A 57,671-nucleotide genomic window follows, 5' to 3' on the forward strand; every position below is an offset into this window, starting at 1 on the left:
GATCCCCCTGGGCAAACTCACTGATCATGCCGTGGATCCGGCGCAGGGGCTCGCCATCCTGCCAGATAGTCAGGGAGGCGTCGCGATCCAGTAGCTCGGCGGCATCAAGTCGGCTATGACGACTAGCTAGATGAAGCGATAACTCGAAAGGTGATGACAGCGATTCTCGGTGCGCGAAATCCACTACAGCGGCATCATCCACGCCGGGCAACGCAAGGGTGAAGTAAAGACCATGACCGTTTGCCATCGTAACGCTCCCCCGATTATTCAATGCACCACTGATAAAGTGCTCAGAATAACGAGTTATTACAGCGGCGCAACCCCTTGACATAACAGCGAGCAAATGTCTTACAGCGTGTAAGAAATATCTTACAAAACTATCAGTGATAACTTACAAAACTCACTTTCAGTGATGCTTAGAGAGCAGAGCCTGACTCTCAATGCCTTCACAAATCTATCAAGTAGCCGGTTAAAGATAAGCTTTGCCATGATGAAAATGATGCACGGGGCACATAAAAAAGCGCCATGGCGGAGCCATAGCGCTTTTTACAGTGGTATATAAGCATTATTTAAAAATCAAAAAATACTGTCTCCCCCTGACCCTGCAAGCGAATATCCAAACGGTAGCGTACCTTGCCATCCTGCTCTTCGCGTTTGGCGATCAGTGTTTGCCGACGCGCTGGAGACTCGATACGGGATAGTACCGGGCACTGGGCGTTCGCTTCGCTCTCATCATCAAAGTAGAGCCGCGTTTGCAGGTGGATATTTACCCCGCGCGCAAAGATTGCCAGATTGATATGTGGCGCCATCGGCTGGCCGCTTGGGTGCGTTACTGCGCCAGGCTTAACGGTTAATAACGTCCACTCGCTGCCGTGGTCAAAGGTGGTGGCGGTACGGCCAAAGCTATTGAACGGCTTACTGAGATCGTAATCCATTTGGTAGTTACCGCTGGCATCGGCCTGCCACGCCTCAATAAAGGCATCGCGAACCAGATCACCATTGCCGTCTATCACGGTACCTACCACCTCGATGTGCTCGCCCTCTGCCGCTGGCTTGGCCATCTCATTCCAGATCTCTTCATCCCGCACGGGGTTGCCGGCAGCCGCCAGGGCAAGCCCGATATGGACGTAGGGGCCAGCGGTTTGGGAGGCGGTTTCGCGCAGCATGAGTGCACTGGTCGGCTGGCAGTTGGGCTGAATAGCAGGTTGTTTCATCATTCGTCCCCTGGCCTTATTGGTTTTCAAAAAAGGTTTGCAGCTCGCCACGCACCACGATGTCAAACCGATAGGCCAGACAGTCCATGGGGTTGCTATGCGCCATATCAAGCCGACCAATCATGGTTTCCACGGCTTCAGGGTCTTTCAGTGTATGGACGATGGGGCAAAGCGGAATCAGCGGGTCACCTTCAAAGTACATTTGGGTGATTAACCGGGTGGAGATAGAAGGGCCGGTGACTGAAACGTGAATATGCGCAGGCCGCCAGCTATTCATATCATTCGGCCAGGGGTAGGGGCCTGGCTTGATGGTACGGAAACGATACACACCCTGCTCATCGGTTAAACAGCGCCCCACACCACCAAAGTGCGGGTCCAGTGGTGCCAGGTACTTGTCGTTTTTGTGCCGGTAACGGCCACCTGCGTTCGCCTGCCACATCTCTACCAACGTATGGGGTACGGGCTTACCGAACTGATCCACGACGCGGCCAAACATAATAATCCGCTCGCCCTGGGGCAAACCCTGGCCCTGGCTGAAGTTGAGCAGCAGGTCGTTATCGTGGGGCCCCATGCGCAAGTGGCTGAAATCCGGTCCGGTCAGTTCAGAGCGGGTAGGCTGCTGCATGCTCACCAGCGCCTGCTGAGGCGAGCGGGCTACCGAGGTTTTATAGCCGGGTGCATAGGCAGGTGGATGCCAGTTACGGTCACGGGTCACAAAGCGTTTGTTGTCATTTTGCATACAGTTATCTCGATGATTGGAACGGGCGTTACTAGTGTCGTAGTTAACGCGCAGCCTGCCAATTGATAACTTCTCCCACCCTCATAACCTATGGGTTATGGCCTTTGATAACCTCTACCGCCACTTCCCTTAGGCCATCACAAAACGCTTCGGCAGCGAGGCTGGGGCGAAGAGAACGGTTGGTGCATATCCCTACGGAACCGCCGTGTAGCTCCAGGGGCAGCGCCAGTTCGCATAGCTCACCGCACCTTAGTGCAGTGCGTACTGCTTCTTCTGGCGCCACCCAGATGGCATCGCCGGTAAGGGTATAGCGATGGCCAAGTGCCAGCGATAGCGTCTCTACACGCTGCATCGGCAGTGCTATGCCGTGGCGAACACAAAAACTGTCTACCTGATGGCGCAACGTGGTTTGCGGTGGAGGAACAATCCAGGGATAGGCACTAAGTCGATCAGCGGTTAAGGAGGGTTCCGCCAACAGCGGATGCTGGTGTCGTACCACCAGTTGAAGCCGCTCGTAGTAGAGGTGCTCAAAACTGAGGTCATGGATTTCACGGGCCTCGGTCATGCGGCCTACCACCACATCCAGCTCCCCACGCCGTAAACGGGAAAGCAGAAAGGCACTGGTACCGGTGATCACCTGGGCACCCCGCTCACTGGCGGTATTGGACTGCCAGCGGCGCAGGGCCTCGGGCAGCAGTCGACTCTCTACTGTTGAGAGCGCCCCAACCCTTAGCCAGTGCGCACCGGTTTGAACTGCTTGAAGGGCATCCACTCCCTCCTCCAGGGCACGCACCGCAGGGCCTGCATGGCGCAGCAATGTTAACCCCGCCTGGGTCAGCGAAACGCCCAGGGGGGTACGCTCGAATAGCGAGACTGCGAGGGTATCTTCCAGCTCACGGATGGTTTTGGAGATACCGGGCTGGGTAATAGACAGACGTTCAGCCGCACGGGCAAAACTTCGCTGGCGGGCCACCTCAAGAAACGCCTGTAAATGGCGCAGCTTAATACGTGCATTTAACATAACACCTCATTAATAACCTATAGGTTATAAGGGTACAGTGTAAACACACGCATAAGGGTCAGCCAGCCGTTTAAACTACTCTCCCCAACCCAGCTCTTTAGCAAGCGCAAAGGCGTGGTTGGCTGCCGGTACACCGCCGTATATCGCCACATGCATCAACACCTGACGAAGCTCCGCTTCGCTGAGGCCGATACGTTTGGCGGTTTTCAAATGCAGTGTCAGTTCTTCGCGCCCCAGGGCAGCCAGAATGCCGGTGGTAATCATGCTGCGCTCGCGGCGGGTAAGGTCGTCGTTGCTCCACAACTCGCCCCACGCCAACCGGGTAATCATCTGCTGGAAGGGTGCATCCAGGCTGGTGGCATTCGCCGTAGAACGCGCCACATGCTCTTCGCCCAGCACCTGCTTACGTGTCTCCAGGCCAGTAGCATAGGCCACGCCGTGGTTGGCCACATCACCCAGTTGGACGGCCATAGCGGTGAGTAATTTCTCAGCGAACAGTGCTGGCGCTTCCACAGAGGGTACGTGCCCTACGCCGTCAAAAACCTCCAGGGGCGCACCGTCAAGCTCGGTTGCCAGCACTTCCAGGGTCGCCGGGGGTGTGGCCAGATCCTCGCTGCCACCAAAGAGCTGCACGTTCATCTGTTTGCCCGAAAGCTTGCCGGTAAAGGTCTCCCGGCCCAGCATTTCGCATAGCTGGGCGTAGGACTCATTATCGCCGCGCCCCATTTGCACGCACCAGCCCACTTGCAGCGCGGGATTTGCCTCAAACACCGCTGGTGCAAACCAGCGCGGTACAATCTCCTGGGACATCGCCGCCAGCCCTTCCTGGCGTATGCGGCCTGCCCGGGTATTCCACAGCTCAGGGTTGCCAATCACTGCGCCGGTATTGGTTAGCGTGACGGAAAGCAGTCGATCAGTATGCTCAGCAATCAGTTGTTGACCGACCACCCCGCCAATGGAGGTGCCCGCAAAGTGAAAGCGTGCAGCACCTGCCAGCTCCACCAGTGCCAATGCTTCGGCGGCCAGATCAGCGGGGGTGATGGCATCCCCCTTCACCGCCTGACTGGCCCCATGGCCGGGTAAGTCCCAGGTCAGCACCCGGTAGCGGGGAAGTAGCGCGGGAATCACGTCATCCCACACGGCCTGGCTCATTCCCAGCGGATGTGCCAGCACCACCAACGGATTACTGGCAGCACCGAGCAATCGGTAGGCCACACTACGGCCATTAATCGTGTGAAATGCCATATCAACCTCCGTTAAACGCGCTCGATCAGCGTAGCGATGCCTTGCCCCACACCGACACACATGGTGCATAGTGCGTAGCGTTTGCCACTGTTTTGCAGCTCATGGGCCGCTGTGAGTAGTAGTCGTGCTCCCGACATTCCCAGCGGATGCCCCAGGGCAATGGCACCACCATTCGGGTTAACGCGTGGATCGTCATCCTGCAAGCCCAGGTCACGCATACACGCCAATGCCTGGGCTGCAAAGGCTTCGTTAAACTCAAACACATCGATATCGTCCATTGCGATACCCGTGCGCTTAAGCAACTTCTGCACTGCCGGAACCGGTCCATAGCCCATAATACGCGGCTCGACACCTGCGGTAGCCATGCCAATAATCTTGGCCATCGGTGTCAGGCCGTGCTGTTTAACGGCGGCTTCACTGGCCACCAGCATGGCCGCGGCACCATCGTTAACCCCGGAGGCATTGCCTGCGGTAACACTGCCGCCATCGCGGAAGGGGGTTGGAAGCCCCGCGAGCTTCTCAAGCGTGGTTTCGCGCAGATGCTCATCCTGATCAAAGACCAGAGGGTCCTGTTTGCGACGCGGAATCTCAATGGCAATGATCTCTTGCGCAAAGCGGCCAGCCTTTTGGGCGGCTGCCGCCTTCTGCTGGGAGCGCAACGCAAAGGCGTCCTGATCTTCCCTGGAGATAGTAAACTGCTCGGCTACGTTTTCTGCCGTTTCCGGCATGGAGTCAACACCGTAGGCTTTTTTCATCAGCGGGTTGATAAAGCGCCAGCCAATGGTGGTGTCTTCAATTTTTTGCCCACGGGCAAAGGCGCTGTCGGCCTTGCCCAGTACATAGGGCGCGCGGGACATGGACTCCACGCCACCTGCCAGCGCCAGTTCCAGTTCCCCCGCCTTGATGGCGCGGAACGCCGTTCCCACCGCATCCATACCCGAGCCACACAAACGGTTCATGGTGGTGCCGGGTACCGAGGTGGGGATGCCTGCCAGTAGCGATGACATACGCGCCACGTTGCGGTTATCTTCCCCTGCCTGGTTGGCACAGCCCATAAAGACTTCGTCAATCGCGGCAGGATCAAGATCCGGTGCGTCTGCCAGTACCGCCTTAAAAATAGTGGCGGCGAAATCATCCGGACGCACGCTTGCCAGGGTGCCGCCAAAGCGGCCAATCGCGGTGCGCTTGGGATGGCATAAATAGACGTCACTCATAACAACTCCTTATTCGCCCGCGTGGGCACGCTCAGTACGTGCTTTCAGCTCACGCAAAATAGTCAGCTCTTTTTCGCTGGGCTCTGAGGTATTCTCCAACTGCTCGGCAAAGCGAATATCCCAGCCAGTGGCATCCTTGACATCTTCACGGGTAACGCCGGGGTGTAGTGATACCACCACCAGCTCTTTGGTGTCGGGGTCAGGCTTCATCACACACAGGTCGGTGATCACGCGCGAGGGGCCTTTGCCGATATTGGGAACATTGTCGCGCCCTTTACCATCACGGCCAAAACCAAGCGTCGTCACAAAATCGACCTTATCCACAAACGCACGCTTGGAGTGCTTGAGGGTGATAAACACCTCGCCCGCATTGGTGGCAATTTCGGGCGCTCCACCGCCCCCCGGCAAGCGAACTTTGGGCGCGCGATAATCACCAATCAACGTGGTATTCAGGTTGCAGTAGCGGTCGATTTGGGCCGTACCCAAAAAACCCACATCGATTTTGCCGCCCTGCAGCCAGTAGCGGAACATTTCTGGCACTGCGACAGTGGTCAGGGCAGTCTCCGCCAGCTCGCCATCGCCAATCGAAAGGGGCAACACATCGGGCTTGGTTTGCAACGTGCCGGATTCGTAAATCAGCACAACATCGGGGGCGTGGGTTAACCGCGCCAGGTTGGCAGCTTCAGAAGGTAGCCCAATGCCCACAAAGCAGGTGGTCCCGTTCTCCAGCGCACGCGCTGCGGTCACGGTCATCATTTCAGAAGACGTATATTCCAGACTCATCAGGCTTGGCCTCCTGCAGGGTTATGCCCATCGTTGTGAGCAGCGCTGTAAACGTTGGCGTCGAGCCACTGGGTGAAGATATCGCGGTCACGGGCGATAGCATCCCACTCTTTATAGAACCGGTTGCTGCGCCCGTAGTAGCCGTGGGTATACGAGGGCAACGCCCCTTTTTCCGCCACCGCGATGGCACTGATGGCCCAACCGGGAATCACGCAGGCGTTGGGGTGTGCCTTTAGGTCATCGACGATCTCTTCCACCGTGACGATGCTGTGTTTGGCCGCCAGGATCGCTTCTTTCTGGACACCGACAATGCCTTCTACCAGCACATTACCCTGGCGGTCGGCCCGCTGGGCATGAACGATAGAGACATCCGGACGCACCGAGGGCACAGCTGCCAAGCGCTCGCCGGTAAACGGGCACTCGATGAATTTGATTTGGTCGTTCACGCTGGGCAGCTCGCTACCCACATAACCGCGCAGTACCGCCAGCGGCAGGCCTGCCGCCCCTGCTTCAAACGCGCAAGCCATGGCGGCGTGGCTGTGCTCCAGAATTTCAACTTTATGCGGCCAGCCTTTCTCGACGGCATCGCGCAAACGGTGCAGCGAGCCCACCCCAGGGTTGCCACCCCAGGAAAAAATCACTTTTTTGGCACAACCCGCACCAATCAGTTGATCGTAGATGATATCCGGTGTCATACGGATCAACGTTAAGTCGCGCTTTTTCTGACGAATCACTTCGTGGCCCGCAGCGAAAGGAATGAGGTGGGTAAAGCCTTCCATGGCAACAGTCGCGCCGTCTTGAACGTAGCGCGCCACTGCGTCATGCAAGCTGAGAAACTCGGCCATGTTGGGTGCCTCTTAGCTGGACGTTTGCCTTAGTTATTGATATTTGTTCGTTAAACGAACATAGATTCTCTATACGAACAAGTTACTTCCGAACGGGAATCGGGTCAAACTCTCTGCCACTGGCACAAGGTGTCAGCCATTATTCAATGGCTACGCACATAACATTAAAATTTCATATATTTCAGATAATTAAATTTCAATTAGCCAGTTTTTAGCGCGCACCACCTGGTTATAACCGCTACCAAGGTATAACGCGGGGTCGCAGGCTTGACGTAGCGCATCTGCATCAACACAACCTTTTATATCGGGATCCTCTGCAAGCACCTCTGCCAGTACATCTGAATAGGGGCGGGATTCTTGGCGCGCGATTTCTGCTGCCATCGCACTAACCGCTTTGGCTTTATCTGTGCCCAGGTGGGGCGTCAGCAAACGCGCCACCGGTTCTGCCATAATGCCGCCACCAGTCGCCGACAAGTTACGTTGCATCTGCTCGGGGTATACCTCTAACCCTTCGAGTAACACGGCTACTTGCTCAAGCGTGCCTTCCACCAGCAGTGCGCTCTCAATCAGCGGCGCCCATTCTGCATGCCACTCGCCCAGCCCCCGCTCAAGGGGTTGAGCGGCGGCATTTAACAACACACTGATGTGTCCATGCACCTGACGTGCAGCACCGCAGATAAAGGCGCTACGTACTGGATTGCGTTTATGGGGCATGGAGGAGGACTCTCCCATGCCGGGGACAGAAGGCTCAGCGATTTCCCCTACTTCAGTTTGTGTTAGCAGGGCAACATCCAGCGCTATCTTCTCAGCAGCGCCCACCACGGCATCCAATGCCGTACCAAGCGAGTGAATGGGATAACGGTCGGTATGCCAGGGCAGCACTGGCGCAACCAGGCCCAAGCGTTCTGCCAATGCATCCATCCACTCAAGGCCTTGGCTATCCCACCCAGAGTGCACCCCTACAGCGCCGCCGAATTGAACGGGCAGCTCAACCATCTGTAAGCGACGGCGGGACTGCTCTAGCCCCACCGCCCAGTGTGCAACCTTTACACCCAAGGTAATCGGCAACGCCTGCTGCATTAAGGTACGCCCTACCATCAGCGTTTGCGCATGGGCTTCCATCAACACCAATGCCGCTGAGCGGCATCTTTGCAACAGCTGATCCAGTGCCATCAGTCGCGGCTTGAAAAGCAGCATCAATGCAGAATCCACCACATCCTGGCTCGTTGCGCCCAAGTGCCAGTAACGCTTTAATTCATCGGTGAGTAGTGCGCGCCCCTGTTTGACAAAGGGAATGGCCACGTTGCCACCACTGGCGATACCAGCCGCCATCTGTGCGATATCAAAATCGGCATTGTTAAGCTGCACGCTCATCTGTTGGCTAGCGCCCTCAGGCAGTACACCACTGGCTTCCTGTACCTCGGCCAGGGCCAATTCAAAGGCCAACATGGCACGCAGCATCGCGCCCTCGTCGCACTCACTCAGTGCGTGCTGGCTCATAAACGGATGCTTTAGAAACGCAGAAGGCATAAAAAAACCTCGTTGATGGGAACAGGGCTATACCAGAGCAAACAAACGTACAATTGTTCGCATTTCGAACGCCATGCTAAATTGGTCTGATCCGCGTGGCAATTTTCACTTCCACTTCATCGACAAGCAGAGACACTATGCTCGCTATTTTTGCCATTACCACCCCTATTTTTCTATTGATCAGTGCGGGTTATATTGCCCGCTGGAGCGGGCTTATCACACGGGAGCAGATGCAGGGTATTGGCGTTTTTGTGATGTATTTTGCATTGCCTGCACTGGTTATCCGCGCGTTAACCCATCACCCTCTGGAAGACATTCTGCAACTCAACTATTTGCTGGCCTATGCATTAGGCTCTGTAGTGGTATTTGGGGGAGGGCTATTCATCAGTTTAAAGCACCAGCGCCAGCCCCTTAACGCCAGTGCGATGCAGGCCCTGGGGATGGCAGCGGCCAATAGCGGCTTTGTGGGTTATCCGGTTGCGGCCATGGTCATCGGTTCACCCGCCGCCATACTGCTGGCGCTCAATATGGTCATTGAGACGCTGATCATCATTCCCACGGCTCTTATCCTGGCTGAAATGTCCACTCAACAAGGGACCAGCGTATGGAAAACAGTTAAGCAGACCGCCCTCAGTCTCGCTAAAAACCCGGTGTTGGTAGGGCTATTTATCGGTATTTTTTTAGCAGTTACAGGTTTACCCGTCCCTTCCCCGCTGTTTAAAGCCATTGATATGCTGGCCAATGCTGCTGGCCCGGCGGCGCTCTTTGTCATTGGTGGCGCACTGTTCGGCCTGCAGGTAAAGGGCATGGCGCGAGACGTGGGCCAAATTGTGGTGGGCAAACTGATCCTGCATCCATTGGCCATCCTGATCGCATTTTTACTGGTTCCGGGAATCGAGCCTATCTACCTCGTGGGTGCATTGCTGTTCTCGGCCGCCCCCATGATCAGTATTTATCCGCTACTGGGGCAACGCTATGGCCTTGGCGGTGTAAGCGCTGCGGCGATGCTGGTGGCAACCGTGGCTTCTTTCTTCACCCTTAGCCTGATTATCTGGCTTATCAGCCTCACGGATTGGCTGGTTTTCTAAAAACGAACGGCAGTATGTATTGCAAACCGTGTTATTCTCCCATAAATTTACCTGAACACCATTCCATTTTTGTATGCTGTATTAATTAATAGCCTGCAATGATGGGGTACACGTTCTGCAAGGGGAAAACATGACCAGCAATACGCACGATGCAGACCTCGTTGTCGTAGGGTCAGGCGCCGCCGGGCTTTCGGCAGCGGTCACGGCGGCCTATCACGGCTTGAAGGTTATCGTGGTCGAAAAGGCCGATACCCTGGGTGGTGCTACGGCATGGTCGGGCGGCTGGATGTGGACGCCACTCAACCCGCTGGCTAAGGCGGCGGGTATCCATGAAGAAGCTGACACCGTACGCACCTATCTGCGTCACGAACTGGGGGAGCGTTACGACGCTGCCAAAATCGATGCCTTTCTGGAAGCCTGCCCACAGATGGTGGCTTTCTTTCATGAAAAGACGACGCTTCAGTTTGCTGATGGCAACGCCATTGCGGATATTCATGGCGATACCCCTGGGGCGGGAACAGGTGGCCGCTCCGTCATTGCGGCGCCCTTCGATGGCAGAGAACTCTCTTCCACTACGCTAAAAAAACTGCGTAAGACGATGCCGGAAACGGCCTTTTTGGGTATGCCTATCCAGGCTGGTCCAGACCTGCGCGCCTTTTTGACCGTGACCCGCTCGTTTACGTCGTTTTGGCATGTAAGTAAGCGTTTTACCCGCCACTTGTTCGATCTGGCTCGTTATAGGCGCGCTATGCAGTTGGTCAATGGTGTCGCGCTAACCGGCCGGCTGGCTAAATCCGCCGAAGCCCTGGGGGTGGAGATGTGGGTATCTTCTCCTGCCAGGCGCCTGGTCACGGCAGATGGACGCGTCAGTGGGGTGGTGATTGAGCGTGACGGCCAGGAAATCACGCTCAACGCCCGCCGGGGCGTCGTGCTGGCAGCCGGGGGGTTCCCTTGGGATATCAGCCGCCGTAGGGCACTCTTCCCGCGTACGCCTACCGGCCACGAGCACTGGCCTCTACCACCGCCTTCAGCCAGTGGTGACGGTCTGCGGTTAGGCGAATCGGTCGGAGGTGAAGTCGATACCAGTCTCTACTCACCCGTGGCCTGGGCGCCGGTATCGCTGGTGCCCTGGAGCAACGGTAAGGTCGGCCACTTTCCACATATCATTGATCGCGCCAAACCTGGGGTCATCGGCGTACTCTCGAACGGGCAACGTTTCGTTAACGAGGCTGCGGGATATTACGACTATGTGGATGCCATGATAAAAGAGGCCCCTGAAGGTGAGGAGCCCTGCTCATGGTTGGTCTGCACCCACCGTTTCCAGCGGCGCTATGGATTGGGTATTACACGCCCAGCCCCGGTACCATTTCGCCACTGGATAAAAAAAGGGTATCTGAAGCGTGGCAACACCCTGGAAGCGCTTGCCCAGGAGTGCGGTATCGACCCGGCAGGACTGGTACAAACGGTAGCCGATTACAACGTGCATGCCCGCCAGGGCGAAGACCCGGCCTTTGGTCGTGGCACTACCCTCTACAACCGCAAGAATGGTGATCCCGACCACACTCCCAACCCCTGTGTTGCACCGCTGGAGCACGGCCCTTTCTATGCCATCAAGGTCGTTCCTGGCTGTTTTGGCACCTTCGCGGGGCTGAAAACCAACCCGCATGCTCAAGTACTGAACCACCAGGGAGAACCCGTTGTGGGTCTGTACGCTGCAGGTACCGACATGGCCAGCATTATGGGCGGCCACTACCCCGCAGGCGGTATCAACCTTGGCCCGGCCATGACCTTTGGCTATATCGCGGGCCTGCATGCTGCCGCCCCGCCTTCCGTCACCCCAGATAGCAACGACACCCCCACGCTAACAACAGGAGTAAACGCATGAAGTATTTCGAACTGACCACCTTTACCGTACGTGTTGCCACCCACGGCAAGGCGATGGAGCAGATCGAGGCGACGCTTCAGGACGCCAGCGTGGGAGGTCAGCTTTTCGGTTGCTGGTACTCGGAACTTGGCACCCTGAACCAGGTGGCGGTTCTGCGCGGCTTTGACAGCCTGGAGAGTCGCCAGACCGAACGCGAGCGGCTGTTGCTGGCAGGCAATCCGTTAGGCGTGGAAGAGTTCATGACCGACATGAACATCGAAGACTACACGCTGTTCCCATTCCTTGAGGGAATTACCCCAGGCGACTTCGGGCCCTTCTACGAACTGCGTGTCTACGATGTGCGTCCCTCGGGGCTCCAGGTCACACTGGATGGCTGGAAAGACGCCGTCCCCCCGCGAACAACGGATGCTTACTCTCCGCTGTCCGCCGCTTTCTACGCGACCAATGGCACCACACCAAGAATCATGCATCTTTGGCCCTATCGCAGCCTGGAAGAGCGACTCGAAGTACGCACCCGTACCGTTAAGGAAGGTGTCTGGCCACCCAAGGGAGGTCCTGCCCAGCTACTCGATATGCAGTCTACGATCTTCCTGCCCGCCGCCTTTTCGCCACTGCATTGAGCCAACGCCATGAGCCAACATCCATTTTCACTCGCCGCTCTGACCGTACTTGAACTATCACCTCCCGATATGGTGGAGACTGCGGCCCGTGCAGGCTATGACTATGTCGGTCTACGCCCGGTTCCCGCTACGCCAGAGGAGGTCAGCTACCCTCTGCTCAGCGACACTACGCTGCTCAAGGAAACCTGCCGACGCATTCAGGATACCGGCATCAAGGTGGCCGATATTGAGATTCTGCGTTTAAAACCGCAAACCCATGTCGTCAATGATTTCAGTCGCTTTATGGAAGTGGGAGCCGAATTGGGCGCCAGCGATATTCTGGTAGCGGGCAATGATGATAACCATGAGCGTCTGATTGAAAACTTTGCCGCCCTATGCGAACTGGCGAGGCCGTTCGGCCTCTATCCGCACCTGGAATTTATGCCCTGGACAGGTGTGAAGAATCTTAATGAAGCGCGCCATATTGTCGGTGAAGTCCGTCAGGCCGGACACGACAATGCCTGCCTGTTGGTGGATGCCTTCCATCTGGATCGCTCACGTAGTCGCCTTGAGGATCTGGCAAAGGTGCCATCGGAGTGGATGCGTTACGTCCAGTTATGCGATGTACCAGGCCCCATTCCCGATAGCATGGATGAAATCCTGCGGGAAGCACGCAGCGAGCGCCGCTTCCCCGGCGATGGCCATGCGGATTTAAGGGGTCTGCTGAAGGCTATTCCTCCACACGTACCATTAAGCCTGGAAATTCCGACCGATGCGTTACGCCAGCAAGGCGTCAGTGCCCTGGAGCGCGCTCAGATGGCTCTAGACAATGCACGTGCCTTATTACTCATCTAAGCAGCAATATAAGGAGGCTCCCACCGAAAGGCGCCTCCTTAAGAAGGCGCAAGGGAGTCGAGTGCATATATCTACGGCCTGGCAATGCCAAGCTGCTCGGGGGAGTTCTCAAGTGAGTTCGCCTCGTACATTGCCCAGGCGGTAATTGATTGCCAGCGCTGTAGATAGGCTGCTGCTTCATCGCCTGAAAGGTTCAGGGCTGTTGCGCCAATATTAGCCAGGAAATCCTGGAAGGCCTCACTATCCACCGCCTGGGCATAGGCATCTTCCAACCTCGCCTTAATCTCATCGGGCGTATCCTTGTGCACATAGGCTCCCTTGAAAGAGCCATAAGGCATATAGGGCTCAAGCTCTGGAATGAGCTCGGTCATGGCGGGCATGTCAGGATAGGCCTCTAGCCGTTCGGCATCCAGAACAGCTAGGGCTCGCAGCCTCCCTGAATTGATGTATTCACGAGTGGAGGAGAGACTGGAAGGCATGAAGTCAATATGGCTCCCCTGCAGTGCAGTGATGCCAGGCCCTTCCCCCGCAAAGGTCACATGACGCACATCGAAGTCGATCATACTGTTGATCAGGGCATGCGAAGTGGCCGCCAGGCTGGCGGCGCCCTGATTGCCCATACGTACTTCGCCAGGATGGGTCTGGATATGCTCAATCAGGTCAGCCATGGATTGAAAGGGGCTGCCTGCTGGCACCACGAAAACCACAATATCCACACTGGTCAGATTCACCGGGTGCAAGGCGCTATAATCAAAAGCGGCCAGCCCCAGCAGAGGAAAAAGCTGTGGGTTTTCTGCGCCATAGAGCACGTGGTAACCGTCAGAACGCTGGTTAAGTACATAGTTGGTGCCAATCACCCCTGAACCACCGGGCCGATTGGTCAGGATAATCGTGGTATCCAGAATCTCTTCAACGTGAGGCGTTAACCCGCGGGCAATCACATCTGTCGAGCCACCGGCGCCCCACTGGATGGTGCCTTGTATATTGCGCGCAGGATACTCAGCCAATGCAGCTTCCATCATCAGCGCGCTGCTAACGGTAACGGCCATGCCAGCCCCAACAAGAATACGTTTCATACAATGAACCTCTATTATGATTGTGATGGATCAGGGTGTAAGTACTGCTTAAGGTTGCGTGGAGATGTCACTGGTCAGGGGAGTAGGCCGGAGCCACCCATGTATTAAGCGAGCCGATTCCCCGTATCAGGCGGGTCTCCTGGGCAACAATTAAATGGCCGGATGCGGCGAGATAATTGGCAAACTCAGGGTGTGCATCTCGGGCGGCGCAGCGCTGCTCATAGTCTGCCAATGAGTCGTAACCCCACAGATGGACAAACTGGTTCTGGGTACCGACTAGCGTGGTGTAAAAACCCAGAGGGCAGCCGAGTGTCTGTTTTAGAATCGGCATGGCCAGCCGCTCAAATATTTCGACGAACTCCCCCATGCGGCGTGGTGCAATGGTGTAAACGCGGTAATCAACCAGGGGTTTGACCCGGGTATTCTCAGTGCTCATGGGTTACCCCCTTGCGTGTGTTACCCGCTGCCACAGGTACCATCAGCTCATCATCCAGCCCCGCCAGATGTCGGCCCGTGATATAGCCGAAGGTCATAATCGGCCCCAATGTGATCCCCGCCGCCGGGTAGCTGCCCCCCATGATGCTGCGACGATCGTTACCCACGGCATAAAGCCCGCTGATAGCGGCTCCTGTGGTATCCAGCACCTGGCCGTAAACATTGGTATCCATGCCATCGAAAGTTCCCAGATCGCCCATATAGGCTTTCACGGCGTAAAAGGGGGCTTTTTGAATAGGAGCAACACAGGGGTTAGGCTGATGAAGGGGGTCTGCAAGGTAGCGGTTGAACGTGGTAGTGCCACGACCAAACTGGTGATCCTCACCGTGTTCTGCCCCCCGGTTGTACTCTTCTACCGTCTGCTCCAGCTGTGCTGGAGACACCCCGATAGCCTCTGCTAACGCCGAAAGGCTGGTACCTTTTTTCAAATAGCCCTGACGTATCAGCCCTTTAGTTGGCATTGGCGACGGCTTCACGAACCCCAGGCCATATTTACTCAGGCACTGCTGGTCACAAATCAGCCACATGAAGGTTCGCGGACCACGGCTGTTGCGCACCATGGCCGCCCCCACATCGTGGTAAGACTCCGACTCGTTGCAGAAGCGCCGACCGTCGGGGTCAACTCCAATCACGCCGGGTTTATAGCGATCAAGCAAATGGGGAAACTTGCCATAGCTGCCATCTTTTCCTGGCACCAGCGATGTCGGCATCCAGGCGGCGGGGTCCGGGAACCGGTAGTCCACCTTGACCCCGAGCTGCTCCGCCATGGCTAGCCCATCGCCGGTATTACTCTCTGGCACTGGCGAGTGGTGCTCACCCCCTTGCTGAAGATGCGGGTAAGCCTTGCGGATGCGCTCAACATCATGGGCAAAGCCACCGCATGCCAGCACCACTCCTTTGGCGGCTTTGATAGTGGTCTGCTTACCTTCGATGAGCGCAGTTGCGCCTATGACACACCCATCCTCACGCAGTAGTGAGTTAGCGGGCGTACCGGTATAAATAGGAATGCCGAGGTCCAAGGCACTTTTAGCCAGTCGGGCGGCAAGTGCATTACCGCTGGTGACATTGACCCCACGCCGATACAGCAATAACTCCTTGGCATGGGTGCTCAGCCGCTTGACCACATAAAGAAAAGAGAGCACTGAGCGCGTTGCGTTAAAGAAATGCTTAAGATCCGCGTTAGACGAGTTAAACATCATGCCGATGAAGGTGATGGTCTGCAGTGGCGGGCGCATACGCTTGATATCCTTGCCTAATCCACGGATATCAAAAGGTGCCGCCAGAATCGAGCGGCCAATATCGACTCCTCCCTCCCGTGTGGGGTGATAATCCGGGTAGAGGGTGGGGACGAATTTCACCTCAGTGTGCTGTTCGAAGAAATCCACCATCTCGGGACCTTTGCTCAGAAAGGCATCGACCCCCTCCGGGTCAAAAAACTCGCCAGCTTCATTGCGGATATACTCCCGCGCCGCCTCGCGGCTGTCGGCTGGATTCTGGCGCTGACCATGATGGTTACCCGGAACCCATAGCACGCCTCCCGAAAAGGCCGTGGTTCCTCCAAATACCTTTTCCTTTTCAAGCACCACGACATTCAAGCCCTGCTTGGCGGCAGTAATCGCCGTGGAAAGCCCACCCGCACCAGCGCCAAGCACCAACACATCACACTCTAACGCTGAGGTTGTTGAAGATTGTTGGGTATCACGATTCATGCGTCATCCCTCCTGTCAGGTCATTGTTATGGGAGTGGCAATCAGTGCGCGGAAAAGCCGGGGCGAGGCACTTGATCCATCAGCATGCAGGGCAGACCACCATCGACTCCCAGGTCTGCACCGTTGATGTAATCGGCACGGCGGCTCAGTAAAAACAGCACGGCATTGGCAATGTCATCCGGCTGGCCTATGCGCCGATTAGCAGTGAACACTTCGCGTTGTTGGGTAATGCCAGGCTGGGCATAGAAGGTGGCGGATAAATCGGTTTTGATCATGCCGGGCGATACACAGTTGCTGCGAATACCCTCGCGCCCCCACTCCGCGGCCAGTTGCCTGGACAACATGGCAACCCCTGCCTTGCTGGGGCTATAGGCGCCGCTCCAGGTCTGCGGCTGGGAGGCCGAAACAGAAGAGATATGAACGATACTGCCGCACTGCTGTTCACGCATTTGGTGTCCGAATTCACGCGCACATAACCAATAGCCGGTTAAATTCACAGCCAAAACGTGCTGCCACTGAGCGATGGTCATATCCGCCAGCTTGCCCGGTTGTAAAATGCCCGCGCCATTCACGAGTCCATCCACCTGACCCATGGCAGCCGCTACGGCTTGCGCGGCCTGCTGTACTTCGTTTTCGTTAGCCACATCACAGGCCAGGCTCATATGCCTGCCAGCCGAGTCGGCCAACTTGGCCTGCACGGCTTCGCAACCCTCCAGATCACGATCCAGCAACACCACCCTGGCTCCCGCCACGGCCAGAGCACAAGCAATCGCGGCCCCTATGCCACTAGCAGCGCCGGTCACCACATGGACACTGTTGGCCAGCCCCAGCCAGTCGTTCATACCTTGCTCGGTTGTCATACCGATGCTCTCCTGTCATTGCGTTGTTATGGGAACCTGATCGCCCTTGAGGGACTTCCCTTTCCATAACCCCATGCACTAACTTGTATTTTTCATTGGAAAAGCGCTTTAAATAAGGCACGTTGTCTGACTGAACTTGGATAATTCATCAACGGCACCACCGCTTTGGTCTAATAACAACGCTACTTTGCGGCGGGGAGACATATGACGACGTCACTGCAGCAAGCCGTGCCAGTGTTCAAGCTGTATGGCGAAACACACCATTGGCCGACACCCGACTTACTCCATTGCGAGCTTATTCGTGACAGAAGTGGGCCCCATGATTGGTACATACCCCCTCATCGCCATGCCGATTTAATGCATGTGCTTTATGTCCGTCAGGGGCGAGGGGTATTACACCTGGAAGGAAAGGATCACCCTATCGAAGGCCCCAACGTGCTCGTCGTGCCCGCGATGACCATTCATGGCTTTGCTTTTGAACGTGATACGGATGGCTATTCGGTTACTCTTTCTAGCCCCTTGGTGAGCGATCTTGAAGAACGACTGGGCGCCCAAAGCCAAACCTTTCTGCTGGCGGATCAGTACTTTCTTACCGGCCAGCCTGAAGCGGGCCTGATCGATAGCCTGGTTACCCAGTTGCATTACGAGTACCGCTATCCGGCACAAGGCAGAGAGTCAATGCTCTATGCCACCATGCTGGCATTGGCGGTGACCGTGGCGCGCCGTGCAGAGCGTCGGCGCAGCCACCAGCACCCCAATAAACACAAGGGGTATACGCACTTGATCCGTTACCAGCGACTGATTGAGGAGCATTATAAGGAGCAGCCTTCCATTACCTGGTTGGCCGACCAGATAGGCATTACTGCCAGCTATCTCAACACCATGTGCAAGCAGCTGGCGGGGGTGGGAGCACAACAGTTACTGCATGACCGCATCATACTGGAGGCTAAACGTCGGCTAACCTACACCCAAATGACCATAAGTCAGGTTTCAGACCAATTAGGGTTTAGCGAACCGGCTTACTTCACGCGTTTTTTCAAGCGTCATACGGGGCTATCACCACGGGATTTTCGCCAGCGGGACGGGTAGCTCTACTTACTGCGTTAGCAAACAAAAACGCCTCGCGGAAACGAGGCGCCGGATTGCGATACGGGGCTATTAGAGTGGTTAAACGGCAGCCAGCAAATTGGCAACGCTAAGTTGAACCTGCCGGGTCAGCTCCTTCTCATCCACGCCTTTCAGGCAGCCTTGCTCAATAATGGGCTGACCATTGATAAAGCTATACCAAACGGAAGCTGGCTCAGCACATAGCAGCGGTGCCATCAGCGGATAGTGCACACCGGCAAAGCGTGGCTGGGCAATATCATAAAGCACAATATCAGCCGCTTGGCCAACGGCAACCTCCCCTACATCACTTAGGCCTAGCACCGCTGCGCCGCCTTTACTTCCCCACTCCAGCACCTGTTCCAGGGAAGTTGCTTCAGGCCCGCCCACAGCCCGATGTAACAGCCAGGTAAGATTTAGTTCCTGTAGCATAGAGCCAGATTCTGAAGAGGCAGATCCATCAACCCCAATACCAACCGGAACACCCGCCTTTGCCATGGAGGGCACCGGTGCAATGCCACTTCCCAAACGGCAATTAGACGTCGGGCAGTGTGCAATGCCGCTCCCTGTCTCAGCCAACTGTTTGATCACATGGGCATTACTATGGACCAGATGAGCAAACCACACATCCTCCCCAAGCCACCCACTTTCGGCAGCATAGTCGATAGCCGACAAGCCATACTTCTCTCTCGACTGACGCTCATCGAACTCAACCTCAAGCAGGTGGGAGTGGCGGCGCAGTGCATTATCCCGCGCATAATGTGCTAACTCATCAAGGGTGTCCGGACGACTGGAATGAATCAGACTAGTGGGAGCCACCACTAACCGGCGCATCGCATCACCTTGCGGCTGATGATAATTCTTGCGACTACGATCCAGCCGCTCAAGTACCTGTTGTAACGTCTCTGGCTCAATGGAGTGTTGCGCCATCCCCCTATGTGTACCCGCCTCGGTTGCAAACCCACGGCAAAGTACCAGGCGAATACCCAGCTCATCTGCCGCCTGCCAAACCGCATCTTCGAGTTCAGGCGATGTATCACGATGGTAAAGGTAATGGTGGTCAGCGCAGGTGGTGACGCCTGAGCGCAGCATTTCATAAAGCCCCAGACGCGCCGCATGGTACATCAGCTGCGGGGTTATTTTCGGCCAGAAACGATAGGGAACCGAGCTTAACCACTCACCCAGACGTTGGTTAAGACCCGCGGGTACCCCCTTGAGAATGGATTGAGCCAAGTGATGATGGGTATTCACCAGTCCCGGCCACACAACGCAGTTGCTGGCATCAATCAACTGCTCATTTTCATGGGGAATAAGATGACTGCCAAGCTCAACGATACGATTATCGCGGATGCGGATATCAGTGGCCGATGGGGTTGAGGAAGAAAAGATCGCAGCAGCATCACGAATAAGATAGCTCATGGTGATTTCCTAAATCGATATCACTGGAGCAATGTCCCGGGTTTATCCCTGACCGCTTCTACTCCTATTAGGTGTATTGGCAAGCATGACTGACCTGTAGCGGTCAATGCGGACTTTATATATGCAATTATCTTTCCACATTTCACAGTGTAAAGCGTATTGCTGTTAGTGGCATGGGCTGCCAACAGCCGCAAACACCATCATTCCTATGCTGGTTGCCATCTCGACGCCCCACATGCACCAAATTAACGCCACTCCGACTAATCGCGCACCAAACTAGAACCACGCATTGCTCTCCTTTGTAGCAGTATTTTTCACTTCTTAGATAACCTGTTGTCCATCATAGTATTATGAGAAAGTTGGCATACTGCCTGCCTATTACTCAGCACATAGCGGAAAAATAAACCGTTATTGTGTCCTGGTAGAAGCTGTCAGGGCCTTACGGCCCAGGTCATTGCTAGGCACGCCAGACGATAGTCGTGTATAGACGAATCGTGGCGTGGCTTTGCTTTGCATGACCAGGCCCTTTTCTCTTTCACGTTTCGTGCTGGTTCTTTGCTGTGACAGCCCTTGACGACGTGGGAGAAAGATAATGATACCACCTGCAAAACACCCCTCCATCCGCTGGACCAAGTTAGCCACGGGTACCCTTATAACGCTACTAATGAGCGGCGCAGCTCAGGCGACTGACCGTGTCACCTTCCAACTTGACTGGTTACCAGGAGGAGACAAAGCACCTGTATATGTTGGCATCGCACAGGGATTCTTTGCTGAACAGGATCTTGACGTACGGATATCACAGGGTCGTGGCTCAACGGATGCGATGACGAAGCTGGCGACAGGTCAAGCTGATATAGGACTATCCGATATTACTGCGCTGATGGCGGCTCATGCTGAAGGGGGAATCCCTGTCAGAGGGGTTTACTCGATTTTCAGCCAGCCCCCTCATGCCTTTTATGTCCTTGAAGACTCAGGAATCGAACAAGTTAGCGATGTCGCAGGCAAGCGCATTGCTACTTCGCCGTTTACCTCATCCAACCTGTTTTTACCGCTTCTGCTTGAGATGAATGGTGTTGATGAGCAGAGCATCAACCTGATCCAAAGCGACCCCGGCACCCTCAGCCCCATGCTGTTAAATGGTCGCACTGACGTCGTCATCAGTTGGGTGACAGACCAGGAGCGTTACGCTGATAACGCTCTTTCGGCTGGCGTTACGTTGCGTATCATCCCATGGCACGAAGCAGGGCTTGAAGCTTATTCGACCACGTTAGTAGCCAGTGATCGGTTTCTAGAAGAAAGACCGGACGTGGCAAGACGATTCATTGATGCCTACGAACAAGCGATTGAATATACATGGGCCAATCCAAACGAAGCTGCCGAGGCGGTTAATGCCGTCGTCCCGGAGGTCGAAGTGGATATGGCCGCACGTACTATTGAGGCCATTCGCCCCCTGGTCTTCAATACCTTCAGTGAAACCCATGGACTGGGTGCTTTCGAACCCAGCCGCCTTGCCGCTACCTGGCAGTGGACTGCCGAAGCTCAGGAAATGGACGTAAACCTACTCGACCCGGAAAGCATCATTGACCGCCGCTTTGTGCCAGGAGGTGAGTAATGAGAGCTGCTGTCGAATTCCTGCATGTCAGTCACTCCTATCAGGCCCGACGCAAGCCACCGGTGCAGGCACTAAAAGACATCTCACTGCAGATTGCCCAGCATGAGTTCGTGGCTGTCGTAGGCCCTTCTGGTTGTGGTAAATCAACGCTTTTGCGCCTGCTCAGTGGTTTGACAAATCCAACGCTGGGTGAAATCTACAGATTCGGAAAACAAGTCACTCAGCCCGACTCCGGTGTGGGTATCGTGTTCCAAAAACCTACACTGCTTCCCTGGCTCAATGCTGAAGAGAATGTTTTGTTCCCGCTGCGTCATCAAGGCAAGCTAATCGGTCAGCGTGACCGCCGGCGAGCCCGCGAGCTGCTGCACACCGTAGGGCTTGAAGACTTTCTACACAGCCGTCCAGATGACCTTTCAGGAGGCATGCAGCAGCGTGTTGGCATTGCGCGGGCGCTACTGCTTGACCCCGAAATACTGATTATGGATGAGCCTTTTTCGGCACTGGATGCCCTAAGCCGGGAACAGATGGGCTTCGAACTATTGCGGATCTGGGGAGAACGGCCAAAAACCGTACTGTTTATCACCCACTCAATCAGTGAGGCCGTGCTGTTGGCAGACCGGGTACTGGTCATGAGCCAGCGTCCCGCCACTATTGTCGATGACATCCATATCGAGCTGCCACGCCCACGCACCCCCTCAACTATCGACCTTCCTGGCTTCAATTCCTATACCCAGCGAATTCGCCGACATATTTTTGGCCATGGTGAATCTGCCAAAGCGGTGCCAGACATAACGACGGAGGCATCACAAACACCGACAGCGCCCCACTCGATCGTTCGCCACGCCTCCTGAGGAAATCCACCATGAAACGAACGGGTATTACTCTATATGACCTCTACGCTCAGCGGCTCTTGCCTCTTTTGGCGCTGCTGGGTCTAGTGCTGGTGTGGGAAGTATTATGTCGGCTTTTCAACGTGCCCGAATATGTACTTCCAGCACCTAGCGTAATTTTCGAGGCCTTTCTTAATGTTGATGGACAGCGCTGGTTCGACCACCTGTGGGCAACCCTGCGCGTCGCATTATTGGGTTTCGCCCTGGCGGTTAGCATCAGCATTCCCATGGCCATTATGATGGTCAGGTCAGCTTTTCTGGCACGTACGCTGCTACCCTTTTTAATCATCGTGCAGTCAACGCCTATTGTTGCCGTTGCTCCCTTGATTATCGTGATCCTCGGCGCGGGGGAAGCACCACGTACCGTGATTGCCTGCCTCATTTCATTCTTTCCAATCGTAGTGGCAACCACATCTGGGCTACTTTCCACCCCCAAAGAGATGCTGGAGCTTTCCAACTCTCTTAAAGCCTCTCCAGCACGTCAAATATGGCAAGTACGGCTTCCTTACGCGGTGCCCCATATTTTTAGTGGACTGAAAGTGGCCATTACGCTGGCGATTATCGGAGCTGTGATTGCCGAGTTCGTGGCTGCTGAGCAGGGGTTGGGTTATTTCGTCCAGTTTTCGACCTCCTACTTTCGTATTCCTCAGGCCTTTGCCGCGCTGTTCTTTCTGTCCATGGTAAGCCTGTTGCTGTTCAAAGCGGTTCAGCTGGTACAGCAAACCTTCTTTTCCTGGAGCCTGCCAGCTGATGAAGAACACTAGGAAACGTTAATTTCCCGAAATCCCCACCACAGGATGTAAGTGTATTTAACTTTCAATGCAATCACGATAATCACTTGAAAATTAAGAGCAATAATACTGATATCGAGCGAATGTTACTGCTCCCCTTAGGGGTTGGTTCAGTGGACGCCTGATTTCAGTGTTTTCGCGGAGTAGAAGCGGCAGACGATCCACATCGTCCGGCATTGCTCCAATGACCGGCAGGCCATATCTGCCAATACGTTGGAGAAACGACATGACACTTTCCACAAACACCCTTCAAGAACTCGAACTGGAACGCACCATTGGTGGCCTGGGCCGTGAAACGGACCGTGAAATTCCACTGATTGATCTCAGCAACTTTGATGCCAGACGTGACGAGATCAGTGCCCAGCTATGGCAAGCTGCCAGCGAAGTAGGCTTTTTTCAGTTAATCAACCATGGCATTGAAACCACGGATATTCAGCAGGCATTTGCTCTCTCTGAAGCATTTTTTGCGCTTCCAGAGCAGACGAAAACACGCTATTTACTGAAAAAAGGCCAAAACGCTGGCTGGGAGTTCAAGTCACAGGTACGGCCTTCGACACAAACAGCGGATCAGAAAGAGTCGTTCCAAATCACTCTACCGTGTATGGAGGGCTTGTGGCCTGATCAGGTAACGCTGGCAGAATTCCAGCGTGTCGTGCTTGACTTTGAATATCAGGCCTGGCTACTCGGCATGAAGGTACTGTCCTGCTTCGCCGAGAAATTGGACTTCCCCAGCGACTTCTTCACTCAAGCACATGATCGTGCCGCTGAAGACTACCAGAGCACCCTGAGACTACTGCATTACCTGCCGCTCTCCAGTGATGCCCTGAAAGATGCTTCGTTATGGCGTGCTGGTGCTCATACCGACTTCGATTGCCTGACCATGGTCTTCCAGCGCGAAGGCCAGGGTGGCCTGCAGGTATGCCCCGGCCAGGATGTTAACAAAGATGGGCACGGTCCTGCCTGGACCAGTGTCATTCCTCGCGACGATATTATTACCTGCAATATCGGCGATATGTTGATGCGCTGGAGCGATGATACGCTAAAGTCAACGCTGCATCGGGTGCGTATGCCGACCCCCGAGGAAGCGGGACAACCCCGCTACAGCATGGCGTTCTTCTGCCAGGCAAATAAAGGGGTCACTATCCAGGGGCCGAACGGCAAATATCCACCTATTACCGCGCATGACTACCTACAACAGCGCATTGCCGCTAACTTCAATGCCCAGAAAGCACCCTAACTGACCCTGGGAAGTATTCATCCTGCTACCACCAGCGCCTCGCTCACTGCGAGGCGCTGTCATAAGTAATGCCTAATGCGCTGCGTAAACGCTTGACGAACACTTTCGTCCATGTCTTGATATACTCTCAAAAATCTGAACACCATTCCATTAATGAATATAAGTCAAAATAATATCAGAAATGGTAAATGAGCTGCCAAGCACTCGCCACGCCACAGAACAAACGCAGGAGATAGATCATGATGACCTCCCCTCTACGAATCGCCCTGATCGGTGCCGGAGCCATGGGCCGCCAGCACGCTGGTTACATTGCCAACGAGCCCAACGCCCAACTGGTGGCCATTGCCGATCCGTTTAGTGATGCCCTGGCAACGGAACTGGGTGTCACACACTTTAACGACCACCTGGACATGCTGGATAACGTCCGGCCTGAGGCGGTGATCATCGCCAACCCCAACGATCTACACGTCGATACCGCGCTGGACTGCATGAGCTATGGTATTCCAGTCCTGCTGGAAAAGCCCGTCGCTAGCTCACGAGAAGGCGCAGAGCGCCTGCTTAACGCTCAACGCCAATATGATACGCCGGTGCTGGTCGGCCACCACCGTCGCCATAATCCCGTCACCATGCGCACCAAGGAAGTGATTGATAGCGGACAACTGGGGCGTCTGGCCACCATCACGGCCATGTGGCAAACCTGTAAGCCAACAGAGTATTTCGAAGCCGACTGGCGCCAACAGCGCGGGGCGGGAGTCGTGCTGATTAACCTGGTACACGACCTGGATCTGATGCGCCACCTGTGTGGTGAAATCAGCGCCCTACAAGCCAGTACCAACAATGCCCTGCGCGGTTACGAAGTCGAGGATAGTGCCGCAATTCTGCTTGAGTTTGAAAATGGCGCCTTGGGCACGCTGGTGGGTTCCGATGCGGTGGTGTCCCCCTGGGGCTGGGATCAAAACATTAACGAAGTGCCCCTTTATGCCAAACACCTTGATCAGGGGTGCTACTACCTGGCAGGCACCCAGGCCGCTCTCACCGTGCCCCAGATGCGCTTGTGGCAATACGCTGGCCCACACCACTGGGGGCACAACCTGAACGAACAGACATTAGCCGTGGCCGATGGCAGCGCTCAGCAGAACCAGTTGCGCCACTTCATTCAGGTGGCAAGCGGCAAAACACTCCCGCTGGTGAGTATCCAGGACGCCGTGCGCACCATGATCGTCATCGACGCCATTGAAGAGGCCGCCGCATCACGCTGCACTACCCATGACCCCTGGCTTATCTATACGCCTTGCTTGCCTGAACAAGTTGCCAAACTTTCGACCATCCAATGCAGGAGAGAATAACGATGGCAGATGATCAGACCCTGCCCTGGGATCATGAGGTAGACCTGCTGATCTTTGGCGCTGGTGCCGGTGGCATGACCGCAGCGCTGAGCGGTGCCTTACGTGGGCTGGATGTATTACTGTGTGAAAAAACCGACCAGGTGGGCGGCATTACCTCCACGTCTGGCGGTACCATCTGGATTCCCGGCACTCATCTTAGCGTTGAGGCTGGCGTGCCGGATACTACCGAGGCCGCCGACCGGTTTCTACAGGCCGTGGTAGGGGAGCGGGGCGGCGATGAGGTGCGTGCCGCCTTTCTGGAAGCTGGTCCTCAAATGGTGAAGGAGCTACAGCAACACACCGAGGTAAAACTGGTCGCTGCCCAGGCTCACCCCGATTACATTGGTAACGTGCCCGGCGAAGCCTACGGTGGCCGAGCGCTATCTCCCACACCCTTTGATGGCCGCCGCTTGGGCAAGGGGGATTTTGCCAGAGTGCGCCCACCCCGCCAGGAATTCATGGTGCTGGGAGGCATGATGGCGGCCCGTAATGAAATCGACGCCCTGCTACACCCCTTTGGCTCGCTGGATAACTTTCAGTTGGCAACGCGTACCGTACTACGCTATGCCAGCGACCGTCTGCGCTACCCCAGAGGTACCCGGCTGGTGATGGGCAATGCCCTGGTCGCTCAACTACTCTTTAGCCTGCGTCAAACCCAAACACCACTGCTGTTTGAAACCCGGTTGGTAGCGTTGCTCAAAGATCAGAATGCCGTGGTAGGTGCGATCATCGAAGGGCCGCAGGGGCGGCAGCGTATTCATGCCCGACGCGGTGTGGTGCTGGCCACGGGCGGTATTGCCCACAACGCCCCCCTGCGCCGACAGCTCTATCCCGAAGCAGCCCAGGCCCACTGCCTGGCGCCCGTTACCAATACCGGTGATGGGGTTGAAATCGCCCTTGGCAGTGGCGCCAGTCTGGCGGAAGGGTTGGACAGCCCTGGGCTATGGATGCCCTGCTCGATTCTCAAGCGCCAGAAAGGAGAGGACCTGATCTGGCCCCACATTATTCTTGATCGAGCCAAGCCCGGCCTGATTGCGGTAAACAGTGTCGGTGAACGTTTTGTCAATGAATCCGACTCTTACCACGACTTTGTCATGGGGTTGCTGCGCTCTCCCGGCCAAAAACCCCATCAGCCTGCGCACCTTATCTGCGACCGGGCATTCCTTGAGAAGTACATTCTGGGCATGGTGTTTCGTGGCACCAAACGCCTTAAGCCTTTTATTGACGCGGGTTATCTGTTCGAAGCGGACTCACCGGCCGCCCTGGCCAGCAAAATCGATGTTGACCCTGTAGCCCTGAAACAGACCCTTGAGAACTACAACCGTGATGCCGCCGCCGGTGAAGACACCGCTTTCGGGCGCGGCTCCAGCGCCATGAACCGCTTCAATGGCGATGCCAGCCAAACGCCCAACCCCTGTGTTCGGCCTATCGGCCCTGGGCCTTATTACGCTATGGCGGTGTGGCCAGCCGACCTGGCCAGCAGTGCTGGCTTGGCAGGTGACCACGAAGGCCGTGTACTGGGCGCCGACCAGCAACCAATCACCGGCCTGTATGCTTGTGGCAATGATATGAGTTCCATGTTCCGGGGCACCTACCCTGGCCCAGGCACCACCATTGGCCCGGCGATGGTCATGGCCTGGCGCATTGCGCAGCATGCCGCCAATCAGGCAGCAAGGGGTCAATAGCTAGCGAGACCGCCTTCCAGCCATAGGGAGGCGGTCTCTGCGAAGTGATCAGGAGAGGGAGGAAGCGAAACGGAGATGCGGCTGATCGGCAACCTCATGCTCACAAGCCGAGCGGGGCATACCCGCTGCATGGTGAGCGGCCACAAAGCCAAAGGTCATCGCCGGGCCAAGCGTAATACCACCGCTGGGATAGTGGCCGCCCATCACGCTGGCCATATCGTTTCCTGCCACATACAGCCCCGCCACAGGCTGCCCCTGGATATCCAGCACACGGGCATGTTCATCCGCCGCCAGACCAGCGAAGGTGCCCAAACTACCCGGAACGATCTTAACGGCGTAAAACGGGGCCTTCTCAATCGGTGCCACACAGGGGTTGGGCTGCTGCTCGGCGTCTCCCATACCGCGCTGATAAGGGGTTTCACCGCGGCCAAACGCCGGATCAAGGCCCTCCCGGGCGCCCGGATTGTATTCCGCCAGCGTGGCTTGCAGCCCCACAGGGTCGATTCCGCACCGCGCGGCCAGCTCAGCAGGCGTTGCACCGCTGCGCAGGTAGCCATTCCGCAACCAGGGCCAGCGTGGCAACGGTGCGGGGCGCGACATACCCAATCCGTAGCGGCGCTGGAACCGATGATCGCAGATCAACCACGCCTCCACTGGTTGGCCCTGGGTAGCCTCAAACAGGGCTCGCATCACATCATGGTAGGAGCCCGCTTCGTTGGCAAAGCGCTTGCCATCACGCGTTACCGCAATCAATCCGGGCTTGACCCGGTCGATCAGGTGCGGAAAACGCCCCTGGCCACCGTGTTGCGGCACCAGCGAAACCGGTGCCCAGGCTACGTTGGAAAACGCGAATTCCTGCAGCCTGGCTCCCGCCTCTTCGGCGATGCGAATTCCATCCCCGGTATTGGTCAAAGGGGCTGCTGAGTGATGGGGTGTTCCTGCTGCGACATGGGGCATCCAACGCTGCTGGCGCTCGGCATCATGAGGAAAACCGCCGGTTGCCAACACAACCCCACAGCGGGCCTGAACCCGTTGAGTACCTTGCGGGGACTCCAGCTCGGCCCCGGTGATACGCCCCTCATGCCCACATAAGGCCCGCAGCGGCGATTCGGTTAAAAACCGCACCCCCACATCCAGAGCACTTTTCAGTAGTGCGGCGACCAGCGCATTGCCGTTCACCAGATGCATGCCGCGCCGGTATCGCAGTAGATCGATCCCATGGCGCATAACACGGCGGGAGGCGTAAACGAAGGAGTTGAGCGAACGGGAGGCTTTGAGGAAATGCCCAAGGTCGGTACCCGAGGCAATCCCCATACCCCATAACGAGTGCAGATCCAGCGGGGGGCGTAGCAGCGCTATATCCCGCCCCAGCCGACGGCCATCAAACGGTGCCGCACATACTGAGCGGCCTCCTGTGGCGGCATGCAGATGCTGGCCCTGAAAGTCAGGCATCTTGTTGCCATCCACAAACTCCAGAGCAGTATGATGGCGAAAAAATTCCACCATTGCTGGCCCTTGGGCCAGCAGCATTTCGACCCGTTCGGCATCATAGGTCTCTCCCAGCACTTCACGCAGGTAGGCCCGCGGCGCAGCCAATGGCTCTTGAATACCAGCCTCTCGGGCCAGAGGATTGCACGGTACCCACATCCAGCCACCCGACCATGCGGAAGTACCACCTATTACATTAGCCTTTTCAGCCACCACCACCTTTAAGCCCAAATGGGCAGCCGTTACAGCCGTTGAGAGCCCACCCGCTCCCGAACCAATGACCAGCAAATCACATATCAGGTCATCCGTGCTGCTCTGGGAAGTGGGCATAAAACTGGCTCCTGCATAAAAATTACGAAGACAACATCAAAGTTGCGATGCCGTGGTAGGGCGGCCAACGCGTAACAGGTTCGACGCCGAGGTAGAAGCAGCCAGTTCATTGGCAACTTCTACCAGGGTGCTACCAAGCGCCTCCATCCGCTCAGTGGTAAAGCGGATACTTGGCCCGGCGATACTGATCGTGCCAATGGTGGTGTGGCCAGCCCGATAAACGGGTGCCGCCATGGCATTCATGCCAGGGGAAAAGGTCTCCACCGTGGCGCTAAAGCCCCGCTCCCGGGTTTGCTTTAGCGCCTCCAGCAGTGCCGTAACGGTGCTGGGTGCATTAGGGCCGTACTCCTCCACATTGCCGAATCCCTGCTCTGCCACCAGCTCAAGGGCAGCTTCATCACTTAACGTGCTTAACCAGGCAAGCCCCGATGCGCTACACGACAGCTTGGCGACCGCGCCCATATCCGGGTCATAACGCAGGCCACGTGTGGCCCCCTGCGCTTTGGCCACCCAGGTCAGGCGACGGCCATCAACCACGGATAAGCGCACCAACTCACCACTGATCTCCGCTAACCGGTCGATAAGCGGCTGGGCGGCATCCAGAATGCCCATCTCACCAAGGAAACCGAGTCCCATCGAGGTGAGTTTGGTAGTCAGCATATAGTCTCCCTGGTCACGTACCTGACGCACATAACCATAACGTGCCAAATCGCTTAATAAGCGATGTGCAGCACTCCTGGGCATACCAACGCGCTCTGCAATCATTGCCAGGGGGAGTCCTTCAGCTTCTTTTGCCAGCAACTCCAGAATCCCCAGCGTGCGTTCCATTACGCCAGCCATCTCTGTTCCTTCCATCAAAGGGGTGAAAGGTTCCTAGCTTGCCACATTGCACATTCGCTGTGGTGAAAGCTGTATTCAAAACTGCTCACCGACCCATGTAGAAACAATTGACATTTTCTGAATGATATTCCATTTTTATAAAACATTCCAAAAAATAAAATCAAGAAGTGGATATCACTATGCTTAATCAACTTGACGGCAGCACCCGGCTCTACTTGATCCTGGGTGACCCCATCGCCCAGGTGAAATCCCCCCAAGGCGTCACAGCCGCCTTCCAGGAGCGCGGCCATAACGCGATTCTTGCGCCGGTACATATCTCTGCCGACCACTTAGCCGAATTTGCCACTACCGCCTCTCTGGCCCGCAATGTGGATGGCCTGATTATCACGGTGCCGCACAAATTTGCCGCTCGGGACCTATGCGCCCGGCTGACACCGCGCGCTGAGTTTTTGGGGGCCGTGAATGTTATGCGCCGCGATACAGCAGGCCAATGGTATGGCGACCAGGTGGATGGGCTGGCCTATGTGGCCGCCCTCAAAAAGAGAGGCGTTGACCCCAAAGGGCAACAGGCACTGCTGGCAGGTGCGGGTGGCGCCGGTTCGGCCATTGCTGAGGCGCTGCTGCATGCCGGTGCCAGCTCATTAGCTATCCATGACAGCGACCACGTTCGCCGGGATCGCTTGATTCGACAGCTTAGCGAGCTGCAAAAAGGCGCGGTTGTCGCGGGCAGTTCAGCAACGAGTAGCTACTCCCTGGTCATCAATGCCACGCCCGCTGGCATGCAGCCGGACGACCCGCAGCCCTTTGATCCACAGGGGCTACAAAGCACCACCATCGTTGGTGATGTTATCACCCTCCCCGAGACCACTCCCTGGCTTGCCGGTGCTCAGGAGCGTGGCTGCACCATCGTGCGCGGTGTCGATATGTTCGCCCAGGTACGTGAACTGATGGTGGATTTTCTACTGGAGCAAACGCCTTAACCCTTCTGCTCTATACCCCCAATTCCAATAGTGCCGTCAAACTTTCAACAACCAATAACAACCATTGAGGAATCCATCATGCGCCAACATAATCCTTTCGCGCGCACTACCTCCCGCTGGCTACTGGCAGCGGCTATCGGTATCACCGCCTCCTCTGCCCTGGCCGACTACCCAGATCGCCGCATTGATGCGGTCGTTCCCTGGGGCGCTGGAGGTTCGACCGATAACATGGCCCGCAGCCTGACCCCCTTTGTAGAGAATATCCTGGGCACCGACATCATCATTAATAACCGCCCCGGCGGTACCGGCGTCATCGGTACTAACGTTGTTCGCACACGCCCCGCCAATGGATACAGCCTGCTGTATGGCGCTGAAAACGCCCAGCTGTACCCGGTACTGGAACTGGCCGACTTCGACTACGGGGATATGTACCCGATCAGCATTATTGCCCAAGGCATCGTGCTGATTGCCGCGCCCGCCAGTAGAGAGTGGCAGGATTTTGGTGACCTGTTGGAGGAGGTCCACGCTAACCCTGGGCAATTACGGATGGGTGATGCAGGTAGCGGTGGCCTGCCCAGTACGGTACTGGCCATGCTGAATGCGGTGGACGAGGTGGATGTGCGCTCGGTAACCTTTGGGGGCGATGGGCCTGCGATTACCGCCATGATGGGTAACCATCTCGATTTCATGCCACTGGCGCTGGCATCAGCACAGGAGCAACTACGTGCCGGTAACTTGCGCGCCCTGGCAGTGCTTAGTGATGAGCCCGTTGAGCTATTACCTGACGTTCCGCCCATCACGGACTTTTTACCGGATATGGCAAACTTTCTGCCCTGGGGTCCTTTCTGGGGCACCTACGTCCATAAGGATACCCCGGAAGAGATCACCAGCCGGTTGGAGGCCGCCTATGCCGAAGCCATTGACCATGAGGACTTCCAAGCCTTCCTGACCCGCAACGGCGCTACCTCGCTGAACCTGCAGGGTGAAGAGGCGCAGGAGTTCCTTCAGCGCTGGCAATCGGTAACCGCCTGGGCCATGGAGGAGGCAGGAACCGCCAATGTATCTCCCGAGAGCCTGGGTATCCCTCGCCCGGAGTGATTGCCCGCAATGACACGAGCCGCCTATGTAGGCGGCTCGTCGTCTAAGCGCTATACCGGGTTCAGCAGGTACTACTTATCGGCTGCTTTCATCACAGCGTCCAGTGCCGCCTGATACCCTTGTGTCCCCAGCCCAGCGATAACGCCATCGGCCCGCAGTGACACATAGGAGTGGTGGCGGAAGCTCTCACGCTTGTGCACATTGGAGATGTGTACTTCGATAACCGTGCCTTCAAAAGCATTCAGGGCGTCCAAAATAGCCACAGAGGTATGGGTGTAAGCAGCCGGATTAATAATAATCGCCTGGGTGCCATCAAGTCGCGCGGCGTGAATGGCTTCTATCAAGCCCCCCTCATGGTTGCTCTGCAGGCAGTTCAGCTCCCATCCTGCCAGTACGGCTTTCTCACGCAAGGCGTTATTGACGTCTTCCAGGGTCTCGTAGCCGTATATTTCCGGTTGCCGGGTGCCAAGCAGGTTCAGGTTGGGCCCATGCAGGACAAGCACTTTAGCCTTGCTCATGCATCATTCTCCTTAAGCAGTTTGCGGCGGTAGTGGGCAAAAAGTGTCGCCGACTGCTGGTCAGCCGCCTCGCGTTTTGCTTCATCTTCACAGAACAGCTTAAAGGCGTCGACCCCCTGAAATACAAACAGACTAACGCCGCTTACCACCGCAGCGCCCACCTGTTTTGCGGCAGCGATAAACTCAGTGACCGCAGGCACGTAAACCGCATCAAAGATCCAATGATGTGACTGCACCAACTCGGCAGGAAGGGGGCAACCGGGGCTTTTCTCATGGCCAATGGGGGTGCAGTTCACCAAACCATCACAGTGAGGCACTGTTTCGGCTAGCTGCTCGGGATGAATGGCCGATGCCTTAAAGCCGTGTTGCGTTAGTTCATCAGCGAGTTGGCGTGACTTCTCCTCATCCAGGTCAACAAGAATCACTTCGCTGGCCCCTAGCTGCCCCAATCCGAACGCTACGGCTTTGCCAACGCCCCCGGTACCGATTAGCAGTACGCGGCCCGGTTGACGCGCACCTAATGTCGCACGGAAACCACTCATAAACCCGGTAAAGTCGGTGTTTTCAGCCAGAATCTCGCCGTTTTCAAATACCAGCGTATTCGCTGCACCAACCATTTTCGCCCCCGGAGAGGGGCGCGTTGCCAACTTGACGGCGGTTTCTTTCCAAGGGAAGGTGACATTGACCCCCCGATAACCCTCGGCGATGACCTTGTTTACCTGGCTCTCCAACGATGCTATCGGCTGCTCGTTGGCATCAAACAGGTCGTAGGTAGTGGGTATGCCGGTAAGTTGACCCAGCCGCACGTGTAGATCCGGCGAACTGGAGTTCATAATTGCCTTGCCTATCAGGCCAAGTTTCATGGATATCCTCCTGCACGACACCGTATTGTGTCGCCTTTATATTATTATCTTCTTATTTAGTTAACGCTGCGCGGCCTGAGCAGCGAGGCGAATTCCCGCATTAGCGGCGCCAAACTGCTGGTAAGCCCCACGCCGCTCAACAATCTCGAAGAAGAAGCGCCCCGAAAAGGTTTCGGTATAGGCGTGTAGGAAATCCCCTTCATCGTTACGATCAAACAGAATATTGCGATGACGCATTGCCTCCAACAACTCCTCCTCCAGGCCATAGCGCGCTTCAAGGTCGTCATAATAGTTCTGGGGAATTTTCAGCAGCGGCAATCCACGCGCCTGGAGTTCGTCAACGGTGGCGAAAATATCCTGGCTCTCAAAGGCAATCTGCTGAACACCGCCACGGAACTCGCTAAGGAAACGTCCCGGCTGGGTGTCTTGCGCCTGAGAAACCGTTAAGGGGATACGAATAGTGCGCTCAGGGCTGATCACCGCCTGGCTGATCATCATGCCTCGCGGATCAATAATTTCATTCTCCACTTCAGCATCAAAACCAAAGATGGTGCGGTGAAAGAGTTGCCAACTCAGCAATTGCGTGGCGGGAAGCACATAAGAGAGATGATCCACCCGAGTGAGGCCGGCTTCGTTACGGCTCTCCTGGTCAAACAACTCAAAGTCGGTTCGCCACTGCAGGTCATCAGCGGCCTGGTCATCGACAAGGTACACAAGGCTGCCCTCTATACCACGTAGCGCTGGGATCTCCATCTCGCCTTCCCCCACTTGCCCGCGGAACGTTTGGGCTTTAAATGCCTTGGCCCGGGTCAGGGCGCGCTCCACATCATCCACCCTAAAGCCCACCGCGCATACCGAGGTGCCGTGCAGTAACCGGAAGGTGTGGGCGAAGCTATCCGTTTCGAAGTTAAGCACCAGATGGATATCCCCCTGCTTCCATAGCTCAACGTTTTTGGAGCGATGGCGGCCCACATGGCGAAACCCAAGGGCATCAATAAACTCTCCCAGCGGTGCAGCACTCTCTTCGTCCAGGGTAAATTCGATGAAATGAATGCCGTTATAGCGTGGCGCGGGGGGAATGTGGCTGGCCCAGGGGCCATCTTCCACAAGATTTTCCAGCAGGATCAGCGAGCGCAGTCCATCCAGGGCGGTGACTTCGGTAGGCGCGGCGCGGAATGCATCACTGAAAATTTCCAACGACAGCGGCCCGTCGTAACCGGTTTTGGCCAGTTCCTGCATAAAGGCTTTGAGGGGCAAACGACCCTGACCTGGAAAGCAACGGAAATGACGACTCCATTGGAGCACATCCATATCCAGCAATGGCGCATCCGCCACCTGGACAAAGAAGATTTTTTCTTTGGGTATTTTGCCGATAGTGGACAGCTCATGACCCCGCGAGAGGATATGGAAGCTATCCAGCACAATACCCAGATTAGGGTGGTCAGCGCGGCGCACGACCTCCCAGACATCACGGTAGTCGGAAATGTGGCGACCCCACGCTAGCGCTTCAAAGCCGACACGAATATTGCGTGCTGCCGCCAGATCAGCCAGTTCGCGTAAGTCATTAACCACACGGTCCATGTCATCAATTGCCTGTGGCGATACGTTACTGCATACAAGGAGAAAATCGGTTCCAAGCTGCTCCATCAGCTCAAATTTACGCTCAGCGCGTTTTAAGTTGCGGCTGCGCTGTGGCTCAGGCATCGCCTCAAAGTCACGGAACGGCTGGAAGGCGACGATGGCAAGCCCAAGATGCTCACACAGCTTTCTTACTTCACTGGGCGAACCATCAAAGGAGAGCAGGTCATTTTCAAAGATTTCGACACCGTCGAAGCCTGCACGGGCGATAGCTTCCAATTTGGTTCTAAGGTCGCCACTCAGGCAAACCGTAGCAATTGCGCGCATTGCATCCTCCAGGGTGGTTCCATAAAGCGATAATGCTTCGGAGCCACATATTGTTTAATTATTGCCTTACTCGTGGTTGCCAGTATAGACAACCAATGTTCGCATAGCGTTCTTTAGTTCGCATTATGCATCAATGGGTGGGGGGGATGACAACTAACCGTAAGCTTAGGCGATGACTACCCTCATATATGTAAAAGCAGCGTTAAATGCTTGCCATGCCTATATAGACACTTCTAAATAAGGGTGCCCAGGAGGGGTGAATCAACACCGCGAGATGCATTACACCTTGGTCTTATTTGCTGGTTTGTTGATTGACAGCTTCATTACCGACCTCTAGTGTTCGCCTTAAGCACTTTAGTTCGCAAGGCGAACTAAGAGCTAACTATAGAAATTACTAATATAATAAATTTTTTGGAGGATGCAGCATGACTAAGCCAGTTTTGACACGTCTTGCTATTGCAGTTGGCGCTCTCTCAATCGTTGGCAGCGCCGCTGCCGACTACCCTGAACGCAATATCCAAGGCACTATCCAGTGGGGCGCAGGTGGCGCGACAGACAACGTCATTCGCAGCTTGACCCCCCATGTCGAGGAGATCCTCGATACCACTATTATCCTCACCAACCGCCCGGGCGGTACTGGTGTTATTGGCATGAGCCATGTGATGCGCCAGCGTCCAGATGGCTACAATCTACTATTTGGGGCAGAAAACCCCCAGCTCTACCCGCTAATGGGGTTAGCCGACTTCACCTACGATGATATGCACACGGTAAATATCATCGGGCAAGGCCTGGTCGTGATTGCAACGCATCCCAACAGCCCCTTTGATAACTTTGAAGAGCTTTTGGCCTACGCCAATGAAAACCCAGGCGAACTGCGCATGGGTGGTACCGGCGCAGGTGGCCTGCCCAGTACGATCCATGCCATGATTAACGCTGTGGGTGATCTTGATGTCCGTACGGTCACCTTTGGTGGTGATGGCCCCGGCGTCACAGCGCTGCTTGGCGAGCATATCGACTTTATGCCATTGAGTCTGTCAGCGGTAGCGGAACAGATTCGTGGCGGACGGCTAAAAGGGTTAGCAGTGCTAGGCGCTGAAGAACTGGATAGCCTGCCGGGTGTTCCCCCCATCACGGAGGCACTGCCAGAGATCGAATCCTTCCTTCCGTGGGGACCGTTCTGGGGCGTCTTTGTTCATAAAGATACCCCCGACGATATAAAGGCAACGCTGGAAGATGCTTACGAGCAGGCAGTCGCCAGCGAAGGCTTCCAGGAGTTCCTGGTTAACTTCGGCGGTGAGACGCTCAACCTTAGCGGTGAAGAGGCTCAGCAGTATTTGGATAGCTGGCAGTCGGTTACCGCATGGTCAATGTTTGATGCCGACGCCGTGGAAACATCCCCGGAAGAGCTAGGCATTCCCCGCCCTTAGTTTTCTCCTCATGGCTTAGGGGGTAAGGGAAAACCTTACCCCCTTGGAGTCTTTCCTTATGAGTAAAAAAATCGCACGCGTCCAGGCAGGTGAAAAGCTGTTCGACTGGCTCCTGCTACTGTTAAGTATCGGTGTTCTCTATGAGGCATACCGAATCGATGGTGGCCTGCGCCTGAATTCAGCGGGATCATTTCCCGTAGGCTTGGGGCTGATTATGCTCGCCTCCTCTGCTGTTATCCTGCTTAGTCATCGTTATAAACGCCGCGCTTCCGAAATAACAACGGCCCTGCAAGAAGCCAAAACGTTTCTTGCCGAGCATTTTAAACCTCCTATCGTTGCTTTTACGATCTGCTCAATTGTTTATCTTATCGCGATTAACTGGATCAGTTTTTACGTCAGCACGTTCTGTTTCCTGGCAGCCATGTTTACCTATTATCGCCAAGGAAGAGTAGTGAGTTCACTGGTTATCACCACCATCACTATTGCGGTGATCTATGTGCTGTTCACTATGGTCTTCCGTGTCTACCTTCCCTGAGTCTGATTGCCGAGACAATTTATGAGCGATACTGTTGCATACCTTCTCATGGCCTGGCTCGACCCAGGTCTACTCCTTCTTACCGGCTTGGGCGTCCTGGCGGGTATTTATGTCGGTGCGATTCCTGGCCTGTCTGTCACAATGGCGGTTTCGATACTGATTTCATTCACTTTTTCCTGGAATATTAATAACGCATTAGCCTTGATGGTCGGTATTTATGTAGGGGGTGTTTACGGAGGCTCCCGTACCGCTATTCTGCTTAATATTCCCGGTACCCCGGCAGCCATCACCACGGCCTTTGACGGCTACCCGTTAGCACTTAAAGGTGAAGCTGGCCGGGCCATCGGTCTCAGTACGGTTATGTCAGTGATAGGCGGATTGATTGGCGTTGCTGTTCTGGCAGGTACCGCACCTTATTTGGCGGATATGGCATTAGAGTTTGCTCCCCGCGACTATTTCCTGATTGCCATACTGGGCCTGTTACTGGTCAGTTCATTATCAGGTAAGTCGCTTGCCCGGGGTATTTTTTCAGTCGCGCTGGGCGCCGTCGTTGGCCTGGTAGGGATGGACATGGTGACAGCCCAGCCACGCCTCACCATGGGCAGTATGGAGTTACTGGGCGGCATCCACTATGTCGTCATCATGATTGGCCTGTTTGGTGTGGCCGAAGCGATTTATCAACTCCATAATCTGGCTAAAATACCGGTTAAACAAAAAGTTAGCAAAATTGTTCCACCGCTCAACATGGTACTTAAGTTTCTGCCGCTTTCTGTGCGTACATCCATTATTGGCGTGGTTGTCGGTGCGTTGCCCGGTGCCGGAGGCGATATCGCTTCGCTATTTGCCTATGATCATGCAAAACGTACTACCAAGAACCCCTCCACCCCGTTTGGTGAAGGTGCTTATGAAGGGCTGGTTGCGCCTGAAACAGCCAATAGCGCAGCGGTAGGCGGCGCTTATGTACCTATGCTAACCCTCGGTATGCCGGGCGATGCGGTTACTGCAGTGATTATCGGTGCGTTGGTGATACATGGCTTAAACCCCGGCCCCATGTTAATGATCGAAACGCCGCACATCTTCTGGTTTACCGTAGGTAACCTGGCCCTGGCGAATATTTTCCTGTTAGTTTTCGGGCTTACTGGAATAAAGCTATTCTCGAAAGTTGTCGAGGTACCCAAAGCGATCCTGATACCGCTTATTTTAGTGCTATGTGTGGTGGGAACCTACTCGCTTAATAGCAATATGACAGAAGTCTACTGGATGCTCGGGTTTGGTATTTTGGGCTATTGGCTAAAAGTGTTTGGCTTCCAGATGGGCCCCATTATTCTCGGCGTCATCTTGGGGCCGCTGCTGGATGAGTCGTACCGTCAGGCCATGTCATCTGTGGGCAATCAAGCCGGTGATTTCTTACTGGGTCTGGTAACCAACCCGCTGTCGTTGGTACTGACGAGCGTCATTACGCTGGTGCTATTAAGTAATACGCCACTCAAGCCATGGTTAATCGCTCGATTTAAGCGGGGGTAATGCGTGCTACCTAGACACAGCTCTTTGAGCTGTGTCGCCTTCCACTTGAAAAGGCATCGTTATCGGTGAACAACGTTAAGCAAATTCCCGACTTCGCACTGGTATTTGATTTTGATGGCGTTGTACTGGATTCGGCAACACTGAAACGGCAAGCGTTCGCGGATGTGTATAGCCATATGCCCGCGGAGCAACACCGCGCCATCGTTGCATACCTTAACCGCCGGGGTGGGCAGCCCAGGGAAGTCAAATTTCGTCATATTGAGGCCCATATTTTGGGCCGCAAAGCCGATGATGCACGGATACGGTCACTATGCGAGCAGTTCAAAGAGAGTGTTGAAGAGAGGCTGCTCCATGCGCCGTTTATTCCCGGCGCCATCCATTTTTTATCCCGTTGGCAAGGCAAGCGCGCCATTTATCTACTGTCTGCCACCCCTCAGAACGAACTGGTCGCTATTGTTGAGCAACGCCAGTTAGCCGCGTATTTTGATGAAGTGATTGGCGCACCGCCCGATAAAGCAACGGGTTTGGGTAGTCTCTTATCACGCCAGGGCCTCGCGGCCAAACAAACGGTGATGATTGGCGACTCCTATAACGACTACCGCGCTGCCCGCTCCAATGGCACGCTATTTGTAGGTGTCGCTGCCCAGCCACAACGCTCACCGTTCCCTTCGGATACGCAGATTATTAATGATTTGCGACAGTTAGAAGACGCTTTAACAAAACTCGTATAAGTGTTCGGCATTCGAACAATATGTTACATTGTCGGCTGACCATGTATCAATCGGTGAGTAAATAACAATGGAAGACTTCCTAAAGGAAGAGACACTTCAGCCTGATGACCGCGACTTTGTAACTGCACTGGCCAGTGGCTTGGAAGTCATCATGGCATTCGACGACGCTAATCCGCGCATGACCCTGAGTGAAGTGGCTGCGCGCACGGGTATGAACCGGGCAAAAGCACGTCGTTTTTTATTGACGCTGCACGCATTGGGCTATGTACGCAAACAGCAGCGTTACTTTGAGCTGGCCCCTAAAGTACTTCAGTTAGGGTACTCGTTTCTATCCGCTAATAATTATCGCAGCGTCATCCAACAGTATCTGGAAGAGATCACCGCACAAAGCGGCGAATCATCTTCCCTGGGCATACTGGATGGAGACGACGTTATTTATGTGGCGCGCTCAGCGGCACCGCATCGCTTAATGGCCATTTCCCTTTCAGTGGGTACGCGGTTACCAGCAGCGCATACCTCAATGGGGCGTATTCTATTGGCGCAATTGTCTGAGCCTGCGCTTAACGCCTACTTATCGCGTATCTCTTTACAGCGTTACACTGATAAAACCGTTACCGATAAAGACAGCCTGAAAAAATGCATTAATAAAGTACGCCAGCAAGGCTACGCAATTTCCGACGAGGAGCTGGATTCAGGGCTTCGCTCGCTGGCCGTGCCCGCCTTTGATGCCAACGGCAAATTATTGGGCGCCATCAATATCAGTACCAATGCCGCCCGTATCGATATGGATACGCTGCTCAGAGAGTATTTACCGTTGCTACAGGAAAAGGCGCGCCTGATCCGTACCACGATCAGTGCTTGACCCCCAGCGCCGCCAGCGCCTCTTCAAGAGTTGCCTGCTGGCGCTGGTAGTATAGCGTGATTTCATCCATTACCTGCGCTCCCAGGTCGTGTTCAAACTGGGCCTGATTGGCTTGGCTGGCATATTCGTCACGCTGATGCTCACCCAGGTTGGACTGAAAAATACCCGCAGCGCTAACCGGTAGAAAGTCCTCATAGATCATTGGCTGGCAGGTTAAGACGCCCTGCTCAATCAGTGCCTCTATCACGTCAATCCCAGCACTATCGGGAAGTGAGGCTTGCTTGCCAGGAACCGCCTGGTAGTGAAAGAACGCCAGCCCCTCTTTTCTAAGCGTGGGGTAATCATCCGGGAAAGCGCTGAACACATCCGCTAACTGTGCCTGATGGGCATGATTATCGTTGGCTGGCGGCATCGCTTGTGATTCTCCCAATAAATGATCGTAAAGCGCTCGACCTTTGCGAGTGAGCGCAATGCCGCGCTGCTCGATTTCACCAAACCGGGCGGTATGCTGCCCCTTCACTGTATCCGCGAAGGTAATGGTTTCCTCCAACGCTTTAAAGCTGGTTTGACGCAAAAGGATGGGGCAGGCACGTCGCGGGGGGCCTTCAATGATGGCTTTCGGATGAATGCCTGCCTCAGGCATCCGCCGCTGAACCTCATCGATATCCAGGGTACGCGGGGTCAAGTGGTTAATGTGAGGGCCTCGAAAGCACACTACATCGGCAATTAAGCGATGCTCTTCGTGTAAGCGCTGGTAAGTAGCGACATCCACGGTCGCATCGTGGTGCCAACGGAAAGTATTCAATGCCGCCTGCACAAAGGCGTTAGCCTCTTCCTCGTTTAGTCCGCCCTGTTGTTCAAAACGCTCTATCAGCGACAGCGCCTGGGGGGTAACGATGCTGCGACGCTGTAATATTTCCCGCGCCTGCTCCCTTAAGTCGTCACTCTCAATCAGCTCAAGGCGCAGCAACGAAGTAAACACACGAAATGGATTATACGTAAGCGCCTCATCCTCCACTGGGCGAAATGCGGTGGAGTGAACAGGCACACCCGCAGCAGCGAGATCATAATAGCCCACCGGCTGCATGCCCATCACCGCAAACATACGCCGCAACAGGTTCAGCTCCTGAGGTCTCCCTACCCGAATGGCACCGTGACGCTCAACGTTAATTCGTGCCAGCTCTCCTCTAGCGCGCAATTCGTTGGCAATGGCGCTATCCTGACGTAATACGTCGTCATTGACCGCTGCTACCAACGTGAGCAGCGTGCCATATTGAGGAACTTCCTGCTGATACATGGCCGACATTGCTTTTGAAAACTGGTCGCGAATCTCATTGGTACTGACAAATCCTGAGTTCATGGCGTCATCCTGTTAGGCAGCAGTGGAGTGCTTGATAGGTGTGTTATAAGTGCTCTATTGGGCAGATAAAAGCCGTCTTGGCATAGTAACGTTGTCAACACAGCAACGATTGCATATTTTCGGCGTTTAACTATATCCAGGCACCTTAGCCATCTTCGTGACCCGCTATTGAATATAAGGCCCCACATGACGCTCCCTCTTTACCTAGGCTTGCCCATGTGGGCCAATCAGGATTGGCTTGGCAGCCTCTACCCCCGCCATGCGAAAACGGATCTGCTGAGCGACTATGCGGCGGTCTTTTCAAGTGTTGAGGGCAATACCACGTTCTATAGCGGTGCCCCTAAACCCGAAACGGTGGCGGCTTGGGCCCGCCAAACACCGTCTGAATTTCGCTTTTGTTTCAAGTTGCCCGCCAGCGTAACTCATGACCAGCGCTTAACCCAGCTTGAAGATGCCTGGGCATTTTTAGCCGCGCTGTTACCTCTTCACGATCGCCTTGGCCCCACCATGGTGCAGCTGCCGCGTGATTTTGGGCCTCGGGAGCTTCCTCAATTGGAAGCCCTCCTGGCTCAGTGGCCATCCCACTTGCCCTGTGCAGTCGAGGTACGCCACCCAGAGTTTTTCCACAAGGGAGCAGCTGAGAAAGCCCTCAACCGCCTGTTGATAACTTATTCCGCCAATCGCGTTATGCTTGATGTGCGCCCTGTGTTTTCAACACCCGCCAACGGCCATCCTGGACTAGCCCATGCCCAGCATGAAAAGCCGAAAGTCCCACTACACGTACTCTCTACAGCAAATCAACCTGTCATTCGCTTCATTGGCCATATTGACAAAACCATTAATAGGGACTACTTCACTCCATGGCAAGAGCGCCTAAAACTGTGGATAAGTCAGGGGAAAACCCCTTTTTTATTTGTGCATACTGCAGATAATCGCGAGTCGCCGGAGATGGCCCGGCAGCTCTATCAGGCGCTACAGAAAGTCACACCACTTCCCCCGCTGCCGCCATTTGCCAGCGATAAGCAGAGCCAACTGTTTTAACCTGCCTTTTTAGTCCAGCTGACTGGCAAGCACCCCCTCGATCAGATAAATTGCGGGTACTTTCGGAAAATAACGCTGGCAAACACTCTATTTTCCGAAAATTGGTGCACCGCACCAATAACGACTCATTACAATCAATTAAACCACAGGTGATACATGGCAAAACTTGCACATGCACAATGGTCATCCCGTATGGGCTTTGTGCTGGCTGCCACAGGTTCGGCAGTCGGACTGGGGAATATTTGGCGTTTCTCTTATATGGTTGGTGACAGCGGTGGCGCAGCCTTCGTTTTAGTCTATTTGGCTTGCGTTACCTTGGTCGGCCTGCCCATTCTGGTCGCTGAATGGATGATTGGACGCCGGGGCCAGAAAAACCCTATCAATGCCATGGCAGAACTTGCAGCCAACCATGGTAAATCCAAAGCATGGGCGTTGATCGGTGTTAGTGGTGTTTTAGCAGCGTTCCTGATCCTGTCGTTCTATAGCGTGATCGGCGGCTGGTCGCTGAACTACACGTTAAGCTCGGTGATCGGCACCTTTAGTGGCCAGGACGCCGATGGCATCAACGGTTTGTTTGGTGGCATGCTGGCCAGCCCTGGTACGCTGCTGCTCTGGCATACTGCCTTTATGGTGTTGGTAATTGGTATTGTGGCCCGCGGTGTGACCAAAGGGCTTGAGAGCGCGGCACGCTGGATGATGCCTGCGCTGGTGGTATTAATGCTGATACTGGCTGGTTACGGCGTGGCCAGCGGTTATTTTGGCGAAGCGCTGGCATTTATGTTCCGCCCAGACTGGAGTGCACTCACCGGAAGCATCGTACTGGCCGCGATGGGTCAGGCCTTCTTCACCCTCTCGCTGGGTATGGGCATTATGATGGCCTACGGCTCTTATCTTGGCGAAGAGGTTGATCTCATCAGCACCGCGCGTACCGTCATCATTCTGGATACCATTATTGCGCTATTAGCTGGTCTGGCAATCTTCCCCATTGTGTTCGCCAACGGGCTAAGCGCTGGTGAAGGTCCAGGTTTGATCTTTGTAACGCTGCCACTGGCATTCGGTAACATGGCAGGCGGCACGATCCTGGGCCTGATGTTCTTCCTGTTGCTTACCTTTGCTGCACTAACCTCGGCGATTTCACTGCTGGAACCCACCGTTGAAATGCTTGAAGAGCGCACAGCGATGTCGCGGATAACCGCAACGCTCACTAGCGGACTTGGGGTATGGTTGCTGGGTGTGGCGGCGTTGCTGTCGTTTAACGTGTGGTCAGGGGTACTGTTCTTTGGCTTGAACATTTTCGACTTCCTCGACACCTTCACCAGCAAAATACTACTGCCGTTAACGGGCCTGGGCGCGATTGTATTTGCTGCGTGGTGTTTGAAGCGCGAAAGCGTGGAGGCCGAGCTCGGACTCTCAGCGACCGGTATCAGCGTATGGAACATCATCGCGCGCTATGTAGCGCCCGCTGGTGTGATCGTGGTGTTTGTCGCGGGACTTATTTAATCGTAAGCCTGCCCAAACGACCAACGCTACTCACAATCCTGTCAGCACTTCCCTTCAGCGATTCACCGCCCTGCTGACGCAGGGCCTGTGTTTCCGGGCTCACGCTGTGAGCAGTACTTTTGGGATTAGTGCAATTCGCTCTCTTGCCTTTCGTCATCGTCTGGCAAGGGGGCGATATCCCGCGTTAACTTTTGGAATTCCCGATGCAACTCAATGCCTCTGCGCGCCCTTAAGCTGCGCTGAGCGGCGCTACGTTGGCGTTGAGCATGCTCATCAACTTCCATACTCATAAAGATGTCGAGCAATTCGCTCTTTACCGAGGTGATTCGTTCGACATTTCTCATAATCGACGTTCCTCCAGGTGAATATGCCTACGTCCACCTGCACCGTGACGACTGTTTTAAAATGATGCAGTGCGGCACTTCACTTCTTACTATAACCTACTTGACAAAATGATGACTAATCTTGACGACATGTTTTAACAACTTATAAACACCTACACGCCACACTGTTTTATGCTGACCCGCCATACAGCGCTCAGGCATACTATGGGGAACATGGCTATATACGCGCATGACAAAGACTTGAAGGAGCTGAACGTGAGCCGCGCCCTGTTCGATGAAATGAGACGCCGCATGGAGCATTTCCGTCGCTCCGAACAAAAGGTAGCGCGGTTTGTACTGCGCAATCCCGATGAGGTCATCCATATGCGGATCGTTGACCTCGCCACCGAAGCCAAGGTCAGCGAGCCAACGGTCGTGCGTTTCTGCCGGGCATTGGGCTGTAACGGTTTCCAGGACTTTAAGCTCCAACTGGCGCAAATGCTGGCCAGCGGCAGCCAGTTCGCTCAGTTCTCCATGAACGACAGCGACTCAGTGGCCGAGTTTTCCCACAGCATTTTTGACTCCACCGTGGGGACTTTGCTTTCAGTGCGTGACCGCCTTGATAACGATGCCCTGGGGCGTGCGGTCAACGCTCTGGCGATGGCTAACCGCGTTGAGTTCTACGGCTTCGGTGCGTCCGGCGCGGTGGCCTTCGATGCACAACACAAGTTTTTCCGTCTGCAAATTTCAACATCCGCCTACGCCGATCCCCATATGCAGAACATGTCGGCGGTCACTCTCAAAGAGGGCGACGTGGTAGTGGCGATTTCACAAACCGGACGTACCAAAGCGCTGGTGGCCAGTGTCCGCCTGGCCCGAGAGGCGGGTGCAACCGTGATTGGCTTATGCCCCAGCGGCTCGCCACTTGCTGAAGAGGTTAGTCTGCCGTTGTATATTGACGTCCATGAAGACACCGAAATCTACACCCCGCTTAGTTCACGCATTGCACACCTGGTGTTGATCGACGTACTCGCCGTGGGCGTTGCCAAAACCCGTGGTCCAAAGCTTTCTGAGCAGCTGAAAGCGGTGAAGAAAAGCCTTAATACACTGCGCTACCCCGAAGAAACCTAAACACGCCTCCTGTATACACAGCCAGTTCACTGGCTGTGCTAAACTGGCTGTCCATTTGCGAACCGGCAGCGGCTTATATGGACGACGTCACGACGATTCTCGATCAGCTCAACCCCGCGCAGCGCGAGGCAGTCAGCGCCCCCCAGGGGAATCTCCTGGTGCTCGCAGGTGCGGGGTCCGGGAAAACCCGCGTGCTGGTTCATCGTATCGCCTGGCTGATGCAAGCTGAAGGGTTATCACCTTATGCGCTCTTGGCCGTCACGTTCACCAATAAAGCCGCCCGGGAAATGCGCACCCGCCTGGAAGCCCTGCTGGGCATGTCAATGCGCCATGTGTGGGTAGGCACCTTCCACTCGATTGCCCACCGCCTGTTACGTACCCACTGGCAGGATGCCCGGCTGCCCCAACACTTTCAGATTATTGATTCCGATGACCAGTTGCGCCTTGTAAAACGGCTGCTGAAAGATTACGCCATTGATGATGAGCGCTTCCCACCCCGCCAAGTGCAAGGCTTTATCTCTGGCTGCAAAGAGGAAGGCCTACGCCCTCATCAGGTCAATGTGGATGGCGATGGCTACCTGACCCAAATGGTGGAGCTTTACGAGCGCTACCAACTTACCTGCGAACGCGGCGGGCTGGTGGATTTTGGCGAGCTACTGTTGAGAAGCCTTGAACTGCTACGCGATAACCCCCCTCTCCTCAACCACTACCGAGAGCGCTTCGGGCACGTACTGGTCGATGAATTTCAGGATACCAACACCCTCCAATATGCCTGGCTGAAGCTGCTCACCGGGCTTCAAACGCCCATGACCGCCGTGGGCGACGATGACCAGTCAATTTATGGCTGGCGCGGCGCCAAGGTGGAAAACATTCGCCGTTTTGAGGAGGAGTTTCCACACACCCATACAGTGCGCCTGGAACAGAACTATCGCTCCACCAGTGCCATTCTTGACGCGGCGAACACCCTGATCAGCCACAACAGCGAGCGACTGGGCAAAAACCTCTGGACGGATGGGGTCGAAGGCGAGCCCATTTCCGTCTACGCAGGGTTTAACGACCTGGAAGAGGCGCGCTATATTGTCGATACCATTAAAGAGAAGGTTGATGAGGGATTTAATCGCCGCGATATCGCCATCCTCTACCGCTCCAACGCCCAATCACGGCTGCTCGAAGAGACCCTGATACGCCAGGGCATGCCCTATCGCATTTACGGCGGACATCGCTTCTACGAGCGGCTGGAGATCAAAAATGCCCTGGCCTATCTACGCCTGCTGCTCAACCGTGATGACGATGCATCATTAGAGCGCGTTATTAACGTCCCCACCCGGGGTATCGGCACCCGCACAGTGGAAATTGTGCGCCACCGCGCCAGAATAGAGGGCATTTCGCTATGGCAAGCGCTCCACGACGCCATTCACGATGGCACGCTAAAAGGCCGGGCGGCTAACGCGGTACAAGCCTTTGCCAACCTGATTGAGCAGTTGGATAACGATGCTGCCGGGCTGCCCTTGCACGAAATCATCGACCACGTTACCGAACACACAGGGCTGGTCGAGCACCATAAAAGCGAACGCGGCGAGAAAGGCCAGGCCCGGGTGGAAAACCTGGAAGAGCTGGTTAATGCCGCCCGCGCCTTTACCCATGGTGATGCGTTTGAAACACCGGAGGCGGGTGAAGGCATGGTGGCCCTTGAAGCGTTTCTTTCAGAAGCAGCCCTTAATGCAGGCGATCATGAAGCGGAAGAGTTCGAGGATAGCGTTCAGCTAATGACACTGCACTCCGCCAAGGGTCTGGAGTTCCCCATCGTGTTTATCGCGGGCGTGGAAGAGGGCCTGTTTCCCCACAAAATGTCGGTAGAGGAGCCCGGACGCCTCGAAGAGGAACGGCGGCTCTGCTATGTAGGCGTTACCAGGGCCATGCAAAAGCTCTACCTCACGCATGCAGAGACTCGCCGCCTACACGGCAAAGAGGTATTTCCCAGGCCCTCACGCTTTCTGCGCGAGTTACCTCCCCACCTGCTGGAAGAGGTGCGCCTGCGCGGCCACATATCCCGACCGGTTACCGCCTCACGTACCAGTTTTGCCCAACAGAGTATCGAAAGCGATGGGGACCTGCCTGCGCTGCATGTGGGCCAGCAGGTCGCACATCCGGTCTTTGGTGAGGGCGTCATTTTGAACGCGGAAGGGGAAGGTGCCCGCGCAAGAGTTCAGGTCAGTTTTGCAGGCGAAGGCGTGAAATGGCTGGTACTTGGCTTTGCGAAGTTGACACCACTTTAAGTGGTGTTCACGTACAAGGAAAAGCAACCCACGGACACTTGCCCATTAAAAGCCGCTTAGCGCATACTGGCGGGCGGACACCGCGCTCACTGCGCTTTTATAAAAACACCGTATAATTTCGGAGTCATGCCCGCCATGCAACGCCGCCAATTTTTAAAAACCGCCGGCCTAGGTGCCGCCGGTGTCGCTGCTGCTCCCTTTGTATCCACTGCAAGCGCTAACGAAACCTACACCTGGGATATGGTGACCTCCTGGCCGAAAAACTTCCCCGCCCTGGGTACAGGCGCGAATGACTTTGCCCGCCGGGTAGAGCAGCTCTCTAATGGCCGTATGCGTATTCGCGTGCACGGAGCAGGTGAGCTGGTTCCCGCCATGGAGGTCTTTGACGCCGTTGCTGCCGGTACCGCCGAAATGGGCCACTCCGCCTCCTACTACTGGCGCGGAAAAGTGGCCGCATCGCAGTTCTTCACTGCGGTACCTTTCGGTATGAACACCACGGAAATGAATGCCTGGCTATATCATGGCGGTGGCCAGGAGCTGTGGGATGAGATTTATGCCAACCACAACCTGAAGCCCTTCCCGGTAGGGAATACCGGCAGCCAAATGGCGGGCTGGTTCAAAAAAGAGATCAACTCGTTGGCCGATATGCAGGGCGTTCGCCTACGCCTGCCGGGGCTGGCAGGTGAAGCGATGAACGGCATCGGTGTGACCACCGTGAACATGCCCGGTTCAGAGATTTTCACCTCTTTGCAAACCGGTGTACTCGATGCTGCTGACTGGGTTGGTCCCTACAACGATATGGCCTTTGGCCTGCATCAGGTAGCGGATTACTACTATACCTCGGTGTGGAACGAGCCGACGGCAGTACTGGAAGGCACCGTGAACCTGGATGCATGGAATGCGCTGCCAGAAGATCTACAGGACGTGATCCGCGAAGCCGCACGTGCATCTAACATGGCGATGATCAGTGAGTTTGCCTACCGCAATGCCCAGGCACTGGAGACACTGGTAGACGAGCATGGCGTTCAACTGCGGACCTTCCCTGAGGATGTGATGGCCGCGCTCTTCGAGTCATCGAAAGAAGTCGTGCAGCGCCAGGTCGATGGCGATGATGAGTCCCGCCGCGTATGGGAATCCTACTCGGCTTTCCAGAAAGTACTGCGTCCATTCAGTGATATCGGCGAGTACTCCTACCTGAAGGGGCGCGACGGAGTAGGCGCCTAACCGCGCGTTTCGCGATAAACGAACCTGAAATGAACAAGGGCGCCCTACCGGGCGCCCTTGTTCTATACCGTTTCTACTCAGCTGTGAACCGCTCGAATTCGGCCATTGTCGTCCAGCGCCACCATCACGAACCGCGCTTCGGTCACTTTCTGACGCTCTTCCAGGTGACGGCCCTGGGGAGGGCGCACCCAGACTTCAACATCAATTTTGATCGAACTACGGCCAATTTCCTGTACCTGAGTGTAGACGCTCACCATCGAGCCCACGCGCACAGGGCTTAGAAAATCCATAGCTTCAATGGCAACAGTAGCCGTGCGCCCACCAGCTTCGCGACCAGCTGCAAGCTCGGCAGCTTGATCCATCAGATTCACCAGCCATCCACCAGGAATATCACCGTAGATATTGGTATCTTGTCGAGAAGCCAGTAGCTTTAAGATGAGCTGCCCCTGGGGGGCAGGGACGTCGTCCAAATCGGTATCCAACGGTGTCATAAAGTGGTCGCTTTGTCGGTTTATTGTTGTGATGTTGCTGCATCGCAATAGGCTGACATTAGTTAATCACAAGAGGAGGAACGTTTGAAGAGTAACGGCTTTTGGCGGGAGAAGAAATATCGCCTTCATCTGGCACTGCTGGGCATGCTCCTGTTAATGACGCACGCCGCGCTGGCAAACTCATCGCTGCGCGTTAGTGGCACGCTGGGGGCCGTTGGTTCAGACACCATGGCAGGTTTGGTGCTGCGTTGGGGTGAAGCACTGACCGCTCGCTATCCGGACATCAATGTGCAGTTTCAGGCTGGAGGGTCTGCCAGCGCCCCAACCGCCCTGATAGCGGGTACCACGCGCCTTGGCCCAATGTCGCGGCCAATGACGGAGGAGGAACGTCAACAGTTTATTGACCATTATGGTTACCCTCCTCTTGAGCTGCGAGTTGCGCGTGATGCACTGGTTATCGTTGTGCACCGCCACACCCCCCTTGAAAGCTTAACCCTGCCGCAAGTCGATGCCATTTTTTCCAGCCACCTGGCATGCGGTGAAATCGACCCGATCAGGCGTTGGGAGGCACTGCCTGCCACTGCTTCCTGGCCCTATGGCCGAATTGCGTTGCACGGGCGTAACCTTGCTTCGGGTACCCACGGTTTATTTCAGCAACGTGCGCTCTGCGATGGACCATTCCGCCCGGATATCAGCGAGTATCCAGGGGCCTCCGCCGTAGTAGCCGCCGTGGGAGAGTCGCCTGATGCGATGGGCTATGCAGGCTACAACCACCTTTCACCGATGGTAAAGGCGCTACGCTTAACAGATGAGTATGGCCGTACCGTGGCACCCAGTGAGGCAGCGATTCAAAGCGGCGCATACCCGTTGTCACGAGACCTGTACCTATACGTTAATGCACCGCCTGGTGAAACGTTACCTGCTGCGGAGCAGGCGTTGCTTACGCTGATTATGTCGGATGAGGGCCAACAAATTATCCGAGCGGCTGGCTTTGTGCCCCTGCCCACAAACGATTTGGAAACTCAGCAGGTGTGGTAACCCATTGTCACATAATTGTCATAAAAATATCTTAGGGTAAGGAGACTCCACCATGCATGTTCATTTCAGTGATGGCACCTGCTTCTCTATGATGTCGACATGACTCCTCCCCGGCTCCCTCTTTCGCGTCAGCCGCTGCGTCAGCTTCAAGACCGTATTGCTACCGGGCTCATCACTGCTGGTGGTATTGGTGTATTAATGGCCATTCTGGCTATCGGGGTATTCCTGCTCTGGGAAACGCTGCCACTATTGGCATTGGGCGATACGCTCGCCGTTAGCAGGCTGGCACCGCTCGCCTGGGGAACACTCAAAGCCGCCATCGCCGCGATGCTCTTTGCCACGCCCATCGCACTGGGCGCAGCCATCTACTCGGCGCTGTTTATGTCAGCACGCTTGCGTAGCCGTATCAAACCCACGCTGGAACTCATGGAGGCTATACCTGGCGTTGTGGTGGGTTTTATTGCGGGCTTAGTGCTGGCGCCGTGGATAGAGCAGCATTTAGCCAGCGCGTTATTGTTAATCGTTTGGCTGCCGTTTAGCGCTATTTTGGCGGGTGCCCTTTGGCATATTGCCGCCTCGCGGCTGCGTCCACGCCTACCACACACCTGGGCTGGGCTATGGCTGATCCCTTGGCTCGCCTGCATGGTAGTGGTGGCGCTCTGGCTGGCCCCGGTGATTGAGCAGCAATGGCTGGGCGGCGACCTGCGCCGTTTCCTCGACCTGCACTATGGTATGGACTACGTCACCCGTAACACACTGATCGTAGGCGTTGCCATGGGGTTTGCGATCATCCCCAGCATCTACTCGTTAGCCGACGATGCACTTGCGGATGTTCCCCCCGCCCTGATGGAAGGCGCACAGGCATTGGGCGCCAGCCGCTGGCAGGCACTGTGGAAAGTAGCCCTGCCTACTGCCGGTCCAGGCATTTTTTCTGCTGTTATGATTGGCGCTGGCCGTGCAGTGGGTGAAACCATGATTGTACTCATGGCCAGTAGCAATACTGCGCTATTTAGCGCCAGTCCATTTGAAGGATTACGCTCTTTCTCAGCAGCCATTGCCATTGAATTACCCGAGGCTTCTCCAGGAGGCCTCACCTATCATCTGTTGATTCTGGCAGCGTTGGTACTGTTCATCTTTACCTTCCTGGTCAACACCCTGGCAGAAGTGGTACGCCACCGCCTGCGCCGCCGCTACCACAGGCTAGGAGTCAGACAATGAAGCGGCGGTCTCCTCACACCATACGAGAGGCTACCTGGCTACGTGATGGGCTCTGGCCGTGGCTGTGTGCCGCCTGCGTGGCACTGTCATTATTAATGCTAGCGGCGTTACTTACCCTGCTGGTGACGCGCGGATTAAGTCATTTCTGGCCCGCCACTCTGGAGGAAGTCACACTTGGCTCTGGTGATATCATTATTGGCCAATCGGTGCGTGAAGCCCCCCTGCCCCAAAACGCGGGCCTGGAACGCCTATACTTTACCGGCAATCGTGAAATCACCGGTGCTAACTGGCGCTGGGTATCGGTGGATGATATTACCCAACAGTCCACTCCCAATGACCTTATCCGCCTGGAGCGCACACCATGGGGTGACTTTATTGGCCGCTTAATCGCGGTGGAAAGTGAAGGACAGCAACTAACCGGACAAGAAGCCTGGGACCATGTTAAGAACGCCCTGACGATGCCCCCCAGTCAGCGCGCTAACAGTGAACTACTGCTTGCCACTGCGGATGGGCAAACCTTGCGCCAGCCAGTGAGCGGCATCAGCCACTTTCAGGCTCCCAATGCCATGTCATGGGGACAAAAAACCTACGTCTGGGGGCAAAACGTCTGGCGGTTTCTTAGCCAGGGCCCACGAGCGGCGAATACGGGTGGTGGCGTATGGCCAGCCATTTTTGGCACCGTACTGATGGTTATTTTAATGTCAGTGATGGTGACGCCGTTTGGCGTATTAGCAGCTATTTATTTAAACGAAATCGCCCATCAGAACCGCCTCACCCGCTTGGTGCGTATTGGCGTGCGCAACCTGGCAGGAGTGCCATCCATTGTGTATGGCGTGTTTGGCCTGGGGGTCTTCGTCTATGGCATTGGTGGCTCTATCGATACCTGGTTTTTCAGCGACGAGCTTCCATCCCCCACCTTTGGAACGGGCGGGCTTTTGTGGGCGTCCCTCACGCTTGCCCTGTTAACGCTACCTGTCGTGATTGTGGCAACGGAGGAGGGTCTGGCACGCATCCCTGATGCCCAGCGGGAAGGAGCTGTCGCACTGGGTGCAACGCGCCTGGAAATGTTAACCCGGGTGGTATTGCCCATGGCAACACCTGCCATGCTCACCGGAGTGATACTGGCTGTTGCCCGAGCCGCAGGAGAAGTGGCGCCACTCATGCTGGTAGGCGTTGCCAAACTCGCCCCACAGGTCCCCCTGGATGGCGAGTTTCCCTACCTTCACCTTGAGCGCAAGTTTATGCACCTTGGCTATCATCTATTTGATACGGCTTTTCACGGTGAAGATGTCCAGGCAGCTATCCCGTTGGTTTACGCCACAGCACTACTTTTAGTGCTTATTGTGCTGGCGCTTAACCTAACTGCCATATTTCTACGTCATCATCTAAGGCGTCAACGAGGAAACGAATGCTAGCGTCCCCAATGTCAGCCCAGGCATCTCAGGCACCGGTGACGGCCTTTGTTCCCGAGCAGTGCTGCCTGAGCATCCAGCAATTTAACCTCGCCTATGCGGGGAAAATGGCGTTGCGCAATCTGACCCTCGATGTACCGCGCCATCGTGTCACCGCGTTTATCGGCCCTTCCGGTTGCGGTAAATCCACCCTGCTGAGGGCAATCAACAGGCTGCACGATCTTAACGAAACAGTCACTCACGGTGGACATATTCAGCTTGAAGGGCAGGACATCCATTCCTCACAGATGAACGTAACAGAGCTAAGGCGACGGGTTGGCATGGTGTTTCAAACCCCCAACCCGTTTCCAATGTCGATTTACGAAAATGTCGCCTTTGGGTTACGTCTGCAGCGGCGTTTACCCAAGCGCAAGCGGGACGATATTATCGAATGGGCACTGACATCGGCAGCACTCTGGGACGAGGTGAAGGATCGGTTGCACCGTTCAGCATGGCAGCTGTCCGGCGGCCAGCAGCAACGTCTGGTCATTGCGCGCACGCTGGCTGTACAGCCGGATGTGCTGCTGCTTGATGAACCAGCGTCTGCACTGGACCCTATCTCTACGCTAAAAATTGAAGAGCTAATCCGTAACCTGAAGTCGCAACTGACGCTCGTACTGGTTACCCACAATATGCAGCAAGCCGCACGGGTTTCCGACTACACGGCTTTTTTGCAGCACGGTGAACTCGTTGAATACGGGCCAACAGATCAGGTGTTCACCAATCCGCAGTTACAACGCACCGAAAACTACATCACTGGCCGCATGACCTAGGCCCTATAGACGTAACGTCAGGAGTGCTCAATGGATATTACGAGCGATACCCACAGTCAGCATATCTCCCGCCAGTTCAACCAGGAACTGGAGGAGTTGAAAACCCACCTGATGGCCATGGGCGGTCTGGTGGAAAAACAGGTTCAGGATGCAGTGTATGCACTGCTGGAAGGTGATAGCCGCCTGGCCGAAAAAGTGCGTGACAACGACCGCCAGGTTAACGACCTGCAGTTGCAGATCGATGATGAGTGCACCCGCGTACTGGCACGCCGCCAGCCGGCAGCGTCTGATTTACGCTTGGTGCTGGCCGTCATACGCGCCACCTCGGACCTTGAACGTATTGGTGATGAAGCAAGCAAAATTGCCCGCAATGCGCTGCTGCTGAGCGAGAATAACGGGACGATCCGTGGGCTGGTAGAGGTACGTCACATTAGTGAACACGTGCGTAAAATGTTGCGTGATGCACTTACCTCCTTCGCTCGCTTTGATACCGAGCTGGCGATGCAGGTAGTCCGTGAAGATGAGTCAGTCGATGATGAATACGGCAGCGCCATGCGCTCGCTGATGACATTTATGATGGAAGACTCGCGTTCCATCAGTTCGGTACTTAGCATTATGTGGGTGCTGCGGGCGCTGGAGCGGGTAGGCGACCACGCCAATAACCTGGCGGAATATGTGGTGTACCTGGTCAAAGGTCTAGATATCCGCCATAGCGACCCTGATACCCTGGATCAGAAGGTCCTTAAAAAACCTTGACCTGGACTGCCATTCCTCCTGCAATACGCCCAGGTGCCCTATCTGGGCGTTTTAATGAGGAGCCAGCATATTGGATGCGATCACTGCGCTAAGCCGAGGTACCCGGTTGGTGTATCAAAAGGGCCTGCGGCGTTATATTTTTCTGCCTATTCTGGTCAATCTTATTGTCTATGCCAGTATGCTGAGTGTGGTGTTCAACCGCTTTGCTGGCTGGCTGGACAACGCCATGGCCATGGTACCCAACTGGCTTGAGTGGCTGTCGTGGTTAATTTGGCCACTGTTTTTTATCAGCCTGGTAGTGGTGATCTTTTTTACCTTCACTCTGGTTACGCATCTCATTGCCGCTCCGTTTTACGGCTTTTTAGCCGCTAAAGTCGAGCGGCTGACAACGGGCCGCGAACCGTTGGATGACCGTGGGCTAGCTAAAACGGCTGTGGATGCCCTGGGGCGTGAGCTGGTGAAGCTGGGTTATATCCTGCCCCGTATGGCAGCCCTGTTTTTGCTTAGCTGGATCCCCGGACTAAACCTGTTAGCGCCGGTACTATGGACACTCTTTTCCGCCTGGGTGATGGCCATCACCTACCTGGATTACCCTATGGATAACAACAAGGTAACGTTTCGCGATATGCGCTCACGACTGGTCAGGCACTGGTGGCCAAGCCTGACCTACGGTGGGCTCATTATGCTAGTGACCTGGATCCCCTTGGCCAACCTGTTCTTAATTCCCGGTGCAGTGGCGGGATCTGTCTTAATGTGGGATCAGCATTACCGGGGCACGCACGATATAACCTCCACCGCTTGAGAGGTTGTTGCTCAGAGAGTGGGTAGGTTTTTTCTACACAAAAAATTAGACCCCGCCGTAGCAGGGTCTTGCTAACTCTTACTTTGGGCGATGCTGAACGCTAGCTTCCTATCCTTTTGCGGGACTCCAACCTTGGAATTAACCCTAACTAACGTATTGATCGTCGCTTCGATTCAATCCATGAATTAATATTAGCATCCTTAGCAATTAGACATCCTTATCCTAAAGTCGCTCAATCCTAAGCGTAAGAGTTTTTTGCAACCTTGTAAATAAATGTTACATCTTACATACCGCTATTTTCTTCAACAACGTCATCGGGGGTATACTCCTCACCGCCACCATCTGTACTGGTTGATTCCGGGTCACCGACAGTATCGGGCCCTTGAGTACCATGGTCAGTAGTCAGATCCTCAGTGTCGTAGTTACCAGCGTTTGCCTCATCCTGAGATTGGGTGCTCAATGGCTGCTCATCAGTCGTACTATCCTGATTCTGATCAATCGAAGAGTGATCAGTGGTGTCGGCAAAGGCCAACGGGCTTGCCATCAGACCAAAAGATACACCTAAAATGCCAGCTTTCTTGAGTAGTTCCTTGGATATCATACTCCGCCTCCTAGATCGCTGTTTAATACCGCTTAGCTTAAGGAAGATTGCCTCTTCGGCTTACCAGTTCCTGCGGTATGACCTTCCTTACCCACGTAGCTGCACTCCTTGTGCCAACCTTCATTAAAAACTAATAAAATAAATAAAAACAAAAACTTAAAAATAATAAAACACGCTGCGTATCGCTTTACTATAAGCGTATAAGGTGGCTACAAATGACACATGCGCAAGGCTTGCCCATCATTACATGACAATAGTACACACTTGTACAAAGATTGTTTTTCAGTCGACGTCAGTGTGATGGACCCGCGGGTAATAGGCGGGAAACAGGAAAGATACAACGGAACAGCGCTCCTTCGCCGGGATGCGATTCAATTTGTAGTTGCGCATCGTGGCGAAGTAATACGTGTTTGACGATCGCCAGGCCAAGCCCGGTTCCTCCGGTGGCAGTGCTGCGGCCTTTATCGACCCGGTAGAAGCGCTCGGTTAAACGCGGTATATGCACAGGATCAATGCCTTCACCATCGTCATCAACTTCAATACAGGCAGAGCCGTTGGCCATGGCGGCCCAACGCAACGTTATGTGGCTACCGGCAGGGGTATAACGCACAGCGTTATAAGCGAGATTGGAAATGGCACTGCGGATTTCCTGCTCACTACCCACCAGTTGTGCATCACACTCAACCACTACCTTCACATTGTGCTGGTGAGAAAGCGCTAAAGCGTCCCGGCGGATGCTTTCAAGCATTGATCCAACATCAAGCGACTGGTGGTCCTGCCCACCCTGATCAATTTCCAGGCGTGACAGCAGTAATAGATCATTCACCAGGTTTTGCATACGCTGGGTTTGCTCTTGCATCTGGCCTATCCCCCGGCCCAGGCGCGGCGGCAACTGATCAGCTAAATCACTATAGGTTTCCAGATAACCCGAAAGCACGGTAAGCGGCGTGCGTAATTCATGGGAAACATTAGCGACAAAGTCACGCCGCATCTGCTCAAGGCGGTGTAACCGCGTAATATCGCGGGCCATCACCAAGCGTTCATCGTCGCCATACAGGGTAATTTGGTATTGCAGAATGCGTCGCTCATCAATCGGAGAGGTAAGCGTCAGCGGCTCACCATATTCACAAGCGTTAAAATAGCTGATAAATCGCGGGTCGCGCAGCAGGTTGGTAATGTGCTGACCTCGATCATGGGCAGCCTGGAGGCCAAGCATCTCGGTCGCGGCACTATTCCACCACTCAAGGTCGCCATGGCGATCCAGCATAACCACACTATCACGCATCGCTTCTGAGGACTCTTGA

General features: G+C 55.2%; 53 protein-coding genes (1 of these 53 running past the window's edge). 29 read left to right on the top strand and 24 right to left on the bottom strand.

Annotated elements, in window-relative coordinates:
* The 9 genes from HP566_RS05285 to HP566_RS05325 all read right to left on the bottom strand — a co-directional run.
* Positions 1-247, bottom strand: a 247-nt coding sequence (locus HP566_RS05285) for a contractile injection system protein, VgrG/Pvc8 family (protein ID WP_249976216.1), incomplete at its 3' end; no start/stop codon positions are given.
* Positions 248-569: 322 nt separating this feature from the next.
* Positions 570-1,214 (bottom strand): protocatechuate 3,4-dioxygenase subunit alpha, encoded by a 645-nt coding sequence (gene pcaG, locus HP566_RS05290; protein ID WP_249976217.1) that lies wholly within the window; start codon positions 1,212-1,214, stop codon positions 570-572.
* A 16-nt stretch (positions 1,215-1,230) separates the two neighbouring features.
* Entirely contained in the window at positions 1,231-1,953 is a 723-nt protein-coding gene (gene pcaH, locus HP566_RS05295) for a protocatechuate 3,4-dioxygenase subunit beta (RefSeq protein ID WP_249976218.1), read from the bottom strand.
* Positions 1,954-2,041: 88 nt separating this feature from the next.
* On the bottom strand, positions 2,042-2,974 hold the full coding sequence (pcaQ, locus tag HP566_RS05300) for a pca operon transcription factor PcaQ (RefSeq protein WP_249976219.1): 933 nt from the start codon (positions 2,972-2,974) through the stop codon (positions 2,042-2,044).
* Positions 2,975-3,049: 75 nt separating this feature from the next.
* On the bottom strand, positions 3,050-4,219 hold the full coding sequence (locus HP566_RS05305) for an alpha/beta fold hydrolase (protein ID WP_249976220.1): 1,170 nt from the start codon (positions 4,217-4,219) through the stop codon (positions 3,050-3,052).
* An 11-nt stretch (positions 4,220-4,230) separates the two neighbouring features.
* Positions 4,231-5,433, bottom strand: a complete 1,203-nt coding sequence (pcaF, locus tag HP566_RS05310) for a 3-oxoadipyl-CoA thiolase (protein ID WP_249976221.1) — start codon at positions 5,431-5,433, stop codon at positions 4,231-4,233.
* Positions 5,434-5,442: 9 nt separating this feature from the next.
* A complete protein-coding gene (locus HP566_RS05315; protein WP_249976222.1) occupies positions 5,443-6,216 on the bottom strand; it encodes a CoA-transferase subunit beta in 774 nt (257 codons plus the stop codon).
* On the bottom strand, positions 6,216-7,061 hold the full coding sequence (locus HP566_RS05320) for a CoA transferase subunit A (RefSeq protein ID WP_249976223.1): 846 nt from the start codon (positions 7,059-7,061) through the stop codon (positions 6,216-6,218). The genes HP566_RS05315 and HP566_RS05320 overlap by 1 nt, the downstream gene beginning before the upstream one ends.
* 189 nt (positions 7,062-7,250) lie before the next feature.
* Positions 7,251-8,591, bottom strand: coding sequence for a class-II fumarase/aspartase family protein (locus HP566_RS05325; protein WP_249976224.1), 1,341 nt, complete (start codon positions 8,589-8,591; stop codon positions 7,251-7,253).
* 137 nt (positions 8,592-8,728) lie between these two features.
* Here HP566_RS05325 and HP566_RS05330 point away from each other — a divergent pair, with 137 nt between their 5' ends.
* From HP566_RS05330 to HP566_RS05345, 4 genes are all read left to right on the top strand, one after another.
* On the top strand, positions 8,729-9,679 hold the full coding sequence (locus tag HP566_RS05330) for an AEC family transporter (RefSeq protein ID WP_249976225.1): 951 nt from the start codon (positions 8,729-8,731) through the stop codon (positions 9,677-9,679).
* A gap of 130 nt (positions 9,680-9,809) precedes the next feature.
* On the top strand, positions 9,810-11,564 hold the full coding sequence (locus HP566_RS05335) for an FAD-dependent oxidoreductase (protein WP_249976226.1): 1,755 nt from the start codon (positions 9,810-9,812) through the stop codon (positions 11,562-11,564).
* A complete protein-coding gene (locus HP566_RS05340) occupies positions 11,561-12,184 on the top strand; it encodes an NIPSNAP family protein (protein WP_249976227.1) in 624 nt (207 codons plus the stop codon). Before HP566_RS05335 ends, HP566_RS05340 begins: the two co-directional genes overlap by 4 nt.
* A 9-nt stretch (positions 12,185-12,193) precedes the next feature.
* Positions 12,194-13,018 (top strand): sugar phosphate isomerase/epimerase family protein, encoded by an 825-nt coding sequence (locus HP566_RS05345; RefSeq protein WP_249976228.1) that lies wholly within the window; start codon positions 12,194-12,196, stop codon positions 13,016-13,018.
* 71 nt (positions 13,019-13,089) lie between these two features.
* Here the strand turns inward: HP566_RS05345 and HP566_RS05350 are convergent, their stop codons facing one another.
* The 4 genes from HP566_RS05350 to HP566_RS05365 all read right to left on the bottom strand — a co-directional run bounded on the left by HP566_RS05350 (position 13,090) and on the right by HP566_RS05365 (position 17,158).
* The gene (locus HP566_RS05350; protein WP_249976229.1) at positions 13,090-14,094 is read right to left on the bottom strand and encodes a tripartite tricarboxylate transporter substrate binding protein; all 1,005 of its coding nucleotides are present in this window, start codon (positions 14,092-14,094) and stop codon (positions 13,090-13,092) included.
* Between the two features lie 67 nt (positions 14,095-14,161).
* Complete coding sequence (locus HP566_RS05355) at positions 14,162-14,530, bottom strand: NIPSNAP family protein (RefSeq protein WP_249976230.1); 369 nt, start codon at positions 14,528-14,530, stop codon at positions 14,162-14,164.
* Positions 14,520-16,298, bottom strand: coding sequence for an FAD-dependent oxidoreductase (locus tag HP566_RS05360; RefSeq protein ID WP_249976231.1), 1,779 nt, complete (start codon positions 16,296-16,298; stop codon positions 14,520-14,522). Before HP566_RS05360 ends, HP566_RS05355 begins: the two co-directional genes overlap by 11 nt.
* Before the next feature lie 41 nt (positions 16,299-16,339).
* Complete coding sequence (locus tag HP566_RS05365) at positions 16,340-17,158, bottom strand: SDR family NAD(P)-dependent oxidoreductase (protein WP_249976232.1); 819 nt, start codon at positions 17,156-17,158, stop codon at positions 16,340-16,342.
* Between the two features lie 204 nt (positions 17,159-17,362).
* On the opposite strand from HP566_RS05365, the gene HP566_RS05370 reads away from it, so the two are divergent.
* A complete protein-coding gene (locus tag HP566_RS05370) occupies positions 17,363-18,247 on the top strand; it encodes a helix-turn-helix domain-containing protein (protein WP_249976233.1) in 885 nt (294 codons plus the stop codon).
* A gap of 78 nt (positions 18,248-18,325) precedes the next feature.
* Here HP566_RS05370 and HP566_RS05375 read toward each other — a convergent pair whose 3' ends face one another.
* Positions 18,326-19,681 (bottom strand): amidohydrolase family protein, encoded by a 1,356-nt coding sequence (locus tag HP566_RS05375; protein WP_249976234.1) that lies wholly within the window; start codon positions 19,679-19,681, stop codon positions 18,326-18,328.
* Between the two features lie 592 nt (positions 19,682-20,273).
* Here HP566_RS05375 and HP566_RS05380 point away from each other — a divergent pair.
* From HP566_RS05380 to HP566_RS05405, 6 genes are all read left to right on the top strand, one after another.
* Positions 20,274-21,293, top strand: a complete 1,020-nt coding sequence (locus HP566_RS05380) for an ABC transporter substrate-binding protein (protein WP_249976235.1) — start codon at positions 20,274-20,276, stop codon at positions 21,291-21,293.
* Positions 21,293-22,144, top strand: a complete 852-nt coding sequence (locus HP566_RS05385; RefSeq protein WP_249976236.1) for an ABC transporter ATP-binding protein — start codon at positions 21,293-21,295, stop codon at positions 22,142-22,144. The genes HP566_RS05380 and HP566_RS05385 overlap by 1 nt, the downstream gene beginning before the upstream one ends.
* An 11-nt stretch (positions 22,145-22,155) precedes the next feature.
* Complete coding sequence (locus tag HP566_RS05390) at positions 22,156-22,947, top strand: ABC transporter permease (protein ID WP_249976237.1); 792 nt, start codon at positions 22,156-22,158, stop codon at positions 22,945-22,947.
* A 253-nt stretch (positions 22,948-23,200) separates the two neighbouring features.
* The gene (locus HP566_RS05395) at positions 23,201-24,211 is read left to right on the top strand and encodes an isopenicillin N synthase family dioxygenase (RefSeq protein ID WP_249976238.1); all 1,011 of its coding nucleotides are present in this window, start codon (positions 23,201-23,203) and stop codon (positions 24,209-24,211) included.
* Between the two features lie 239 nt (positions 24,212-24,450).
* Positions 24,451-25,557, top strand: coding sequence for a Gfo/Idh/MocA family protein (locus HP566_RS05400; RefSeq protein WP_249976239.1), 1,107 nt, complete (start codon positions 24,451-24,453; stop codon positions 25,555-25,557).
* Between the two features lie 2 nt (positions 25,558-25,559).
* A complete protein-coding gene (locus HP566_RS05405) occupies positions 25,560-27,281 on the top strand; it encodes an FAD-binding protein (RefSeq protein WP_249976240.1) in 1,722 nt (573 codons plus the stop codon).
* Between the two features lie 48 nt (positions 27,282-27,329).
* Here HP566_RS05405 and HP566_RS05410 read toward each other — a convergent pair whose 3' ends face one another.
* Together HP566_RS05410 and HP566_RS05415 are read right to left on the bottom strand one after the other, a co-directional pair.
* Positions 27,330-29,099: an FAD-dependent oxidoreductase gene (locus HP566_RS05410; RefSeq protein WP_249976241.1), complete on the bottom strand. Its 1,770-nt coding sequence runs from the start codon at positions 29,097-29,099 to the stop codon at positions 27,330-27,332.
* A 36-nt stretch (positions 29,100-29,135) separates the two neighbouring features.
* Entirely contained in the window at positions 29,136-29,939 is an 804-nt protein-coding gene (locus HP566_RS05415; protein WP_249976242.1) for an IclR family transcriptional regulator, read from the bottom strand.
* A gap of 179 nt (positions 29,940-30,118) precedes the next feature.
* On the opposite strand from HP566_RS05415, the gene HP566_RS05420 reads away from it, so the two are divergent.
* Complete coding sequence (locus HP566_RS05420) at positions 30,119-30,919, top strand: shikimate dehydrogenase family protein (protein ID WP_249976243.1); 801 nt, start codon at positions 30,119-30,121, stop codon at positions 30,917-30,919.
* A 78-nt stretch (positions 30,920-30,997) separates the two neighbouring features.
* Complete coding sequence (locus tag HP566_RS05425) at positions 30,998-32,017, top strand: Bug family tripartite tricarboxylate transporter substrate binding protein (protein ID WP_249976244.1); 1,020 nt, start codon at positions 30,998-31,000, stop codon at positions 32,015-32,017.
* Between the two features lie 71 nt (positions 32,018-32,088).
* Here HP566_RS05425 and aroQ read toward each other — a convergent pair whose 3' ends face one another.
* The 3 genes from aroQ to HP566_RS05440 are packed head-to-tail and all read right to left on the bottom strand — an operon-like array spanning position 32,089 to position 35,303.
* Positions 32,089-32,535 carry a type II 3-dehydroquinate dehydratase gene (gene aroQ, locus HP566_RS05430; RefSeq protein WP_249976245.1) on the bottom strand — a complete coding sequence of 149 codons (447 nt, stop codon included), beginning with the start codon at positions 32,533-32,535 and terminating at the stop codon, positions 32,089-32,091.
* Positions 32,532-33,398, bottom strand: coding sequence for a shikimate dehydrogenase family protein (locus HP566_RS05435; RefSeq protein ID WP_249976246.1), 867 nt, complete (start codon positions 33,396-33,398; stop codon positions 32,532-32,534). The genes aroQ and HP566_RS05435 overlap by 4 nt, the downstream gene beginning before the upstream one ends.
* A gap of 60 nt (positions 33,399-33,458) precedes the next feature.
* Positions 33,459-35,303, bottom strand: a complete 1,845-nt coding sequence (locus tag HP566_RS05440; RefSeq protein ID WP_249976247.1) for a bifunctional sugar phosphate isomerase/epimerase/4-hydroxyphenylpyruvate dioxygenase family protein — start codon at positions 35,301-35,303, stop codon at positions 33,459-33,461.
* 425 nt (positions 35,304-35,728) lie between these two features.
* Between HP566_RS05440 and HP566_RS05445 the strand changes: the two genes are divergently transcribed.
* From HP566_RS05445 to HP566_RS05465, 5 genes are all read left to right on the top strand, one after another.
* Entirely contained in the window at positions 35,729-36,730 is a 1,002-nt protein-coding gene (locus HP566_RS05445) for a Bug family tripartite tricarboxylate transporter substrate binding protein (protein WP_249976248.1), read from the top strand.
* A 58-nt stretch (positions 36,731-36,788) separates the two neighbouring features.
* Positions 36,789-37,265 (top strand): tripartite tricarboxylate transporter TctB family protein, encoded by a 477-nt coding sequence (locus HP566_RS05450; protein ID WP_249976249.1) that lies wholly within the window; start codon positions 36,789-36,791, stop codon positions 37,263-37,265.
* A 21-nt stretch (positions 37,266-37,286) separates the two neighbouring features.
* The gene (locus HP566_RS05455) at positions 37,287-38,789 is read left to right on the top strand and encodes a tripartite tricarboxylate transporter permease (protein WP_249976250.1); all 1,503 of its coding nucleotides are present in this window, start codon (positions 37,287-37,289) and stop codon (positions 38,787-38,789) included.
* A gap of 65 nt (positions 38,790-38,854) precedes the next feature.
* On the top strand, positions 38,855-39,520 hold the full coding sequence (locus HP566_RS05460; protein WP_249976251.1) for an HAD family hydrolase: 666 nt from the start codon (positions 38,855-38,857) through the stop codon (positions 39,518-39,520).
* 67 nt (positions 39,521-39,587) lie between these two features.
* Complete coding sequence (locus HP566_RS05465) at positions 39,588-40,382, top strand: IclR family transcriptional regulator domain-containing protein (RefSeq protein ID WP_249976252.1); 795 nt, start codon at positions 39,588-39,590, stop codon at positions 40,380-40,382.
* Here the strand turns inward: HP566_RS05465 and hglS are convergent.
* Positions 40,372-41,742 carry a 2-oxoadipate dioxygenase/decarboxylase HglS gene (hglS, locus tag HP566_RS05470; RefSeq protein WP_249976253.1) on the bottom strand — a complete coding sequence of 457 codons (1,371 nt, stop codon included), beginning with the start codon at positions 41,740-41,742 and terminating at the stop codon, positions 40,372-40,374. The genes HP566_RS05465 and hglS overlap by 11 nt on opposite strands.
* A 186-nt stretch (positions 41,743-41,928) precedes the next feature.
* Between hglS and HP566_RS05475 the strand changes: the two genes are divergently transcribed.
* Together HP566_RS05475 and HP566_RS05480 are read left to right on the top strand one after the other, a co-directional pair.
* The gene (locus HP566_RS05475) at positions 41,929-42,783 is read left to right on the top strand and encodes a DUF72 domain-containing protein (protein ID WP_249976254.1); all 855 of its coding nucleotides are present in this window, start codon (positions 41,929-41,931) and stop codon (positions 42,781-42,783) included.
* Between the two features lie 156 nt (positions 42,784-42,939).
* Complete coding sequence (locus HP566_RS05480) at positions 42,940-44,283, top strand: sodium-dependent transporter (protein WP_249976255.1); 1,344 nt, start codon at positions 42,940-42,942, stop codon at positions 44,281-44,283.
* A gap of 125 nt (positions 44,284-44,408) precedes the next feature.
* On the opposite strand, the gene HP566_RS05485 is transcribed toward HP566_RS05480, so the two are convergent.
* Positions 44,409-44,627: a PA3496 family putative envelope integrity protein gene (locus HP566_RS05485; RefSeq protein ID WP_249976256.1), complete on the bottom strand. Its 219-nt coding sequence runs from the start codon at positions 44,625-44,627 to the stop codon at positions 44,409-44,411.
* Positions 44,628-44,882: 255 nt separating this feature from the next.
* Between HP566_RS05485 and hexR the strand changes: the two genes are divergently transcribed.
* The 3 genes from hexR (at position 44,883) to HP566_RS05500 (ending at position 49,237) form a co-directional block, all read left to right on the top strand.
* A complete protein-coding gene (gene hexR, locus HP566_RS05490; RefSeq protein WP_249976257.1) occupies positions 44,883-45,737 on the top strand; it encodes a transcriptional regulator HexR in 855 nt (284 codons plus the stop codon).
* A gap of 77 nt (positions 45,738-45,814) precedes the next feature.
* Positions 45,815-48,013 carry a DNA helicase II gene (gene uvrD / locus HP566_RS05495; RefSeq protein ID WP_249976258.1) on the top strand — a complete coding sequence of 733 codons (2,199 nt, stop codon included), beginning with the start codon at positions 45,815-45,817 and terminating at the stop codon, positions 48,011-48,013.
* Positions 48,014-48,148: 135 nt separating this feature from the next.
* Positions 48,149-49,237 (top strand): TRAP transporter substrate-binding protein, encoded by a 1,089-nt coding sequence (locus HP566_RS05500; protein ID WP_249976259.1) that lies wholly within the window; start codon positions 48,149-48,151, stop codon positions 49,235-49,237.
* 77 nt (positions 49,238-49,314) lie between these two features.
* On the opposite strand, the gene HP566_RS05505 is transcribed toward HP566_RS05500, so the two are convergent.
* A complete protein-coding gene (locus HP566_RS05505) occupies positions 49,315-49,728 on the bottom strand; it encodes an acyl-CoA thioesterase (RefSeq protein ID WP_249976260.1) in 414 nt (137 codons plus the stop codon).
* A gap of 84 nt (positions 49,729-49,812) precedes the next feature.
* Between HP566_RS05505 and HP566_RS05510 the strand changes: the two genes are divergently transcribed.
* The 6 genes from HP566_RS05510 (at position 49,813) to cysZ (ending at position 55,766) form a co-directional block, all read left to right on the top strand.
* Complete coding sequence (locus tag HP566_RS05510; RefSeq protein WP_249976261.1) at positions 49,813-50,766, top strand: PstS family phosphate ABC transporter substrate-binding protein; 954 nt, start codon at positions 49,813-49,815, stop codon at positions 50,764-50,766.
* Between the two features lie 99 nt (positions 50,767-50,865).
* Positions 50,866-51,984, top strand: coding sequence for an ABC transporter permease subunit (locus HP566_RS05515; protein WP_249976262.1), 1,119 nt, complete (start codon positions 50,866-50,868; stop codon positions 51,982-51,984).
* On the top strand, positions 51,981-53,399 hold the full coding sequence (gene pstA / locus HP566_RS05520) for a phosphate ABC transporter permease PstA (RefSeq protein WP_249976263.1): 1,419 nt from the start codon (positions 51,981-51,983) through the stop codon (positions 53,397-53,399). Before HP566_RS05515 ends, pstA begins: the two co-directional genes overlap by 4 nt.
* Complete coding sequence (pstB, locus tag HP566_RS05525) at positions 53,393-54,208, top strand: phosphate ABC transporter ATP-binding protein PstB (protein WP_249976264.1); 816 nt, start codon at positions 53,393-53,395, stop codon at positions 54,206-54,208. Before pstA ends, pstB begins: the two co-directional genes overlap by 7 nt.
* Before the next feature lie 30 nt (positions 54,209-54,238).
* Positions 54,239-54,964 carry a phosphate signaling complex protein PhoU gene (gene phoU / locus HP566_RS05530; RefSeq protein ID WP_249976265.1) on the top strand — a complete coding sequence of 242 codons (726 nt, stop codon included), beginning with the start codon at positions 54,239-54,241 and terminating at the stop codon, positions 54,962-54,964.
* A gap of 67 nt (positions 54,965-55,031) precedes the next feature.
* Complete coding sequence (gene cysZ, locus HP566_RS05535; protein ID WP_249976425.1) at positions 55,032-55,766, top strand: sulfate transporter CysZ; 735 nt, start codon at positions 55,032-55,034, stop codon at positions 55,764-55,766.
* 283 nt (positions 55,767-56,049) lie between these two features.
* Here cysZ and HP566_RS05540 read toward each other — a convergent pair whose 3' ends face one another.
* Positions 56,050-56,367: a hypothetical protein gene (locus HP566_RS05540; RefSeq protein ID WP_249976266.1), complete on the bottom strand. Its 318-nt coding sequence runs from the start codon at positions 56,365-56,367 to the stop codon at positions 56,050-56,052.
* A gap of 292 nt (positions 56,368-56,659) precedes the next feature.
* A protein-coding gene (gene phoR, locus HP566_RS05545) for a phosphate regulon sensor histidine kinase PhoR (RefSeq protein WP_249976267.1) crosses the window boundary here: on the bottom strand, positions 56,660-57,671 show its 3' portion. 290 nt of this gene lie beyond the right edge of the window; only the last 1,012 of its 1,302 coding nucleotides appear in the window; its start codon lies beyond the right edge, outside the window; its stop codon occupies positions 56,660-56,662.

Source organism: Vreelandella olivaria (assembly GCF_023507745.1).
Taxonomy (GTDB): domain Bacteria; phylum Pseudomonadota; class Gammaproteobacteria; order Pseudomonadales; family Halomonadaceae; genus Vreelandella; species Vreelandella olivaria_A.

Excerpts from the sequence above, each read along its gene's own strand:
- HP566_RS05380 (WP_249976235.1), top strand. The coding sequence starts at position 20,274 with ATGATACCACCTGCAAAACACCCCTCCATCCGCTGGACCAAGTTAGCC.
- HP566_RS05465 (WP_249976252.1), top strand. The coding sequence starts at position 39,588 with ATGGAAGACTTCCTAAAGGAAGAGACACTTCAGCCTGATGACCGCGAC.
- HP566_RS05475 (WP_249976254.1), top strand. The coding sequence starts at position 41,929 with ATGACGCTCCCTCTTTACCTAGGCTTGCCCATGTGGGCCAATCAGGAT.
- HP566_RS05540 (WP_249976266.1), bottom strand. The coding sequence starts at position 56,367 with ATGATATCCAAGGAACTACTCAAGAAAGCTGGCATTTTAGGTGTATCT.
- HP566_RS05450 (WP_249976249.1), top strand. The coding sequence starts at position 36,789 with ATGAGTAAAAAAATCGCACGCGTCCAGGCAGGTGAAAAGCTGTTCGAC.
- HP566_RS05485 (WP_249976256.1), bottom strand. The coding sequence starts at position 44,627 with ATGAGAAATGTCGAACGAATCACCTCGGTAAAGAGCGAATTGCTCGAC.
- uvrD (WP_249976258.1), top strand. The coding sequence starts at position 45,815 with ATGGACGACGTCACGACGATTCTCGATCAGCTCAACCCCGCGCAGCGC.
- HP566_RS05335 (WP_249976226.1), top strand. The coding sequence starts at position 9,810 with ATGACCAGCAATACGCACGATGCAGACCTCGTTGTCGTAGGGTCAGGC.
- HP566_RS05400 (WP_249976239.1), top strand. The coding sequence starts at position 24,451 with ATGATGACCTCCCCTCTACGAATCGCCCTGATCGGTGCCGGAGCCATG.
- pstA (WP_249976263.1), top strand. The coding sequence starts at position 51,981 with ATGAAGCGGCGGTCTCCTCACACCATACGAGAGGCTACCTGGCTACGT.
- HP566_RS05395 (WP_249976238.1), top strand. The coding sequence starts at position 23,201 with ATGACACTTTCCACAAACACCCTTCAAGAACTCGAACTGGAACGCACC.
- HP566_RS05370 (WP_249976233.1), top strand. The coding sequence starts at position 17,363 with ATGACGACGTCACTGCAGCAAGCCGTGCCAGTGTTCAAGCTGTATGGC.
- phoU (WP_249976265.1), top strand. The coding sequence starts at position 54,239 with ATGGATATTACGAGCGATACCCACAGTCAGCATATCTCCCGCCAGTTC.
- HP566_RS05360 (WP_249976231.1), bottom strand. The coding sequence starts at position 16,298 with ATGAATCGTGATACCCAACAATCTTCAACAACCTCAGCGTTAGAGTGT.
- HP566_RS05315 (WP_249976222.1), bottom strand. The coding sequence starts at position 6,216 with ATGAGTCTGGAATATACGTCTTCTGAAATGATGACCGTGACCGCAGCG.
- HP566_RS05425 (WP_249976244.1), top strand. The coding sequence starts at position 30,998 with ATGCGCCAACATAATCCTTTCGCGCGCACTACCTCCCGCTGGCTACTG.
- pcaF (WP_249976221.1), bottom strand. The coding sequence starts at position 5,433 with ATGAGTGACGTCTATTTATGCCATCCCAAGCGCACCGCGATTGGCCGC.
- HP566_RS05455 (WP_249976250.1), top strand. The coding sequence starts at position 37,287 with ATGAGCGATACTGTTGCATACCTTCTCATGGCCTGGCTCGACCCAGGT.
- HP566_RS05435 (WP_249976246.1), bottom strand. The coding sequence starts at position 33,398 with ATGAAACTTGGCCTGATAGGCAAGGCAATTATGAACTCCAGTTCGCCG.
- HP566_RS05445 (WP_249976248.1), top strand. The coding sequence starts at position 35,729 with ATGACTAAGCCAGTTTTGACACGTCTTGCTATTGCAGTTGGCGCTCTC.
- aroQ (WP_249976245.1), bottom strand. The coding sequence starts at position 32,535 with ATGAGCAAGGCTAAAGTGCTTGTCCTGCATGGGCCCAACCTGAACCTG.
- HP566_RS05405 (WP_249976240.1), top strand. The coding sequence starts at position 25,560 with ATGGCAGATGATCAGACCCTGCCCTGGGATCATGAGGTAGACCTGCTG.
- HP566_RS05385 (WP_249976236.1), top strand. The coding sequence starts at position 21,293 with ATGAGAGCTGCTGTCGAATTCCTGCATGTCAGTCACTCCTATCAGGCC.
- HP566_RS05355 (WP_249976230.1), bottom strand. The coding sequence starts at position 14,530 with ATGAGCACTGAGAATACCCGGGTCAAACCCCTGGTTGATTACCGCGTT.
- HP566_RS05420 (WP_249976243.1), top strand. The coding sequence starts at position 30,119 with ATGCTTAATCAACTTGACGGCAGCACCCGGCTCTACTTGATCCTGGGT.
- HP566_RS05365 (WP_249976232.1), bottom strand. The coding sequence starts at position 17,158 with ATGACAACCGAGCAAGGTATGAACGACTGGCTGGGGCTGGCCAACAGT.
- HP566_RS05375 (WP_249976234.1), bottom strand. The coding sequence starts at position 19,681 with ATGAGCTATCTTATTCGTGATGCTGCTGCGATCTTTTCTTCCTCAACC.
- HP566_RS05440 (WP_249976247.1), bottom strand. The coding sequence starts at position 35,303 with ATGCGCGCAATTGCTACGGTTTGCCTGAGTGGCGACCTTAGAACCAAA.
- pcaG (WP_249976217.1), bottom strand. The coding sequence starts at position 1,214 with ATGAAACAACCTGCTATTCAGCCCAACTGCCAGCCGACCAGTGCACTC.
- HP566_RS05340 (WP_249976227.1), top strand. The coding sequence starts at position 11,561 with ATGAAGTATTTCGAACTGACCACCTTTACCGTACGTGTTGCCACCCAC.
- hglS (WP_249976253.1), bottom strand. The coding sequence starts at position 41,742 with ATGAACTCAGGATTTGTCAGTACCAATGAGATTCGCGACCAGTTTTCA.
- pcaQ (WP_249976219.1), bottom strand. The coding sequence starts at position 2,974 with ATGTTAAATGCACGTATTAAGCTGCGCCATTTACAGGCGTTTCTTGAG.
- HP566_RS05345 (WP_249976228.1), top strand. The coding sequence starts at position 12,194 with ATGAGCCAACATCCATTTTCACTCGCCGCTCTGACCGTACTTGAACTA.
- pstB (WP_249976264.1), top strand. The coding sequence starts at position 53,393 with ATGCTAGCGTCCCCAATGTCAGCCCAGGCATCTCAGGCACCGGTGACG.
- HP566_RS05390 (WP_249976237.1), top strand. The coding sequence starts at position 22,156 with ATGAAACGAACGGGTATTACTCTATATGACCTCTACGCTCAGCGGCTC.
- HP566_RS05515 (WP_249976262.1), top strand. The coding sequence starts at position 50,866 with ATGACTCCTCCCCGGCTCCCTCTTTCGCGTCAGCCGCTGCGTCAGCTT.
- HP566_RS05480 (WP_249976255.1), top strand. The coding sequence starts at position 42,940 with ATGGCAAAACTTGCACATGCACAATGGTCATCCCGTATGGGCTTTGTG.
- HP566_RS05505 (WP_249976260.1), bottom strand. The coding sequence starts at position 49,728 with ATGACACCGTTGGATACCGATTTGGACGACGTCCCTGCCCCCCAGGGG.
- HP566_RS05350 (WP_249976229.1), bottom strand. The coding sequence starts at position 14,094 with ATGAAACGTATTCTTGTTGGGGCTGGCATGGCCGTTACCGTTAGCAGC.
- HP566_RS05305 (WP_249976220.1), bottom strand. The coding sequence starts at position 4,219 with ATGGCATTTCACACGATTAATGGCCGTAGTGTGGCCTACCGATTGCTC.
- HP566_RS05410 (WP_249976241.1), bottom strand. The coding sequence starts at position 29,099 with ATGCCCACTTCCCAGAGCAGCACGGATGACCTGATATGTGATTTGCTG.
- HP566_RS05415 (WP_249976242.1), bottom strand. The coding sequence starts at position 29,939 with ATGGCTGGCGTAATGGAACGCACGCTGGGGATTCTGGAGTTGCTGGCA.
- HP566_RS05500 (WP_249976259.1), top strand. The coding sequence starts at position 48,149 with ATGCAACGCCGCCAATTTTTAAAAACCGCCGGCCTAGGTGCCGCCGGT.
- pcaH (WP_249976218.1), bottom strand. The coding sequence starts at position 1,953 with ATGCAAAATGACAACAAACGCTTTGTGACCCGTGACCGTAACTGGCAT.
- HP566_RS05330 (WP_249976225.1), top strand. The coding sequence starts at position 8,729 with ATGCTCGCTATTTTTGCCATTACCACCCCTATTTTTCTATTGATCAGT.
- HP566_RS05325 (WP_249976224.1), bottom strand. The coding sequence starts at position 8,591 with ATGCCTTCTGCGTTTCTAAAGCATCCGTTTATGAGCCAGCACGCACTG.
- HP566_RS05320 (WP_249976223.1), bottom strand. The coding sequence starts at position 7,061 with ATGGCCGAGTTTCTCAGCTTGCATGACGCAGTGGCGCGCTACGTTCAA.